Source organism: Mesorhizobium sp. M0698 (genome assembly GCF_040320455.1).
Taxonomy (GTDB): Bacteria; Pseudomonadota; Alphaproteobacteria; order Rhizobiales; family Rhizobiaceae; genus Mesorhizobium.
Genome location: NZ_JAMYPQ010000024.1, coordinates 1 through 57,671, shown reverse-complemented (window position 1 = coordinate 57,671; position 57,671 = coordinate 1). Strand labels below are relative to the sequence as shown.

Below are 57,671 nucleotides of genomic sequence, written 5' to 3'. Positions count from 1 at the left end.
GGAAAGATCGCCCGATGCAAGCTGCGCTTGGCCTCGTAGAGGCTCTGCCCGCCCGTGAAGACGACATCGGCACGTTGCAACAGCGCCTTTTCCAACTGCGTCAACTCTGCGGGAGCGTCTTTGAACGCGGAGAGTTCATCCATGCAGTCGTAGACGCAGACGTCACAGGCGAGATGATCGCTGAAGCGTAGCGCCATGGGCGTGTAATACCAGGTCGTCAATCGGTCATGCGGCGTGGAGGCGAGGATCTGATCGACGAACCTGCGCTGGATTGCGTCCGCCCTGGTCGCGGAAGTACCAACTGGGATCAGCGGCGTCACTATTCTGATCTTGGGGGTAATATTGTGCACCCGCATCGAAGGGTGGCGCCTCTCATCGAAGATCGGCTCTTCGAAGTAAATTAGCTGTTGCTGTTTTGACGCCAGGGTCAGAACGTGTTGTGGTCTCTGATATACGAAGTTCCATCGGAGGTGTGAAAAGCAAATTAAAATAGACGGTTGTACAGGGTTTTTTGGTGTTTTGGCCCGGCCCGCCGCCATTTCCATGTAGATTATCCTTCGATATAGTTACAAAATGCCTCGACTAACAAAAGTCAATCGAGGCAGCTTTGACATGAAGTTCGCAGCCTTCTATATAACTTCCATCCCGATAAGTTGTTCCATAGCTCCAAACTGTCTCGGGCGAGACCAGCCGTCCGCTCCACTTGCGACGGCTCGACAGAGAAGGGGCGAGCCGGCCGCCCCCATTCGATCCACATGATGAAGCCCCTCGCGTCAGGTCGGGCTCCCCAAATGTGGCCCTTTGCCACAGAGCGGTTCAAATCCTTCAATCGTTCAACAACCGTTCATCAGCGGAGCTATAAATACGCTTGGAATCGATTCATCTGAGTCGCGCCGGTGGTTCATTTGAATGGAGACCGAGACGAATCGAGGGATGGCTGGCGAATGAAGATCGACTTTGAAACCAACGTCTTTCCATTGTTTCACCCGCAGGTTGTGGATGATCTGAAGGACCCTTGTCCGGTGTTCGACGGCACGCTCTGGCACGTCTTCGGCTCCAGCGGCACCGTCACAACAGAGAGCTGGAAAATCCTCCACGCCACAGCGCCGGATCTTTATGGACCCTGGACAGAGCACGAGGCGATCGTTTTGCCGGTAACCGGATCTGGCATTGCGGCGCCCGGCGTCATTCATGAGTGCGGCGTCTTCCACATGTTTATCCAGACCGAATTCATGAAGTCCGGCGGACGTTGCGAGCACGCGGTGTCCAATGACGGCTTTCATTGGGTGGTGCTCAATCCGGCGATATTGTCGCTGCCCGACACCGATGAGGACGGCATCTACGATCCCCACCCCGCAATCGTCGGAGGCAAGCGCTATATCGTCTATTCAGGCATGCCCAAATTCACCAGGGTGCCCCAGCCTGATGTCTATCTGGCGCGCAGCCAATCCGATTCCTGGTTCGGGCCATGGAAACGTCTCGGCAAGATACTCGATCATCTCGACGTGCCACATCACAATGCGCGCGAGCACCCCGATTACGAATGGGGGATCGAAGGCGCGCAGCTCGTCGAGCTGCCGGACGGTCGTGTGCTTCTCAACGCCACCTGCTTCCTCCCCGAAGGTCCGCGCGGCAGCCGGCAGCGCGTCTTCTTCGCCATCGCCGATGACGTCAAGGGTCCCTACGTTTCCGTTGGCCCCGTTCTCGACCCTGGTGAGCCCGGCGAGAATGGCCATTCGACGGTGATGATCGACGGCCGGCAACTGACCTTGTTCTACCAGAGCAGGCGTGAGGCTACGAACCATCGCTGGCGGTTCGGGTTGGCTAAGTGTGACCTGGATCGGCATATACTTTCGAGAGTTGCCTAGATGGTAAGTTCCGGCATTTGCCGGAACGGAGGATGCTCTGGCTGTTGGTTGGTGGGACGGATCCCTTTGTACTGGTGATTGAGGGTAGCAGGGGATTCGCGGCCAGTGGGCAAAGCTTGCGACGAGGGATCTATACACGTCAGGCAAGCCGGTCGCCTCATATACGACGTTGCCAGCTGCAAGCCTGGCAATGACCTGTGATTGAGCGCAGCAACACGGCCAGTCGATTCAAGCGGTTTTGATCCTGAGCAGGATGTCCTGATCGTAATTTCCAAAGCCCTTGCCAAAAATGTTGATCCCGCCGGGGCGCTCGGCGTCGTCTTTGACGCCGATACGGACGCGGATTGAATGATGGCTCTTCAGATCGAGTGCGGCGAGGCCGGTTTCGGAAATCCTGAGGCCGTCGACATAGGTGCCGTCATTGGCAATTCGCCAGTTCTTCAGCTTACCGTATTGCGAGCCCTTAAGCTTCCACCAGGTGGGCGTGAAGACGCCGCGCTTGTCGCCGAAATCCCCCGGCGACGTCCAGGTGCCGACATCGACACCATTGATCGTCAGCGTGATGTCCGAGGGCCAATCGGCGCTGGTGCCCGGCACTTCCGAAGACAGCTCTATCGCCACTTCGAGTCCGGTGATCTCGGCATTCGCGAGCTTGGCATTGTTGGGGAACTGGTATTCGACAAAACCGCGCGTGAACCACAGCAAACCGGCTTTCATGCGGTCCGGATCAAGGAAAGTGTTCGGCACATCGAGCAAGCCGATGATGCCGTCCTGCGAACAAAGGCCGCAGGGCGCGGTAACCTCGAAGCCGGTGTAAAGCCCGATCGGCATCGACACTTCGATCGCATCGTTCTTGACCTTACGATACTCACCCTTGAACACGACGAGCACTTTTTCGGCGGTCGGATAGCAGATTTTCTGGTTGCCTTTCTTCGCTCTCTCGGTGCGGATCAGCCCCGCATCCTCCAGCACCTGGATGTTGGTCGAGACGGTCGACTGCGGAAGCGACAGCACGGCAGCGATTTCGTTGACATTCATCGGCCCCTTTTCATGCAGCAGTTTCAGCATCGAGATCCGCGCCGAGGAGGCAAGCCCCTTGAGCACGGCAATGCCTTCCTCAGGTTCGATCACCAGAAAATTGCGATTCATGAAATCGCCAGTCTATGCTCGTGACAGAGGTTATGGCTTCGCTCACTGCAACGGCGCTGACCGAAACGCCGAGCCGTTGATTTGGTTACATTAAGCCCTCGACCGTCAGTATGCATCGCAAGCCGTACCCGCAAGGATGGTGCGACATGTCTACATTTGTTCTCCGACCGCCAGCTCCTTGTAGTGCGGGGGTGCTTGTCAGTCCGTGGCCTCGATTTGCAGACGACTAGATGCTGGCAGCCACAAAGAGAGGCAGAAGCCGAACACGGAATTGGGGCCGTTCCCCTGGCCAAATCCCCAAGATACGGGACCTCGACGTCGACGTTAGCCGAACCGGCGCGGATGGATGCACAGGATGCGGTTCGCTGAAGTGCGTGCCGCCGTGAAGTAAATCATCGGATTCGCCACCCGATAGAGTCGGGACGGGGTTCTACCTATTGCTTTTGAGCATGATCTTTTCCGAAAATCGCGATTCCACTTCTTCGGGATCGCGCCAGTGCCGGCCTACTTCACTGCTGGCCGCGGCAGCGACCCTGTCCACCATGGCGAGAACAGCTAGCGGTGCGGTGTGGTGGACCATGTGGCCGGCCTGCGGGATGATATCGACAAAGGAACCAGGAATCTCCGATTGTAGTCTAAGAGCCTCGGCTTTCGCATCGAACAACCGGTCGCCGGCCCCGGCAATAATGCCGGCAGGCATCAACAGGGTGAAGCGGCCGCCGGCCAGCGCGTCGGCCAGCATCAATCCCGATTCGGCCGCGATCGACCGCAGCTGTGAGGCCAGCTGGCGATGTCCTTTGCCGACGAAGCAAACCCCGCAGAGACGATGCCGGGGCGAAATACTTGCCCATGGCGAGCGGCCAGGTGAGCAGCACAAGCAGCGGCAGCAAAAGTGGGGAAAAACACCACCGGCGACAGGCAAGGCCGGCAGCCCGCCAGTGCAAGGCCCAGGCGCGGCGGCAAGAACGGACCGATGAAGACTCCCGATCGAATCGTCGTCCGATCGAGCTCATCGACTCGCCCGCCTGCCATCGAACCCAAATCTCAGGCGCTGAGCGGCCGAGTAGTAGATGCGACTTCGCTGCTTCATGGCTCACACTCCATCTTTCAGAAAAGAGCGTGTGTTGCTGCGATCAGTTGAATCCGCCACCCAAACCGAACGCGGCTGCTAGGCAGGCCGAAGCTTGTGCAAGTACAGCTGTGCGTCACAAGGCAAGTGAACTAAGAAGCTGCACGAACCGCGGGTGATCGCGAATGGCGTCGAAATGACTTCGTGACGGATTCGTTCCAATACGTTCTGACTCACGCTTCCTCCGACGGCTCTTTCCAGGTACCGCACCGCTTCCTCCACTTCCCCGAGCACGGAATACATGCAAGCGGCGTTGTACTGCGTCACGAAGTCGTCCGGATCGATCGCCAGCGCTCTGGCCAGCCAGGAACGCGCCTTCTTCCGCTCACCGATATACGCGAGCGAGGGCGCCGCGATGCAGCGGTGCCGCATTTTCAGGATGGCGGCCAGTTGAGCGTTCGGCGCGCTCGAAACAGACCCTTGGTTCGCGAGCGGATGAAGGCGATCGCGCAGGAGCGTCCCCCCGTGTAGAGTTGCCACCCTGGATCTCGCCTTGGGCCGGCTGCATTCCTGGCTGTGTTCCCTAGGATACATTGTCGAGCAGGGTCGACTTATCCAAGCCATGTGTCGGCTCAGGCGGCCATTCACCATTCGGCGTCATCTCGTTGACTGTCTCGGGTAGATCCCGCGCAATCCTTCTGATTAGCTCCTCGCGCGAAAGACCCGTCTGCATCGAAATGGACGTGAGTGTACCTTCGTCCATTGCCGCTTGGACGTCCCTTGGCTCAATCGGTTGGTTTGGCCCGCTGCCAACCCACGAGTCGACCTTCGATCCTGCCCCCACCTCCCTGAACCGGTCGAGGATCTCACCAAGGTCAGCCCTCGACACGCCATTCGTTATCTGAGCCAGAATTCTGCGTTGCGGGTCGTTTGGGTTAAGATACCCCGCTCCCGGAATCAATTCACAGAGCTTGTCGCGGCTTTGGTATGCCAGAACGCCAAGCATCGCGATCGCCAATCTTCCCAGATTTGCCATTTGGTCTCCTCCACGGTTTTGGCCGATGAGCGAATCAAAGCCAAGTCTTGGCGGATGCCGACGCGTGTGGACTCGAACAACTTCTTGCCGGTCGGCTCGCGGGCGGACAGGACGCGTCCTTCGGGTACTCGTTTTCCATCTGACGTCTCTCCTGACGCAGAACTTCGGGGCGCTTCGCCGCAGTCGCCCTGCGCCGATCGAACGCCCTAACCCGGCGCCTCCCGGGTTTGTTCCGCTTGTCAGAGTTTGTCGGCGACGATGGGGCGCGCGACCCGACGGGTAACTCTACCGGCTCGAGAGACAGAGTCTGCCCAACTTGACCATACTTCAGAACGACGACGGCTCGGTTAGCCTCAGCTACCTTGGACTGCCGCCGGCTCGCGCACGAATTTCAATTTCGGCGGGACGGCGAACACCCTGAACCGCTCAGCCAGGCTGTCAAGAGCTTGACGCATGCCCACTCCCGCAGCAGCCGCACCGTGTCCACTGATGACCATCCGCGGGTTCAGGGCAGCCAGGTGCTTCACGGATCTTTCCGCCGCATCCCAGTCCGGCGTGAAGTAGCGCGGCGGACCGTGCATCTCAAGATCCTGAACGGCGACCTCATAGACTGACTCCTGACCGGTGGTGATGAAAGCGTCCCCTACGATCAGCGAGCGGTCCTCCTCGCGCCAGAGCGAGATATGCCCAGGAGCGTGCCCGGGTGTGTGTAGCCATCGCCATCCGGGCATTCCGGGGATCGATCCGTCGGCAGGTAGGAGTTCCAAACGGTTGCCAAGATCAATTGGCCCCCGTGGAAAAAGCGGCGAAAGCAGCGCCATCAGTCCACCCCCGACCCACGGATCCGGTGGCAGATAGGACGCGGTTCCGTCCAGATAGGGGCGCTCGAGTGGATGCGCGAAGACAGGCACGTCCCACCTATTCGCGAGGTCTAGAACCGTTCCCACATGGTCGAAATGGCCGTGGGTCAGGATGATCGCGGCCGGCCGTGCGTTCGTGCCAAACCGCTTTTCCGCGACCGCAAGAATGCTGCCGCGGGACGTCGGCAACCCGGTATCGATCAGCATCCAGTTCCGATCTCCGCTGCCCGGTGCGCCGAAGAACACGACATTGACGATTGCTAGGCGCAAATAGCCCAAGTCCGGTGCGATGCTCCAAGCGCCGTCGCCACGATCCTCGCGCCTGGCGTGGTCGATCTCGGAAAGTCGAATCTGAACGGTCATGTGATCCCGTGCCTCTCTTGTTGCTGAGCAGCCGCTCGAGTCGATCGGCGGCGGTGGTATATCGCCCCGAACTTGGCACGGCCCTCCTTGTTCCTCCTTCGCCACCCAGCTCCGGACAGTCCACCACAGGAACAAAGGCTCGACCAAATCGGTTCGGCATTACCCGGTCGCGCCAGGACGAGCTGGACTGAGCAACGAAGATGGCGCGCGCCCCATTGGATGCGGTATTTCGCCAACGCGGTTCCCGGTCCTAACAAGGCGGCCGAGTTCGAAGCCGACTGCTGAAAGAAGACTTCGAATGAGCGAAGTGGGGCGTATGGACGAACACCAGGTGGAGGCTCCGGTTCCGCAAGCTTCGCCTATGACTGGTCAAGTTGGGCGCCAATGGTCGAGGCGGCCCGATCGGCAGGTGTCCAGGTTATCTGGGACATCTTCCATTACGGATCTCCAGACCATGTCGATCAGCGATCGCTGCATTTCATCGATGCCTATGCCTCGTTCGCGGCAGAAGCCGTGAGCGTACAGCGTTCGATCGCCGGAACACCGCCTCTGTTGTGTCCCATCAACTAGATCTCCTTTTTCGCATGGGCTGTTGAGGTCGGCTATTTCCCGCGTGGGGCCGAACAAACGTGGATGGTTCAAGCGGCATCTCGTGAAGGCTGCCATCGCGGGTGTTCGTGCAATGCGGGAGATCGACCCCGCCTGCAGATTTGTCTGGGCCGAGCCCCTTATCCAAATCGCTCCTCGTGACCGGACCCGCAGCGAACGGGGTCGGGCCGAAAACGCCCGTCAGGGGCAGTTCGAAGCTTACGACATGTTGCTGGGCCGCGTCGAACCTGAGTTGGGCGGGAGCGAAGATGTTGTCGATGTCGTGGGCCTGAATTTCTAGGCGCACAATCAATGGTAAATAAACGGGCCGACGATATCGATGGGACACCATGAGTACCGCGCTTTGTCGGAAATGTTGCTCGAGGTTGCTCATCGGTACGGTAAGCCGATGTTCATTGCCGAGACCGGCTCAGAGGGATCCGGCGGGCCGGCTTGGCTCCACTATGTATGCCGCGACGAGGTGCGTGCCGCTATGGGTGTCGGAGCATCGATTCGAGGGTATTTGCCTGTACCCGATAACGGCCTACCCGGGCTGGGACAATTCGCGTCATGCAGAGGTGGGGTTATTTTCGGCCATCCACCCGAATGGCACACGCCGCCTCCGTCAGCCCGTCGCGGACGAACTGGTGCATCAGCAAGATCTGTTCACGGCAAACCGGACGCGCTGATTGTGTTGCGACACACCGCAAGGGCGAGCACCGAAGACCAGGGCAAATTACGGTGTATTCCTCAGCCAAAATCGGCGCCACGCGATCCCAAGTGGCATGGGTGCGAGGATGACCGTGCAGCATCAGGAAGCGGTGGCCCCTTCCACCAACCCGCACTCTGAGCGTCGCTTCCGGAAGTTTGATCTGCTCCAGCGAGAAACCTTCAAACATGCAACTCCCTCCATTCGCAACATTTGCCAAACGTGTAAACGGAGAGGCAGTTCAATGTCGGCTTCCGCGGGATCTGAACTTGCCTTGTATTCCGCGAAGAGGTCGTGAGCCGAACGGCGGCTTTAACTGGTCCCTCGGCAATAACCGGACGGACAGCAAACGGCCCCCAAAAAGCCGCCAGGCGGCGACGCGCCTGATATCGCACTTCGAGATCAACTCTGCCGTTTCCTGTTAGCCGAAGTTGCAAACGGCCCCGCTCACAATCGTGGTTGCGCCTTTGGGCATCGTGGTTCAGACCGCTGGCGGATTAGAACTCATGTTGGCTTTGCGATCGGCTCATCGCTGCCGACTATCGGGGACCTATATAAAGGGGCATGTCCACGCGCCGAAAAATCAATGCAACAGCGAAGCTGATTGGAGAGTGGCCTTTAACCCCGGCTGCAACGTTTGGATCGTCGGTCAGAGCGAGGGGTATTTTTCTCGAAATACGCGCCCGCCTTCCAACGGAGTTCAGGAAATTGCTCAATATCGAGTCCCGCGTGCTTACCCTGCGCCTGTCTGAGGGCGCCGAGAATGATGGGCAGGTGGTATTCGGGATCATATCCAAAGCACTGCAGAATATCGAAGACCTGCCCGTAATCCCCCGTGAAATCGAGGACATTCTGACGATCTCGACGGCCGAACGGCACCGCTGGTTGAAAGATGGTCGCTTGCAGAGCGCCGGGACGAAAACGGTGAAACTCCGCGGGCGGGCAAGGAACATCACCTTTCACGTGTTCGACCCGCAGCACGTGGAGGATGTGCTTGACTGCGACCTGGTTAGGGTCTGGCGCGAACAGGACGCAGCGACAGCTGCAGAGAATAGGCGGCGAGCCGCGGGGAAGGCCGCTATGAAACGTGCTCAAAGAAGCGGTCGCGGAACTGCAGCTTCAGCTGACCATGGCCCCGATGAGAACTCGCACTTCAGTTTGCGCGGCTGGGAAGATTTTGAGAATGACGGACTCCTGCGCTGATAGGCCGGGCGCACAAGCAGGTTAGGACGTTTGCCTGCGCCGTGCGAGATGCGCAAGGAGGGCCGTCAAACACATCGCGTTCAGGACCCGCTTCGCAGGGACACCGCCCTTGCGCGCCATCTCGACACCCCAATGCATGTGGTCGAGCTCGCGGATCGAATGAGCGTCCGGATTGATGCTGAAGATGCAGCCCTGATCGAGTGCCTTTTGATGCCAGCGCCAGTCGAGGTCGAGTCGCCAAGGATGTGCGTTGATTTCGACAGCGACGCCGTGTTTCGCACACGCTTTGAGGACTTTGTCGACGTCGAGATCATAACCGGGCCGGCGCAACAGCTGGCGACCGGTCATGTGCCCGATGATTGTCGTCCGAGGATTTCCGATCGCCTCAATGATACGCTCCGTCTGTTCCTTCTTGGGCAACTTGAAGCGGCTGTGCACGCTCGCGACGACGAAATCGAACGTCTCCAAGATATCATTCGGGTAATCGAGCGAGCCATCCGCCAGGATGTCCGCCTCGATGCCCTTCAGTATGCGAAATTTTCCATTGTATGCCTTGTTCAGCCGGTCAGCTTCGCGGTGCTGTTCAGCAATCTCCTGCAACGAAAGGCCGCCTGCGTAGTGAGCGGACTGCGAATGATCGGCGACACCATAGTATTCGAAACCGCGCCTACGCGTGGCTTCAGCCATTGCCTCAAGCGTTTCGGTGCCATCGGATGCGGTCGTGTGAGAATGCAGGATGCCATGCAGATCTTCATCCCGAATGAGGGCGGGTAGCTTCTGCTTTGCCGCTCGCTCAATCTCATCCCTGCCTTCGCGCAATTCAGGCTCGATAAACTGCAAGTCTAGAGCTTGGTAGATTTCTTCTTCTGTCGCTGACGCGATCAGCTTTCTCCCGCGATGAAGCCCGTCGGCGTTTAGGGTGAATCCCTTGTCGGCCGCGAACGTCTTCAGTTGCTCAAGGTGGTCTGCCGAACCGGTTGCTTCGAGCAGGCTTGCGCCAAAGTGCTTCCTGTCCGTGACAACAAGCCTGAGGGTCATATCCTCGATTCCAGTCGACTTTCTGGCCTGCGCTACCAGGGCGAAGTCGGAAACGAGCTCGCAACCGCGTCGGAAGTCACCTGCAATTTCCACGCGCGAAAACTCTGGATGCTCTTCCTTTACCGATATGACCGCATGGTGGAGAAGAGCGGCGGCCTTGTGCAGGTGAAGTTGCGTTTCGCCGCTTCGCACGATGGCTAGATTCTGCAGCAGCTTTGTCTGAAGCGCGGCGCCGAGGCCTTTGACTGGGCGGATGCGGTCTTCTCTCGCTGCGGCCTCGAGCTCCGCCAGCGAGTTCACGCCGAGCGCCTGATGAAGCTTCAGTATCTTATCGGGACGAAGCCCGGGTATGGCAAACAGCTCCATCACGCCCGCTGGAACATCCTCGCGCAGCTTCTCAAGGCTTGGGTGCGTGCCGGTTTGGTAAAGCTTGGTCACGATGTCTGCGATCGCGTCACCGATCCCCGGGATCTTGGTGAGGGCGCCGGCGGCGATGATCCGATCAAGCGGCTGCGACAGCGCCATCAGACTGTCTGCCGCGCGCAAGTATGCCTTTGTGCGATAGGGATTGTCGCCGCGCATAGACGCCCGTTGCGCGTATTCCCTCAAAAGACTGGCGACGGTCCTAGGATCGATTTTTGCCATGGCTTCAGCCAAACGAGACCGATCTCCGCAGGTTCCAATGAGGCAAGGCCGTGAGCGCCGCGTTGCCCTTTGAATCCCGGCTTTACTGCCTCTTCCCGCGTCGGACGCTACAGATTGGGCAAGGATTGGTCAGCGCGACCCCATCCAGCCAGAGTTTTGGAGGCTGCGCGTTTCTTTAATTCAGGAGCATCGCCCACGTGGAAATGAGAGGGCGCGTCTATTGTCTTCATCTCCGCCCACGTGATCGGTGCCGCGACAGGAGCGCCCGGACGTGATCTCGCGCTGTAAGGCATGATCGCGGTCGCCCCGCGCTGATTGCGTAGATAGTCCACAAAGATGCGACCCTTGCGGCGCGCCTTTGACAACACGGCCGTGAAATGGGCCGGATCGCTCCGGGCGACCGCCTGCGCCAGGCGAGACGCGAAGTCCTTAACCTGTGGCCACTCGGCGCCAGGGGTGAGCGGCGCGATGACGTGCACTCCTTTGCCTCCCGTCAGCATCGGGAAAGTCGTAAGTCCCAGCGATTTAAGGATAGCGCGGAACTGAAAGGCAGCGGCGCGGACGGCCTCAAAATCGAGGCCTTCATCGGGGTCGAGGTCGAACACGAGGCGGTCGGCCTTTTCGACATCCTCGATCCGAGCCCCCCATCCGTGCAGCTCGATCGTTCCCATCTGGACGCAAGTCATCAGTCCGTCGGCATCGTCGACATAGAGATATGGTTCCTCGTGCCCGTCTTTCTCTGTGATGCCGACGTGGTGGACTTTGTCGCCAAAGCTGCCGGCGTCGTGTTTTTGGAAGAAGCACTTCTTCGCGCGGCCCTGTGGGCATCGAACCAGACTGATCGGCCGGCTGCCAACCCAAGGAAGCATGATCGCCGCGACCGCTGCGTAATGGTCGGCGAGCTGTCCCTTGGTGATGTTAGACTCCGGATAGATGACGCGGTCACGGTTACTTATCGCCATGGTGGTTGTCGCAGACGCGGCGAGATCGGCTGCATGACGTTCCGTCTCGAGCACGACCGCCTCCGGCTTCTTGTCTTCGCGGAGACCAAGATAGCTCGGATGTCGTAATGTCCCTTCATTTGTCATTTCGGTGAAGGCAATCTCAGCGACCAGTTTCGGACGGAGCCAGTGTGCGCCGCGCACTTCGGCGCGTGGTGCGTCGACGGTGGCGGCCTTCTGCTCGAGCGGCGCCATGATCTTCAAGAGACGAAGAAGTTCAGCGGTATCGAAGCCGGTGCCGACTTTCCCGGCGTAACGCAGCTTGCCGCCGTCATGAACGCCAAGGATCAAGGACCGAAACGCGCGGACCTTGTCGGACGGCGTCCAGCCGACAATCACAAATTCTTGCCGCCTGATGCATTTGATCTTCAGCCAGCTTGCGCCGCGGGCCGCCACATAACTCGAATCCGCGAGCTTTGAGATGACGCCCTCAAGGCCGGCTGCGCAGAAGCGATCGAGCAGCTCTTCTCCGCGGCCGAGGATATGGTCGGAGTAACGAAGGACCGGATTTTTCGCAGGCAAGATCGCCTCCAGCTTCGCCTTGCGCTCAACAAGAGGAAGCCTTGTCAGATCTTCGCCGTCGAGCTGCAGCAGATCGAACGCATAAAAGTCGATAGTCACCGGGGCACCCTTCAATGCATTCTGAAGCGCCTGGAAGTTAGATCTTCCTTCCACATCGACAACCACGGCCTCGCCGTCAATCAGGGCTGAGCGCACCTTGAGCTTGCGAGCCTCGGAGAGGATCGAGGGAAAACGCCTAGACCAGTCCAGACCAGATCGTGTGTAGGCTCGCGCCTCGCCACCGCCGACGGCAACGAGAATACGATAGCCGTCGTATTTCATCTCATGGATCCAACGATCGCCAGCAGGGACCGTGTCCACGAGCGTTGCGAGTTGGACCGGCCGGAAAGCGGGCGGCGCCAAAGTGACCTCGTCACGAGCGGGCGACTTCGCTTGACAAGCGTTCGACCCATTGATTGCCTTCCGCGACGTTGGCTTGACCACTCTGACCTAAACCATACTGAGAGGCGAAATAAGCGTTGTTCGCGTCCAACGCGCGACTCCTTCTTTAGTTTCGCTGCAGGCCGTATTGAGCTTTTCGCGATTATTGCCGACCCGCTTGATTAGCGCCTCGGCCTGAGACCGTGCTTCCTGCCTCCGGCCCTTCCATTCCCGATTTTCGCGCACAGCTCACAGGCAATAATCAAGAGCAGGAACGGGCCCTCAAATGCCGCCACAGCGTATCCGGTTTCTGCCATCGGCTTTAGAAGCCTGACATTCCGGTTCCGGTCCCCTGTGCGTAGGGTTTTGATCTTCTCGTCGAAACCCATGTTTCGATGGATGATTACTCGACGTGCCCCATTGACGCCAAGTACCTCGCCCAGAGCAGCTCCGATGCCAGTTTCAAGAAGTGCAAAATGGCCCATAAATGCGCCGACCAGAGTGAATGCTCTCGTATCCGGGTCTATTTCGAGCAGCGCGGACTTGGTCAGCATTCAGACAGCGGGTCCTTCCCAACGCAGCCATGGGCACCGGCCTGCTACTCACGGAGCACCCCCTCCTCCTTGGCAGCAGCCTCGAAAGCCTGACGGACCTCTTCCGGAGTCACACGGTCCTGAAAGGCGTCGGCGCACAGTTGCACAGCCTTCCTCCACTTAGGTCCCATCTTGGTCCACTTCATGAGTTCCTCGGCGGCACCCTCGACGTTGTTGCACCCGTAGGTGACCCCAGGTCGGTCGGTCTTGACGTACACCGGAGGGGAGAACCAATGGGTTGCCACGACAACTCCTACTCAGGGGAGAGATACACGTTGGCCTCCTTAGCGGCAGCCTCAAAGGCCTTTCGTATTATGTGGGGGTCAATCGAATCGCCCTCCAAGGCTGACAGGCAGAGGGTCACCGCCTTATGCCAGCGAGGCCCTCGCCGGGTCCACGTCTTGAGCTGCTCAAGGGCTTCCTTCGCATTGTTGCAGCCATGCCTGACACCGGTTTCAGTCTTCACGAACACCGGAGGGACGAACCAGATGGGCGCCATGATACCTCCTACTCAGGGGAGAGATACACGTTGGCCTCCTTGGCAGCCGCCTCAAAGGCTTCACGGACCTCTTGGGGGGAGGCGCTGCCCTGGAACGCGTCGACGCAGGATTGGACCGCCTTCGTCCACCTCGGGCCCTTTGTGTCCCATGCCAGGAGTTCCTCGGCGGCTCCCTCGACGTGGCTGACCCCATTGCGAATGCCCGGACGTTTCGTCTTCACGTAGACCGGGGGAGCGAACCAGAGGGGACCCATAAGAGGGAACTTAGAGCGGGAAGAGCCCGCCGACCAACCCCGCTTTAGCTGCAGCTAAGGGAACGATGTAGGCCCTCGCGGGTTTAGAGGCGGCAGCGGGATTACTTCGTGGATGTGCAGCCGCTGTGGGGGGGTCCGTCGCCTCTCATCTCCATGCTTGGCGGCGGGCTCCTTTCGCGAAGGCGGTGTTGGTAAGAGACACCTAGAACCTTATACCGCATCCAATTTAGCTAGTCGTCATTGGGGGGAGTAATGTCCCCTCCTCTTTTGCAGCAGCCAGGAATGCCTTGCGGGCCTCCTCAGGTTCCATCTCGTCGAAAATCACGGCCATGCAAACGCGCACCGCGAGGTCCCAGCAAGGGCCACGCTTGGTCCACTTCATCAGCTCCTCGCCGGCTTTCTCGGCGTTGTTGACGTTGCGGATGATCCCGGGACGCTCGGTCTTGACCGGGACCGGAGGGTTGAACCAGTGGAGAGCCATGCGGTCACTCTTTGTCGGCCCGATCAAGTTCCTCCAGCAAATACTTTTGCTCAGCCCAGTTCCCGTTCTACAGGCAGAGTGAGCAGGTTGCGAAGGTAATTACGGATTACCTCTGACTATTGAAATGGCGCAGGACGGCGCGCTTCCGTTGCGATGCCACAGCGGCTGAAGTTGGCTGACAGCTACTCGCCACAGTCGCAGAGGCCCATGGCAGTTGCTGCCTCGACGATCGCCTCGGTTAGTTCTTCGTTGGAGGCCACCAAATAAGGCGCAGTCTCCCGAGCTTCGCGTAGTGCCGCTTTGATCGAGACCGTGTCGCCACGGTCCGCCCTGTTGAGGAGGCGGTTATTCGCGAAGATCGAACCCGACGAACAGCCCAAAGGCTGGGGCAACATTGACAATAAGCTCCACCAGCTCGCAGTCAGTTTCCGCCAGATGTGGCCCGTCTCGGCGCACCGCTGCGATAGTCTCTTTGACGGAGATGATTTGGCCGCGACGGACTTGTAGGATCAGCTCGTGAACAAGGTGTTCGGCAGTCACTTTGTCGGGTCGGCAGTTCGTCCAAACGTTCATACAAGGCCTCCCACCTCAGCGAGAACCCAAGGGAACATTCATGACCCTCTGTCGAGAAAAATCAAGAAGAATGTTTGATAACTTCTGAGTGGGAATCAGGGGGACAAGCCACGAAGCGAGCCTCTATACTCTTTGACCTGACGCTCAGCCAGCCCGCTAAGGGACTTCTTCCGTCGGCCCCTGTTTGGCCCGATCAATAGCCGCAAGTAATGACTGTAGGGTTAGCGGCAGTTCTGGTTCGACCTCCAGATTTAAGAACGTTTGTACGTGATGACGATAGCCTTCGGAACGGATCAGTTTCCGAAACGCTCCGGAGACAGACTGATGGTCTGCTTTGTTGCTGGTTGCCATGTTCGGGGAGTCCCTTCCCAATGAGCCGCAACTCGCCCGAACGAAAGGGTTCCATCAGGACGTCGGAATATTTAGTATAATTTCTGAGCGGGAGATCGCATAACCGGCTCGCGCGAAGACCCCCCGTGCCCCCTTCGATCCGCCGAGCATTAATCCCCGCTGTTTGAACAGAAGATCGTGTCGATCTAGCGTCGGTGTTGCACATAGCGACCGTTGAAATGCTTCTGTCCAATGTTTGCTCACGCTGTGATGCCAACAGGGCAGGCGCTTGCGGCAGGGTGCCGCAAGGCCGCGACGAACGAAACGCCGGCCCAGTTCAACCCACGCGACGTCGTTCAAAGCTGGGGGGATCGATCTCCATCAAGCGGTCTGCGGCCTCGACCGCAGTTCGTATCCTGCTGCACAGCGCGAGATTTTCGGCCAGCATTTCTTCAGTGCGTTGACGCGCGAGCTCGGTCCGGTGGATGCGCTGCCTGGCATTGGCAACTTCCGATGTCAAAATATCGACCGCCATCCCGTGGCCGTGGGGTTCCATAGTGTCCATGGGTTTCTAATACATGGGGGGCGATATCGTTCCGTGATGTCGGGCGAAACGGCGGGCCGCAGAATAGCGCTATGGGCCGAATGACCAATGCACTCCCTGTCAAAACAGCGCCAGAAACAGGCGAACGGCTTCGGCCGCTCTACCTGCCACGGGCAGAGGCGATCACGGTCCAGAGGGTCATTGATCTGTTCAGGCACGACTACAGCGCAAGCGACGACACACTCAGGCGGCTGGTGATCCGTCTTCACAACCAGACAATGCCCGGTGCTCCGTGGAGAATAAGCGCTCCCGGTTTGGCTATGGCGCTCGCCGGCGATGATGACGCGCTTGCGCGGTTGAGGCGGGACGATCGCGAGCATCCGGACGTAACTCGGTATTTCAAGCGGCTCGGCATCCCGCGACCCTGACCTGTTATCAAAAGTTATGGTCGCGGCGACTGTCTAAAATAGACATTAAGTAGATGTCGCGGCCCGACAGGGCTCCACTCAAGAGCGAACCGTTGCTGCCTTGCGCATCGCCCTCTAGGCCGCCGGCGTCGAGTTCATCCCGGAGAACGGCAGCCGCGCCGGCGTGAGGCTCCGCAAACCTTAGGCCGTAGACTCGTTACTGCGCAGCCACACACCTGCTTTTCGCCATCGGACGAAGCGGTTGCAACAGGTGGTGCGCGGGCCATAGCGCTGAGGCAGGTCGCGCCATGGAGCACCGGAGCGCAGCACCCAGAAGATGCCGTTCAGCACGCGCCGATCATCAACACGTGGCACACCTCTTGGCTTGTTGGGTAGACGCTTTATTCCATTGCTGACCATTGTCCAAAAGCGCTGTTAACCAAATTTTCTCACCCGCCAATGCTTATTCGCGCGACTGAAGGGGTGAGGTGATTGATGTGTGATTCAAACATAAGCGCGTTTCCGCTGCATCGGCGGCGGAAGTTGGTCGAAGGGATCGCCCGGGTCCTGGAATCCAAGAACGGGAAGGACGCGAACGCCTTCTGGCGCAACACCGCCAAGGCAATTCTCGTTCAACTGTCCGAATCAGGAATTGCACCCGGGGTCGCCGAACAGGAAGTTGGAACGCTTCTTCATGCTGTCTTGGGCGATATCGCCACCCGCAGTGCTGCGAAACTTGCACAATAGCATCGGCTCACGATGAAGGATTGCCGCATAGAGACGCCCCGGGGCTCCACAAGCGTAGCACCACTGCATCCGTCAAAGGCAGGTTTCTCACTGCGGATGAAAAGATAGGCGCGTTCGTCGAAATCATGCGCGCGAATGTGCTCTCGGGCGAGATACGGCTCCGCCTCGCCTGTCCGGCGGTCATCGACCAAATCGAGGTAGGCGATGCGGAAACCCGCATTCACGGAAGGCCGACGGAGCTTTTCCACGAGCTGAACCCGCAAAAACCAATGAGCCGCCGTTGAGTTCCACACTGCCATTTATGCGACTTTCGAAGCACAAATGGCGAACAAGCGAGAGCAAGATGTCAGCCTTCCTTCGCGTTCAACAGGGTTTCCGGCCGTTGGACGATTCGAATCACCAAATCGAAATTCGGGAAGGATCCGAAAATCATGGCGATCATGGAATCATAGTCTCGTCGCAAAGCGTCAATCAATTCATTGTGTGGCAGCGTTGCGGTCGGATTTCATTGCGCAGGAATCCCGTGTCAGGAGCCCTCAATCGAGATTAAGGACCTCGAGACGCACACTCTTGATTTTTTCACACTTGGGCATCCACCTGATCGTGCATGAGTAGATCCATTCACTGTTTCAACCGAGCGACTCCGACCAGGAGATAGGGCGTGCGACACCCAGTCTCTAAACGCGGCAAAGACTTCCGCTGCTGGCAGTTGGACGAGCTGAGCCGGGCAAACCCTCCAGCACATTGGACCGCCTCTGCGGTCTTGAGGCAGTTGACGTGGGCTAAGCCAGAGGCGTACCGGCATTCTGGAGGCCGAATAGGTCTTAGCGGAAACTCTGCCACGGTTCACTAATATGGAGCGTTTGGCAGAGCATCGGGAAGGAAGACGCCAGTGATATCGTTCAAAGGCGCGATCAATGTTCTTCTCAGGATGCTCGGACTGTCGAAGTCCGAACCAATGGAACCTTGGCGCGGGTGGCGGCCGGTCATAGGATTAGAGTGTTGGAAGAATGCTGGGCAGGCGCCCCCTCTTATGTGGAAGGCATGTAACGCGCGGACGCGCGCCACCTTCAAAGCAGAGCTCACCTGTTCGAACGGTCATGGAGTGTCACTGCGCAGACACTCGATTGATGCGGATGGAAGGGTGTTGCCGAGTGTCGTGTGCCTGGCTCCTGGTTGCAGCTTCCACGATTTCGTACGGCTCAAAGGCTGGTCGGCAGGCGCTCTGTGACGATTGCTTAGGCCGCGGCGAGAACGTCGTCTTCGCCTGCCAGCGCCGACGCCTCAATACGAACTCCCTCCTTATCGAAGGCATAAAGAATCGAGATGCGCTTTCCGTCCCACACGTAGCGAAAGTGCACCGTCTGCTGAGATCGCTCCAAGACGTCTCCCGTCACTATGGCGAGGCAAATGCCGGCCGGCCGTTCGACGGGACGGAAGAGAATACCCTGGGCGCCTTCCGGCATCTTGGCCCCGATCTCGCGGCGCCGCTTCTCGTCCAGCCCCGCAGGCAACCCTTCAATATCGCGAAGATCCCAGAAGGTGCCGTTAACCGGGGTGCACAGCATCCGCATGTCGAGCCCGATTGAGGTCTCCTCAGTCGCCTTCAGGAAAGACTCCCGCTTTGCAACGGATACCGCCAAGGCCGTTTGCCGCTCAAATGCGACCTCAAGGCACGGCCGGCCCTCCCCAAAGAACGTAGTGCCATCGGGGTTACCGTATGCGAACGGCGCGAGGTTCCAATTCTGGAGCCTCGGGTCCGCACTGGCGTCCCCCTGTGTCGTCTGCTGCAGGCGGCCGAGGGAGCGGAGTCTGGGGTTGGTAAGGTTTTCAAGAGCAATAATCTCATCCTGCCGACCACTGTTGATCAACCCCTCATAGACGTTGACTGGAGGAAAGCGGGACGGGATGAGCCGGAAGGCGTCTCTGGACCACTTCACCAAGGGAGCGTTCTCAAGCGCCGCGCTGGGCATCGAGGTATCTCCTTACGCGAATGATGCCCGACATGCCCTCCAGCATGACGTCGAGCGCGCTAGCGCCGTCAAAGTACCGGTTCTTTGCACGCACCCAAGCTTCACCACGCTCGTCCTGCGTGAAAAGTATGCGCAAAGATTTCCAAATCCCGAGCATGTGGGAGACCCGCTCCCGGGTGTCGGTGGGCGGCGTTCCGCCCTCCTTCTTCCACTTGAAGAACGTCGATCTCCCCGGCGACCCGAGTAAAACGATCTGTTCATCGGTCGAAAGGTGCCACTTCTCTGCGACGGCGAAGAACGCCTCTAACTCGACCGGAATCGTTGGTTGCCCGGCGCCCTGCCTGGCGTCGGGTGCTTCAACATGCATCAAACTCCTCCTATCTAAAAATGGACTTGACTGGCATACCGGTCCCGATATAGACCGGTCCACATCGGGACTCGAATCAAAGAATAGTCCAAACAGGTCTTACGTCAAGAGTCTGGCTGCAAGAGCCGGGCAATATGGAGAACAGCGATGAATGAAGTAGTGGAAATGGAGGGCCGCACTCGCGGCGTTAGCTACCCGGTCAATGGGATCGACGTGGAGTTCTCGGACAACGTCATTACCGGTCGCGAAGCACTGACGCGTTCGGGCAACGTGCCCGCGAGCGAGCACCAACTCATCTTGGTCCGCGATCGCCGAACCCATCTGATCGGCACCGACGACGACATCGACCTTAAGAAGGAAAAGGGCGGCATCCTGCGCGCCTTCCTATCGGACCGCAACTTTGGCTTCACGGTCGACGAAGTTGGTCAGGTATGGGGCACCGACGATATGGAGGTTGACGAATTCCTGTCGATCTGGCCCCCTCGCAACGGGCACCATTGGGTTCTCGAGCGCGAGGAAGAGCCGGACACGGTGCTTCGCCCCGGCGGGTTGCTGTCGTTCGGTGAAAATGGGGTCGAGGATATCGTCTCGCGCGAAGACGTGCATCCCGACAAAGTGCTCGTGACGGTAGTCACCACCGCGGGCACCTTCCCCGCCGAGGGAGCCAAGCGCTACCCGGCCTCAACCCCGATCACCCAGGTGCTCGCCGACGCGGCGCGCAAACTTCATCTCACGGGCACTGAGGGTTGGATCGTCACAGTCGCCGGTCGCGACGTAAGCCCGACGCAGACCCTCGCGGAGGCTGGTTTGGTCGGACAGGTCGCGCTTGAATGGGGTGCGCGCGAGGGAGGCGGCGGTGCTTGAAGCGCTTTCCCGTGCGGCGTTCGACCGCGACATAGGGCGCATCGATCCACGATCCGCCCAAATGTACCGCTGGTCGATTCTTGAGTCGAGCTTCCCAATCCTGGACGTTCTTTTTGACCACACCACGGCCGCGCCGCTGAGGCTCCGCCTGAACTGCACCGAATGGGACGAGCTTCCCCCCGCAATCGAGCTTCTCGACAGCACGGGAAGGCACTTGGATACGGCACCGCCGAATGGTGGTGGCGTGTTCAACGGAGGCCCACATCCCAATACCGGGCGGCCGTTTGTCTGCATGCGGGGTGCGCGCGAGTATCACGTGCACTCCAGTCACACGACCGACCTCTGGGACAACTACCGCGGTGTGTCCGGAATGGACCTCGGCGGCATCGTGCTCCAGCTCTGGCGGGCATGGAAGAGGAGCGTCGGATGAGCGCCGTAATATGCACGCGCGAAATGTTGCGTACGACCATCGCCATTCTCAGGCGCGGCGGAGAACGCCGCCATGAGCGAGTTGTACTGTGGCTATCGACCGCTGCCGTGCGCACGCCGGCTTCGATCGTTGAGGTATATGAACCCGAGCAGATTACCGAGATCGACTACTTCAAACTGCCGCCGGCCTCTATGCAGGCCCTCATGGATCATCTCAGGTCTACTCGGCGACGGATCGTAGCGCAGATTCACACCCATCCAGGTCGCGCCTACCATTCCGAAGTCGACGCCGAGTGGGCGATCATCCGGCACGTGGGTGCGCTTTCGCTCGTGCTCCCCCACTTTGCCGCGACGACCACCCCGGAGAACTTCCTGACAGAGGTCATGACGTACGAGTACTCGCCGGCCGGAAATTGGGACCACTGCTCGAACTCGGGCCTCGATGCTCGTCTGACTGTAACGACATGAGCACCGCCGCTCAGCAGAACGCACTGATGCTGGCCGCCCAGATAGGAGTCAACGAGGCCGAAGCCAGCGAGCGCCTGAAGCGTACTGTACTCGTAACCGCCGAACCTGGGTGGAAGTCGGCTTGGGCTTTCGAGGTAGGTCAGCTTCTTGGGCGCACGGTCGAGGCCAAGTTCGATCTCGATGACACGGCGCCGGATTTGGAGTTTGTCATAGGCTCTAGCGCCCCTCGCACGAAGGCCAGGCGCATGTACGCGGACCTTGGCGCAATCGATGCATCCATCTCCCTTGCGCACACGGGGCGGCATTTCGATAAGCCACATGGTCTCCATGCCGCGGCGGCTGCCTGCGCCGCTGCTGCGGCTGCGGTGTATGTCGTTATCGATGATACCGCGCTACCCGCAGTTCGGCTGCCCATGCGCCTCGACTACGCGCAACTCGGGATCCCCCAGGGGGCGTTGTTTCGGGCGATCGAACTGAGCGACGCTGTGATGGCCGGTGCTGGTGCCGTAGCGCACGGTTTCCTTCGCGCCGCGCGGCACCTGAATGTCCGTGGCGAGTTGGCGATAGTCGATCCCAAAGTCGTTCAGGGCGGCATTTTGAACCGCTGCATGTACCTTCGGGACGAGGACGTAGGGAGGGACAAGGCCGTGGCGCTGGCTGAGCGTGCCCAGTCCGACTTCCCCAACTTGGCACTTCGCCCGCACGTGACCGACTTCAAGGCCCTTGTCCGCGATCGTGGTCGTTCCCCGCAAACCGCCTTCGTAACTGTCGACAGTCGGCTCGTGCGTCGGTCAATCCAACTCGAGGTGCCTCACCGCATCATCGACGCCTCTACCACCGATGTGCGTGGTGTGGTGGTCCACTCGAACGTCCTGCCGACAGATTATGCATGCCTGGCCTGCATCTACCGGCATGTCCCAGAGGAGCTTGCGCGCGAACGGTCAATCGCGGAGGGTCTTGGGGTCGACATCGCGGATGTACGTGTCGGTCTGATTACCGAGGAGATCGCGCATCGGATAGTGAGAACGCATCCCTCATTCACCGCGACGGAGCTAATCGGCATCGCGTTCGACAGCTTGTTTCGCCAGATCTGTGCCGAGCAGGCGCTGGCGACACCCGAAGGCCGGCAGGTGCTGGCACCGTTTGCTTTCGTCTCCGCCTGGGCCGGCGTACTGATGGCAGTTGAGATGCTCAGGTCGTTTGCAGGCTTAGCCACTACAAACTATTGGTCGATCGATCCATGGAACTTGCCAATCGCACGGGGACGAACGCTGCGCCCGCGGCACCCCGACTGCCAATTCTGTTCGAGGCCGGAGTACGAGCCGGTTATTCGGAAGCTTTGGGGTGAACGGGCTGAAGCGCGCTAGGTCGTTTTGCCATTGTGGCTACCTGCGCGTTGCACAGCCCAGGTACCAATGAGCGAGATTGGTGGCAAAAGAGAATTTCCCCTGGAGCCCTGCCTGACCGGCTCCGATCACGACGATGTCGACCTTGAGCGCCCCCCTCGCGCGTCTGGCGCCGGCTTCGACCTGCCGGCCGGTCGAGGATGGTCTTGGGTCATGCCGATTCGATGTCTTAGAACCCAGCCACCCTGACGGGGCTTCGAAGCTCCGCCAGGGTAGGTCCTCGACCGTCGCGCCCCTCGGTGGTTATGGTGGAACGCCTGGGAGTTGCTTCGTTGGAGGCTTACTCCATACGACATTCATAGCGCGAGCAATTGCTCCTGAAAATAGCGTAGCCTGATGACGACATTGATCGCCTGGACTTCTCATGATCAGGAGCGTTTTGCTGCCCTCCACGTGGCAAGCGACAGCAGGATTTCCTGGGGTTCGTCTATCCATCGATGGGACGCAGGACGGAAGATCTTTGCTACCAGGTCGACGCCAGACATCTGGGCCTATAGTGGCGATGTCCTTTTCCCGGCGCTCGTTCTCAGTCAGCTCATGAGCGCCTCGGATGCCGGCTTGTTGTTTGATGAGCACAGCACCGCACAGGACCGGCACGATATCACTATGGATGCGTTGAGATCCTCGTTTCAACGTCGGCACAACGCTCCTGATCGAACCTTCACGATCATGCATGCTTCTCGAGATGGAGAAAAAGCCGGAGCCCGGCCGAGACTTTGGCAAACGTCGTTCGACCATCGAACGTCACGCTGGAAGGACGAGGAAACCGAAATCGGCGACCAACCACACTTGGTCGCGGTCCACGGGTCGGGCTCGACATCATTGAAGAAGGAAGCGCGACGATGGGAACAATCGAATATCGGCGGCACCAGCAGATCGATCTATAGTGCCTTCTGTGCGGCCATTTCGAGCGGCGCCGATCCCCTGTCCGGCGGCGCACCACAACTGGCGTCAATCTATCCGCAGGGTTCTGCCGTAACCGCCGGCGCGGTTTACGATGACAGGCTTTATCTGCACGGTCTTCCAATAAATGCGATGGCCGACTCTGGGCGCATAGAATGGTTCGACGCCCTCTTTCAACGCATCGACCCACAGACGCTGAAGGTCCGGGCCGGCGCGGCGCGTCACGCCAAGCCGAAACTGAGCTGATGTCGCAAACCGCAGACTATTCCAGCTCCTCGAACGCCTCATGGAATGAGCGACAGCGTCTTGGCAGCGACGAAGCAAGCTCATCGGTGTCGACCGTGTATTTCTTCAGGCGGAATGTTCCGTGCAATTCACGCATTTCGTAAAACCTGACCGGCCTGCCCCTATCCTCTAGCGCCTTGACGATGGCGTATTTCACCAAGGATTCGCATCGCATTCCAAAGATGACATCCTCGAGCTCGAGCGGGGAATCCTGTAGTCCGCGTTGACCGATGAGGCGCCATTCACGCTCGTAGCGCCAGTCGAGCGCCTTTCTGAGCATGACAGCGCCATCGACACGCCGCCGAGCCATTTCGTCGCCATCGAGCATCGCCGCGACGTCGCTGGCGTTGACCAGTCTGCTGCCGCCATATTCGATCTTGAAGAGACCGGCCGCGGCGTCAACCGGAACGGAATAACTAGCGCAGACGCCTTTATGCTGGTTGGCATAATGGCTCCACATCAATGGACAGGTCACGCGCTCGGCGAGCGAAACGATACCCTTGTCATACTGCCGAAGGAGCTCCTCCTCGACGTATTGGCCCAGGAGAAATTGCAGTGGATCATCGACCTCATAAGCCGGATTTGTCGCGTTATAGGCGATGTCGGCGAGGAGCTGCTCAGCCTGTCGCCGACTGTGGCGTGCGATGTGATCGATGGTCTTGGGGCCACGATACCTTATGGCGTTGGCGGCCGCAGTCATCTCGGCCCTGACGCGCCGTTCGACGAATGTGCTGAGCATGCTCTCCAGAGTCGCCGCTTCGACGTCGGTCTTCAGAGACGGTCGGGTATCGAGTGGGTCGTTGAAAGTGCTCGGATCGGCGTAAAAGAGATTGTCGGCAACGAGCATATCGAGGGTCAGATTGCTGAATGCCCGGTATTTGTAGAGCCTGGCCGGTATCTTTCTATTCTCTTCCAAGAACCTTCCCCCCATCGGCTCGTGTTGGCCCGCCGGATGATGACCGCTTTGGATCGTCGGCCGCGCTTCCCGCCGCTAATCCGATCGTCCGACTGTCAAACGCAGTTGTTCCGTCTTCGGTTTTTCGCGCTCGTGTTCAAACGTCCAGGTCTGAATCTCGGACGCACGCTGGAGGACCGGTACCGACAGTTCATCGGCAACCTTGACCTCCTCCTGCTGTTTGAAGTGGCCCTGCTGTGGATTCCAATTCAATACGGTGACCGGCGCGTCAGCCTTGTCTTTGCCGAGCACGGCAAAGCCGTCCGGATACAAAGCTCCCCCGGCTTCTCTGGCTCGAGCAATCAGCGCATCATCCATCCTGCCCAATTCGGCCAACGGGTCGAATTCGTCGTCCGCGGATGCGAGGGAGCTGAATAAGGCTCGGGCGACACCGAGCTCGAGCGCGAAGTCGTTCGAGAGACGCACGTGATCCCAGTCGATTCCAGCGCTGGTCTCGTTCTGTGATGCTGCGACCCAAAGGGCTGGCCGCGGCAATTCCGACAACCCGATGAGCCAGTCCCTGTCGAGCCAATGGACGGCAAGGAATTCTGTTTCAGAGGGAACCCATGTACCGGCCCGGGCAGCGGCAGCGATTGCAGGCCCGAACATCAGAGACAGGACCGTCAGATAGTTGCCGCGCCTGACCAGTTTGGGGTTGCCTGGCGGGCCGTCTGAACCGGCTGGCGCCGGAACTGTGGTGTGGTCGATGAGCAGTTCGGCGCGCGTGGGTGACGTCATCCAGGATCCAATGGAGAACCCATGCGAAGCGATGGCTCCGCCAATTTCGAAACCGAGATAGGGCTCCACCTGTTTTAGATAGCCAGACTCCACGGTGCGCTTGAACTGTTTGCGGGAGCTGCCGTGAGTGGCTTTGGACTCCGTTACAGCGACGTCAATCTCGCCCGGCCTGCTGAACACAAAGTCCGGGGTTCGCTTCGTACGCGGCTTGCGCCTCATATGAAGGTTTTCGAAATGATCGCACCAGACATAGCCATCGCGGATCATCTGGAGATAAGCGATTCCTGCACCGGCCACCCCGACCATGTGGGTCCGAGAAAAATCTTTCAGCCGCTTGGCTGATGGCAGGATCGAGAAATCGTTCGGCCGTTCATCCACATGCTTCGCAATCAGATGGCGACAACCCTCGCTTTCGAAAGTGACCGCAGCGGCGTCGATCGGGTGCAAATGCGAGCACCTTGCCATCGCCCCGAACAGCTCCTGTGGCGTGAATTGAATTTCGGACACGCCAGGTGCACGCCCCCTGATTCCAGGATCCGGGTCGTGGTCGTGCGGCGTTACGGATTCGACCTCAATTCGCTTATTCTTCGACGTCCAGGCCACATCCCACCCAAAGTATTTTCTCGAGCCCAGAGCAATTTATATTTTGCCGAGCAATGTCGCTATCGGTTTTACGCTGTCGTGGACGCAGTTCACCGGAAATTCCGCGCCTTCACCTTGATCTGATTGATATGGCCATAGGGGTCGTGGATGTTGCGCGGCTTGAGGCCCCGCGGCGGCAGCTCGCGCGGGTCGGGTCCCGAAGAGCTGCCGTCGCGAATCTGGTCGCCGCGACCATGCGGCAACGGGAAGGCGCTCTCGCGATCACCGACGCTGGCGAGATCGGCGGAAAGATCGGACAGCTGACGGGCAACCAGGTGCACCACCTCGCCCTCGCGCTGGATTTTGCCTTTCACGCCCAGCTGCCCAGGCAGCTTTACCCACCGATTGGCATGTCATCACCGGATACTGACCAAAGTTTGAATATAAATTTTGGTCAGTAATAGCTTGTGAATTGCTACTGACCAATTTTTATATATAATCTTCGGACACAATGGTGGTTCGATGCCAGATCCTACGTCCGACACCCTCGACCGCATCCACGAGCGGATTGCCAAGGCCGCGCCCGCCGGCGTGTGGTCGCGCGCCGACTTTCTCGACATCGGAACACCATACGCTGTCGAGAAAGCGCTGCAGAGACTGACCCGCCGACAGGACATTCGCCGACCTTGTCGCGGACTCTACGACAAGCCGGGCATCAGCAAGCTGACCGGGAAAATGGCGTTCCCCCCGCGCGCATCGTTCATCGACGCGATTGCCCGGCGCGACAAGCTGCGGGTGCTGGTCGACGGCATGACGGCGGCAAACGACCTCGGCTTGACCACGGCCGTCCCGGCCCGGTCGACGATCCATGCCGACACCTATCCCCGGACGATCGAGATCGAGGCGAACGCCGGGGATCCGAACGCTACGCGGCCGGTCATCTACAAGCTCGACTTCAAGCGCATATCAGCCAAGACGGCGTTTTGGGCGGGGCGTCCGGCCATGCGCGTGATCCAGGCGCTGACGTGGTTTCGTGATGAGCGATCGAGCCTCGACGCGGCAGTGAACGGCATCGTCCGGCAGATGTCGCGGGATCCGAACCGGGAAAAGATCGTGCAAGACCTGCGCGACAACATTCACGCCGTCGCCGCATGGATGTACCCGCTGGTCGAGACGATCGCCCGCAATCTCGCGGAAAGCGAGCCAAACCTCGAACCTGCGAGGGAGGACCATGCAACAGACGTTCATTGAGATCCTTCGCTCGAGCGTCGATGACCGCCGGGCGCTCTTTTCGACGGTCGCCGCCCATCTGGAGACACGGGCGGAGAACATCGAGAAGGACCTCTATGTCTGCTGGGTGCTCGACTTCCTGTTCAACCGGCGCCCGAACGATCCTGTCGGCCTTTATTTCAAGGGCGGCACCAGCCTCAGCAAGGCATATGGCCTCATCCGTCGGTTCTCCGAGGACATCGACATCGGAATCTACAAGGCCGATCTGCACGTACCCCTGGAGGCCGACATCGCCGCCCTCCCCTCGGTGAACCAGCAGCAGCGCGCGTTGGCGGAGCAGGTGGACGAGGCCGCACGGCAATACATCTCCAGCCCGCTCAGGGACCTGCTGGCCAATGAGATCGCAGCCATCGAAGAAGCGGCCGGGCAAGCTGGACATTTTTCGCTCGCATTCGGCTTCGACGCTTATCGAAACAGGGATGCGCTCGATATTCTCGTGGTCGGCTACAAGAGCGTGTTCGATTCCGGCGACGGATACGTTCAGGCGGCGGTCCGCATCGAAGGCGGCGCGCGTCCCGACCCCGAGCCGGCCGAAGCCCGCGAGATTGTGCCCTACATCGCTGCGGAAATGCCTGCGGGATTGGACCTAACGGTCCGCGGCGTGATGACGGTGAGGCCGGAACGGACATTTTGGGAGAAGGTGCTGATCCTGCACGCAATGACCGAAATGACCGAGAAGCGAAGCGCGGAAGCGAAGCCTGATCGCCCGGTGCCGGATCTCAACCGATATTCGCGCCACTATTACGACGTCCATCAGATCTGGACGCACCCCGACTACGGAGCGGCCACGGCGTCAATGCTTGATCTCGCCGAAGCCTGCCGGCGGCACAAGCAGCTGATGTTTCGCGCGCCGGATCACCGATACGATCGGGCAGTTCCCGGCAGCTATCGCCTGGTCTCGACTGCCGACATGCGCGCCAGGCTCGCGGCCGACTACCAACGCATGTCGGCGATGATCTTCGGCACGCCACCGGCCTTTGCCGACGTCATGGCGAGCATCGACGCACTCGAGCGCCATCTCAATTCGGCGCCGGCCAACGCGCAAAGTGTCGGCGGCGACGCGCCGGAGAGCGAAGAACGATCGACACCGCGATGAAGCAACGCGATCCGCCGCTCGTCGGATGCAACCCACCGTCGGGCGTAGGCCCTATCTAGATCTCCGGCTTCTTCGACTTCCCGCGGTGGCTATGCAGGTGAGGCCGAAAAATGGCGGCACGTCTCCTCATCTCATAGAAAAGCTTTTGATGCGCATCAGCGGGCCTTAAGGTTCTTGGATGAGATCGATTCTCGGAAGAAGCAATGAGTCTTTCCCCAACGTCGCAAAAAAGAGAGCATCACTTCTACGTATCGATAGCCAAGTTCCTTTTTTATCATCCTGAGCATGGCATTGTGTCCGTGAGTGACCCGATAGGGCGCATGCATGCAGAACGGCATGGGCTTAGTCCCCTGATACTCTACGGACTCACCGTCGCTGGACTGCCTATTCGATGGATGACTTTCGCCCCGGTTGTCCAGCCCAAGGCGTTGCGTGAGGTGTTGCTCGACGCCTGGACAAAGGCCGAGGGTTTGCGCGGCCTGCCGGACGTGCTCCGGGTCAGCCGACATCTTGCAAAGGCCAGCGCGACGCTATCAGCGGACATGGCAGGAATCGGCGTTCGACTCGAGATCGCTTCGGCCAAAGAGAAATCTCTTCCGGCCTCATTGCGCTCAGCGCAGGAAGCCGGCAAGTGGCTGCCGAGAAAGCACGAGCTCGATGATGCATCACTTGTCCAAGCCGTGCGGACCCTCTGCCACGATGCGCAAGACGACCACAACTACAATGCCAGAGGTGGTGCTCACGGGCTAAGCAACCGACGGCTTGAAGGTCAAATTCAGCAGTGGTCGGCGTTGCCGACGCAACAGCCGGGAACAATCCCGACTGAGGGACTGGATTGGGAGCCCGGTCCATGGTTGTCGTCCTGGGAAGCCGCACTGCCACCGGACCAGCCTCGTTACTTCAACCAAAGCAGTTTTGACGGCCGGACCTGGCTTCTCGCAGGAAAAGAGGAGTCCGAAATCCTCATCGAGGATGATTTCTCAACTGGGTTTGACGACGACAGCTCAGCAGAAATAGCCAAGGATCTCTTGGCGTGCTGGCCCAATCCACCGGCGGAAATAGCCAAGTCCGCGGGGATCTCCTTGCGCAATCTCCAATGGTTTGTCTCCGGGAAAGTTGCCCTGGATCGCACCGCGCGCATCAGATTGGAAAACGTGTTGGGCATTGAGGATGACGAAAGTGTAGGCTGCTGCACCGCGGCCGGACCCTACGTGCTGATCGCGCGGAAACCCCAGGCAATCGAGAATATCTACGAGGAAATTTCAGGAGGAGGAGACGCATGTCCATGTGAAATCGTCCCATCGCAGGGGCATGCCGACCCGAGCTGGAGATACGTGCTGATCAACGCGTGCGGAAAGCCGCCGACTTTTATCATGACGCCTCGGGGAGAAAAGATCGCGGAGCGCCTTCCGGACTTGGTGATCAACTACGAGGGGACCAGAGCCGTCTCTCAGGCTCTTTTTCGGGATGTGGTGTCCACATGCGCCCGCGCCTGCCGGGAGCCTGCCGCAAATGTCCGGGAGATGAGAGATTTTGCAAAACGCCATGAAGAGCAGTGGATTGATAGCATGTGGCAGCCGGAATGAAACTCATTCAGTCGCAGGCGGACAGCACTGACTCGCAACGAATAATACGACGCCCCGCCGCACCGGTCGGGAGTTACCTTCTGGCCGCTTAATTTCGGTGATGGAAGCATGACGAAACCTCGGCTCGGACAGCTTTTCGACTGCACAGAACAGGGGGCGGCCTTTGTCGCGGAAGCGGCCGACGGAACACTCGTCCATGTTGATGACGTACCCTCTGGCCTCGCGTGTGCATGCAACTGTCCCGGCTGCGAAAGGCGGATGGTCGCCAGGAAAGGCGCCGTCAAGGTCCATCATTTCGCGCACCACTCGGAGCGGGACGGCAGCACATGCACATCACCGGGAGAAACCGCCCTTCATAAATTCGCGAAGAATATCCTCGACGAGCGGCTCGAAATCGCGCTCCCGGAGATGGTGGTTGAAAACAGCGACGACCGCGAAGTGGTGGTTCAGCCGACCAAAATAGCATTCGAAGCGGCTGTTCTTGAAGCGAGGGTTGAAACCGTCGTTCCGGATGTCGTCCTGGAATTACGGGACCGTAAGTTCATCGTCGAGTTCAAGGTCACCCACGCATGTGACGAGGTGAAGATCGCGCGCATTCGATCGATGAATGTCGGCGCGATCGAGATCGATCTTTCCGCGTACCGGGAGCGGCCACTGGATGAGCTCGCGGAGGAAATCCTCTACAACGCTCCAAGGATCTGGCTCCACAATCCACGGGAGACGGATGCCCGGGCGCGGCTGGCCGAAAGGGCGCGCAAGCGCGCTGAAGCCCGGCAAGAAGAAATCGGGAAATACTCAGCGAAGTATCGTCATCGTCGGCCGGTGAGCGGTGAAGGAGGTGGCGTTTGCGAGAGCGCGGTGCGTCGCGATGGTCTTGGTGCGCTTATCAATCTCGACATCGACGGCGCCGGCTGCTTCACCGTTCCAGTAGCCGAGTGGCAGGCCGCGACAATCCTGGAGCTGCTTGCTCACGGTCATACGCCTTTCAGAACGCGAAACGGTCTCTCCGGTTTGAAGAGGCGCGGATGGATCCATCGGGAATTCAGAGCTGTTCCCGATGACATCGCCATTGGACTCAAGGAGGCGGGAATACCATTCGCCTCACCCCTCGGTGCGGTGGAAGCCTATCTCAGACAGCTTGTGCATCTAGGCTTCCTGCATCCAGCGCGGTCGGAGATATGGCGGCCGACATACTCGATGCTGCAGAAGGTCGAGCAGGCAAAGGATTTGCGCGCACGACCGACGAGACGCCTTGCAGAGATTCGGGAGATCGTCACCAAACAACTGGATGGTCTGCCGGATGAGGAGACTTCCTCATTCGTTTTCGAAACATGGGTAGATACCGTGTTGACTGGCCGGACCCTGTCGATCGCCGAATTGCTTCAAAACGACGAAGCCGAGTGGATATCGCTGTGTGATGACATCGCAAACGTTCGGACAAACATCAGATTCTCACCGCGAGCAGATATCGACCTACTCGGCCTGCCCTGTGCAGGCGAACTTGCGCGAGCGATCGAAAGCAAGCGCCTGGAGGCCAAGAAGCGAGTCCGTCGAGAGCGCGAAGCCGAGCAAGAGGCCGCCGCGTCTCGGATCAAGCAATTGCGCGATCGTGTGTCGCGTGACATCGGCGATCACGCCCCGACGTGGCTATCCACTCCGATCGCCGCATCGGGCGGGTTGTTGCCATTGGATGCCGCCGCGACCGCCGAGGGTTTCACCGCTGCGATCCGCGCCCTCGATCAGCGAGTTCGGGAATTGGAGTTGGAGGAACGAGGACGACGCCACAAAGAGAAAGCGGTGGGCGATCTGGAGGCTCTGGCGCGATCACGATACTACAATCCCGATCATGCAACCTTGTGGATGCGGAGTTCTCGCCGTGAGCTTGGTGGAAAGTCTCCTGCCGAGTTCACGATCAATGACGCAACACGGGACCAGTGCGAAGCCCTCCTTCCGCCGAAGCGCTCGCTTCGATAGAACTCCGTTTAGAGAGGCCGTTTGGCGCTCGCGCCACCGACAATGTGAAGGATTTTCGTGGAAATGGACTTTATCAATCCGATGCGCAGGAAATGACAACGCGCATGCTGTTCAGCCAACGCTATGTGCGGGCCATCGAGGGCAATGCGCTCACCGTCGATATTCCCGAGCCGGCGCGCCGCAAATTATGGGCCCAGTTGTCTGCATTCAACATGCCGATGCGGATCCAGCGTGATCCCTACGACAATTGGGTTTCCAGCACATCCGTCTTGGAGGAAACCGAGAGCGACCTTCTCACCGAGCATGGTTGGCAACGGCTACCGGTGACACCCTATCCCGCCGACACGCAATACCACGAAGCGCTGCGGCTGCTCGTGCTTCGTGGTGACGGTCCGTATGTATTCGACACCATCGAAGTTGCGTCCAGCTACATGGACCCCACCGAGAAGGACACGTTACGCAGGAAGATTAACCAGATCTTCGAACTCCATGATTGCCCCTGGCGTATATCAGACGGGGAGTTCTTCAAACTCGATGCCGATTTCGTCGGTGCCAAGCTCGCGGCGGGCGCCCACGATTCTCTCGCAGCAAACCAGTTCGCCGGCGCAGCCAACGAATTTGCAAAGGCACGCCAATATCTCGGAATGGGAGACGTGCGCGAGGCGATCTTCTTTGCCGGCCACAGCTTCGAGAGTGTCATGAACGTTCTGACGAAACTGGAAAACGCCAATGGCGACCGGCTGATCAAGGAATTGGGCGCTCAAGGCTATTTCGACGACCTGCCGCAAACTATGCGCGCCGGTTTTATGGATCAGGTCCTCCGAACGCTGCCATTTTTGCGCAACAAGCTGGGTGGTCACGGACAGGGCAAGGACGTTGTCGCCATTCCGGGCGCGTATGGCGATCTCGCGATCCAGATTGCTGCCGCCTTCCATAACTTCCTCATCACCAAACATCTCGAACGTGCGCCACCGTCGGAGCCCGTGCCGGCAAAGCAGACGGAGCGTTCTGCCGATGACGACATTCCGTTCTGACGATTCTCCTTCCGCATTGCCGGACAAGCGCATGATGATCGTCCGGGAGACCGGCGAAGACGGGCGAGCCGGACGCGAGGTGCGGCTCACCGACCTCGAATTCGAGCCGTTGGGCTATGAGCATCTGGTGAATTGCAAGCTCGATCAGCCGATGATCATCCCGCTTGCTGGCCGCGGGACGATTGTCGGGGGCGATGTCTCTGACGCCGAAATTGGGCACACGGGTCGCTTTCGGACGGAGCTACAAAGTCGGTTTGCCTCGAAATCCATTGGCCTTGTCAAAGGAGGCTGGCTGCCTTCAGCCCTAGCGATCCAGGACAACTCTGTCGTGCTGCCGGATCGTTGCGTCGTTGCCGAACTCGATCGCCGGTTAAAGGATGGCATGACCAAGCACACCGGGCGCAGCGATTTCATCGACCTGTTCGCCGACCATGCAATCCGCATCAACCCCGGGCTATTCGCTCTCGAGGGCGGCGAGAGGCAACACCCGACCGCGAGTTCGGGGCGGCACAGCCTCGATGAGGCGGTGAGAAAGCTCCGTTCGGCGCTTCCAAAAGCGATCCTGGTTGCGGACGATGCCAATGGTCTCAAGGGCGTCCTCGGGTTGATCGAGGACACCCGAAGCGGCATGGATCGCAAGCAGGATTTCCTCATCCGCCTCAATCCCAGGCTTCAATCTCCGGTCGCCCTACACAGAGTACAATCCGTCGGCAATGAGGTCGTCTCGACCGCGAAGGCCTGCGGCCTTCAGGTGCGCTCGCTGGTCGTCCTTGCAGCCCTCAGTTCAGTCGTTGTCGCAAACGGGAAAAGTCCGGCCAAGGGCCTCCTTAAGTTCAAAGCGCGTTACGGAAGAGAGGAAGCCTACAATGCTCTGGCTGATCTGCGCTCGCTCGAACTGCTGATGCATATCTTTGCCATCTGGCCAGATCAACGCGTGATGCTGTGCACCGCCGACAAGGACCTGGCGTTGTTCTGGAGCGGGATTCGCGCGTCCAACTTCGTGCGACATGGAGGCCACATCAGCTTCGACATCGACCCTGGGGCCCTCTTTCCCGGCGTTACCCAAGAACAATGGATGACGTGGCTCATAGACTGATTCGAGCACCCTGGCGCGGGCTGCAACCTTATCACGCTCGGAAAGCCCAGGCCGGCAAAAAAAGCTGTCGTCCGCGCGGCCTCAGTCTCGTTGCCGTCTGAACGTCCAGCGCTGCGGCGCTGCTCGCCTGAAGCCATTGACGCATTTTCGTGGAAAGACGAGCGACTTCGATTGATAACCTCAAGGCCTGGATCCAGGCGGACGTGTACTCAGCGTTCCTTTTGGTGCACGGTCAATTCTGCTGACTTCGCTGATAGAGCTCGAAGATCCACGGCGAATGGTGGTGCTCCTGATAGACCAGGCTGAGGTGTTTTTTCGGGCGTGTCACGCCGACGTAGAACAAGCGCCTGGCCTCGCGAAGACTTGTGGGGGTCTGCCGATCGCGCGCGCTCGGCATATCGGAAGCGTTCACTCCGTACATGATGACGGCGTCGAACTCCCGCCCCTTGGCGCTGTGCAGGGTGCTGAGGTTGACACGTCCGGATCCCTCCGTCCGTCCGGCGAAATGCGCCAATGGCATGTCCAGATCGCGGGCCGGATCGGTGTTGGAAATCATCTCGTCGCAAACGTCCCACTCCTGTTCGGAATTGCGAGCGACCATGCGCCATGGCGTGATGAGTTCTCGTGCCACCCGTTGCAGCCAGACGTGGGTGGTTTCGCTGCTTCCGAGTGAGGTGCTGAGAAACCCCATGAGTTGGGCGGATAGTTCCTGTTCCTCACGCTCACTGGCGTGGCGCCCGTAGACGAGCGTCATTGCTTGCGACAGGAGCCGCGCATAGGGCGGCTCGGCATCGCGCCAACCGCCCGTGATCCAGCCGGCACATCCCTCAATGAAGCGTGCAAGGCGAGAACTTCTTTTGACCAGCGCGTTCGTGTCGGTTCGGAAAAAAGGGATTCCCGCTTCTTTCAAAGAGGCCGCCACTTTGTCGCCGAGCCAGGCGGCCCGGTAGAGAACCGCGATTTGCCCCAGTTGGAGCCCTTGTTCGAGAAGCTTCGGGATGATCGTATTGGCGACCGCCTCAGCTTGATTGTCGTGTCCGTACGGAACTGGCCAGAAGCTGAGATCGCCGTCGGGAGCGCCATCGATGCCGTGATAGTCACGCTCCTCGCCAAGCGCACCGAGCGAGGCTCGAATGATCTTCGCGCCGGAACGGTAGTTGAAGCGGAGCCTGATCGTGCGCACATCGGGGCGGCGGGTTAGGCTTTCCAGCAGCTCAGGATTGGCGCCGGCGAAGCCGTAGATCGACTGGTCGGTGTCGCCGACAGCGAACAGACGAATGCCGCCCTCGAAGCAAAGCAGGAGGACGAGTTCGTGCAGCGCATGACCGAGATCCTGGTATTCGTCGACGAACAACACGGGGTAACGAGCTCGCACCGCATCGCGAATCCAGCCGTTCTCCTTGATCATGCGATACGCGAGCAGCGGCATGTCGTCGAAATCGATGAGCGCTTGCCGGCGCAGCTCCGCCTCGTAGGCTTCAACGAAATCAGCCAGCTCCGGATTCCGGCCGCGCCATTCAGACCGTGTGCGATCGACATCGCGGACGCGCTTTTCCGACGCGAACTTCCATCTGTCGTGAGGGTTGCCCGAGCCGGAGATCGATTTGCTGTATGCCGCTTCCACAGCGGCCCGCATCTGCGATTTGCTTGCGACCTTGAAGTCCGCGGGAAGCCCAATGGGCACGCAGCGCGCGTATGGGCCGATGACCTGGCTGAGCGCGAAGCTATGCACGGTGCCGATGAAAGCGCGGTCTCCAGGTACGATCCCAAGGCGGGCGAGGCGTGTTTCCAGTTCGATCGCGCAGTCGTTGTTGTAGGTGATGCAGGCTACGCCGCGAGGATCGGGTACGTCCTGGATCAGGGCGCGTGCCATGGCGATCGTCAGCGTCTTGGTCTTGCCGCTGCCCGGGCCGGCGAGCACCACGCAGTGACCCTTTTCCACGACGGCGGCGGCCTGCTCCGGATTGGCCTTGGGGTCTGCCAACGCTTGAACAAGGGGCCGGTCGCTAAGCATTGGAGACCCGCGCGACCAGAGTGGTGATGGCGTTTTCGAGGTAGGTGGGCGGTGGAAGACCAACCGCCTTCTTCGCCAGACGCGCGCCTAGCCGGCCTTTGCCAACGCTCGCGACCATTGCCAGCAGCTGTTCGGCATCGACCGGCGTGCCTGCACGCCAGGCGGCAATGCGCTTGGTTCGCACCGACCCGAAGTCTTGTCCGCTCAGAATATCGAGCAGCGGGCTCAGCAGAACAGGCGTGTTGGCAACCGAAACTTCAAAAGTCTGTTCATTGAGGAAGATGCCGGATTTTGCCGCGTCAGCACTGAATGCGGCATAGTCTGACGCTTCCCATCTTGCCAGATCTGCCGCCGTCAGAAGAGGCTTGCCACGAACCGTAAGCATGTCCTGCCAGAGGTCAAAGGTTCGCTTTTTGCCGAGTGGAGGTCTGGAACCGTCGAGAGGATCCCAGTCGGTGATGACGCAATAAGGCAGTGTCAGCGCCTCTGCGAGCTTGACATAGGGACGGAAGTTCGTGCCTGCCACATTGCAGACCGTGATCCCGAGATCGTCGAGCGAATGGCCGAGCGACGAGGCGAAGACGGGCAAGAGCGCGTCCTCCGCGTCGCCTTCGACGAAGATGGCGCCACGCGCAAACAGCAGCTCGGCGCGGGTGGCGTCGAGATAGTTCTCGAGATCGTCAAGCTCGTCGGGTGTCACCGGCAGATCGGCCAGGGAGAATGCCTGCGTCGCACCTCCGCTCCTCTTCAGCTGGACGATCGATCGCAGTGGCGCCACCGCGGCCAGGGTAGGCGAATGGCTGGTGACGATCATGGCCTGGGAAGCGTCCACATTGCCGAGCAGCTTCGTGAACACCGAACGCTGGAGATGGGGATGGAGATGCGCTTCGGGCTCCTCGATGCAAAGCAGCGAGAAGTTGCGCTCGTTCTTTTTCCGGCGCCAGGCGAATTCCGCGAGCTTCAGCGCCAGCAAGGCAACGTTCGCCGATCCGAGGCCGGCCTCGGCGATGCCGCGCTTACCGTCATCGATGAACATCGCGATCGCCCGGAACAGGCGAAGCGGGTCGGCAGGCGCAAATCTCAGGCGCGCATCGATGTCATGCGCCTTTCCCGACAAATAGGCGATGCCAGTGCGCAGTTCATCTTCCAGCGTCTTGATGGTCGGAAAAGCCTCAAGCGTCTTGCTCGCCTTGTCGAGCTCAGTCGCGACAGTGTCGAGATCCGGGCGGCTTATCCCTGAGACGGCTTCCTCGAGCAGATGGCGCAGCGGCGAGGCCCGCCAGCTGCCGAGCTGACCTTCCGCGTCGCGCAAGGCATCGAGCAGATCGATCGCAATGCGGCGACGAACCTTGCTCGGCAGCGAGCGCGTTTCATCACCACCGCCAAAGACCAGAAACTCGCAATCCGCGCCCGACTGCGGGGCGCCAGTGACGTCCGACTTCTTGCGGAAGACATAGCTGAGCCGGGCGATCGTCGGATCATGGGGTGCTCGAAAATCGGTCAGAAGCGCGGTGAGCGCCATGTCCGTGGCGAAATCTGAAATCTCCAGATGCACCTCAATAGGCGCGCTGTAGTCGGCGGGTCCGCCATCCCAGAAATCTGTGAGCTTCAGCTGCCTTGCCGAATCGGGCAATGTCTGGTCGAGGATGAGCTGGACCGCAAAGAGCAGGTTACTCTTTCCGACCCTGTTTTCCCCGAGCAGCACGACATTGCCGGCCAAGGCGACGTCGATCGATTGAAAATTCCTGAAATTCCTGATGCTCAACTTGCTGAGATACATTTTCCGCCCCAACGTCTAGGCTTTTTCTTTGCCTGATCTTCAATAGCCGGTGATTCTGGGCGATCACAGTGCCATTCTGGATCAACAAAACGAAAACCCGATGCTCATTCGCTCCACCCACGTTGTCGATGGCATGCTGGCGCTTCGCAGCGCCCGCGCTGCCGCTGCGCGCGAGGGAGCAATCGGACGCGATATCATGACCCTGCCCCTGCTCGCGGCGCGCCTGGTCGGCGGCTTCGCAACACCGGCCGGCACCGACGTGCTTTATCCGGCAATCCAGGCCGCGCTGGCTTCCGAGAGCTTTGGCGACATCGGAACCGTAGCCGGCTTGCCTGGGATGCCGCGCGCGGTCCTTGACGCGCTCGATTGCGCCTGGCGAGCCGACCTTGACCTGTCGACCCTGGGCGCGACGTCGAGGTTTCACGACCTGCATGTCATCGAGACCTACATACGTGACCACATACCCTCGGCGCACATGCTGCCGCGCGACCTTCGCGACGCCGCCCTCCGGCGGGTCGATCTTGCGCGCAGCCTGCTGGGCCCGGTGACGCTTTCGGGATTGGTGGAAGTCGATCCGCTTTGGCGGCCGCTTCTCAATGAGGTCGCTCGCGTCGCCGACCTCACCTGGGAGCTGCCGGAGCCGGTTGAGCAACCATGGTTCATAGGGTCGATCCGGAAAAAGGCAGCGACTACTTCGGTCCACACGTCGACGGAGGCGAGCGCGGACCCGAAGTCGGAGGTCGTCGAGGCGTTGCGTTGGACCCGGCAGTTGCTGGCCACCGGCAAGGTTCAGGCACAGCACATCGCCATCGTGGCGACTGCGACACAGGACTGGGACGATCATTTTTTGGCCTATGCGAGAAACGCCGGGTTACCGTTGCATTTCTCGCACGGCGTGCCCGCCTTGAGCACGCCGGAAGGCCAGGCCTGTGCAGCACTGGCGGATATTCTTGCAAACGGTCTCAATCAGGAACGTATCTGGCGCTTGATCCGCCGCCTGCCGGCGCGTCCATTTGCAGGCTTGCTTCCTGCGGACTGGTTCGCCGCGATTCCACGAAGCGCCGGATTGCGCAGCCTCGACCAATGGCGAGAAGTGATGGCGGCGGCACGGTCGCAGCGCGCCAACGGCGATTTGGCCGAGCAGATCCTGCTTCCCATTCTTGAACTTCTCGCGCGCGGAGCGGAAGCGGCGGGAGAGGCCGGTACACGGCTGCTGAGCGGCGCCAGTCTGGCGATGTGGGAGGAGGCACTGCGAAGCGCACCGCCGCAAGCCATCGGCCTGTCGTTGCAAGCGCTGCGTGTCGCCGATCAGCTTGACCCCGCCAACTGCGTCGTCTGGTGTCCGGCGTCGCAACTGGCGGCATGCCCGCGGCCCTACACCCGCCTGCTTGGCCTCACGAGCCGGTCCTGGCCGCGCTCGGAAAACGACGACCCGCTCCTGCCGCACCATTTGCTCGACCGCCGCAGGCTCCACCCTGTGGGTATTGCTGAACGCGACCGGCGCCATTTCGCGGTCATCAAGTCGCATACCAGGGAGCAACTCGTCCTGTCGCGCTCGCTGCGCAACGCCAAGGGCAGCATCCTTTCACCCAGTTCGCTGTGGCCTTCGGACGAGATCGTGCACAAGCGCGATCGCATTCCGGAGCATGCGTTCAGCGAAGCGGACAGGCTGCTGGCGCGGCCCCGCGATGCCGGCCAACGCGCGCATGTTCGCCAGAGCCAGCTTTGTTGGCGCAACTGGCAACGGCCTTCGATGTTGACCCCGCATGACGGCCTCTCAGGCGCCGATCATCCGGCGATAGAAAGAGCCTTATCGAGGGTCCAGTCGACGACGTCACTGCAGCGGCTGCTGCGCGACCCGCTCGGATTCGTCTGGCGCTATGCTTTGGGATGGCACTCGGTCCGATTCCAGTCCGATCCGCTGCAGCTCGATGCAGCTTCGTTCGGCGAGTTGGTGCATGAGCTGATCAGCGGCGCGATCGCGGCGCTCGAGCCAACGCCGGGCTTTGCGCGCGCCAGCGCCGTCGAGATCGAAGCGGCGATCAGTCATGCTTCGGCAGCGATCCTGAACGCCTGGCCGCTGCAGCGCTCAGTGCCGCCGCCGATTCTGTGGCGCCATACGGTGAATGAGGCTGCGCGCCGCACGGCCAGAGGCCTTGCCGCGGACGATCAGGTCAGATCTGATACGCGCAGCTGGACGGAGGTGACATTCGGCCAGAGCAAAGCGGCGGATGACGCGCCGTGGGACACGACGGTCCCGGTGCCGATCCAGGAAACTGGTCTGGTCTTCGGCGGCCGCATGGATCGGCTCGATATCCGCGCCACAGGCGATGGCGCGCGCATCACCGACTACAAGAGTGCCAAGCCGCCTCCGAAACATCAGCGCATCGCGTTGGGTCAGGGACGTGAGCTGCAACGCGTGCTTTACGCGATCGCGGTCCGCTCGCTGCTGCCCGAAGTCAGGACGGTCGTGACGCGCCTGATCTATCTCGTCGATGATCCCGCGACGTTCGAACTCAAGGGCGACGAACTCGATGGTGTGGTAAGCGAAGCGACAGGCTATCTGTTGGCAGCCATGGCGATCCTGCGCAGCGGCCGCATTGCGCCGCGTTGGGAACAGGACACGCTTTATGACGATATGCGCCTGGCGCTTCCGGCCGACCGGGAAACCTATCTGCGCCGCAAGGCCTCCGAGTTCCGAGCGGCCAACCAGCAGCTCAACAGGCTTTGGAGCGCCTCGACATGACGCTTGTCGACCAGGATGCCCGTTGCCGGGCCATGACCGATTTTGCCGCGGTCCTGCTGGTGGAAGCGGCCGCGGGAACCGGCAAGACCTCGCTAATGGCCGGTCGCGTGGCGATGATGCTCGCATCCGGCCATCATCCTGGTGACATCGCGGCCATCACATTTACGGAACTTGCCGCGAGCCAGCTCGCGCGCCGGATCAAGGAGACGATCGACACGCTCCTCGCCGGTGAGGTTCCTGCTTTTCTTCGAGCCGTTCTTCCGCTTGGTCTTTCCGAACAGCAGCGCAATGCGCTTGTCGCCTCTTCTCCCCGGCTCGATGAGCTGACGACGACGACCATCCACGGATTTTGCCAGGCGATCATCCGCAGCCATGGCGTTCAGGCTGGCCTCGACCCCGGCGCCCGCGTGGTCGATGCGACCGTCGCCGACAATCTGTTCACGGCCGAGCTCTCGGCCTGGTTCTCGCAGAGGCTTTCGGCCGGTGCGGCGGAAGGCGACCCGATCGTCGTGCTGGCGGAAGAGATGCCGCTTCAAGTGGTGGATCTTATCCGGGAGCTCGCGAGCCTTCGGCGCAAGCATCCCGATGCCCAGCCGATCCCTCCGGCTCCCGACGAACGGGCAGACATTGATTTCGTCCAGGCAGTCGACGATTTCGCACGGTGGCAGGCAAGCGCCGACCCCGACAAATGGCTTTCCGAGATCGCGTCGGAATTGAGCCGGCTTGCGGAGCGCTATCGCGATTGTCTAGCCCAAGGCGAGGATTTCGGAGTCTTGTGGCGGCTTTGCGATCCGGGCACCGGTCGGCTTTTCGAACGCAAGGGCCTGCAGCTCAAGACCTACGAAGCTGCGGCGCGGGGCTTCGGCGCTCATCGCAACGATGCCGGCCCGGGTGACGGCCGGACGCTCTACGATACTGTAGTCATCGGCTGGAATGAGCTCGTTGGTCATATCGCAAGCACGCTCGTCTGCTCTTTGTCGGCGTCGCTCGACGATCTGCTGGAAAGCTACCAGGCACGCAAGCGTGCAGCCGCGGTCCTGGATTTCGATGATCTGCTGATCCACGTTCGTTCGCTGATCCGCGACCATGAAGAGGTGCGTCAGGCCATCGGCCAGCGCTATCGCTATATCCTTGTCGATGAGTTTCAGGACACGGACGGCATCCAGAACGAGATTCTGTTCTCGATCGCCGCGACCGAAACGCGACCAGGACAATGGGAGAAGTCACAGCTGCGGCCCGGGTCGCTCTTCCTCGTCGGCGATCCGAAACAGGCGATTTACCGCTTTCGCGGCGCCGATATCGAAGCCTACGAACTCTGCCGCCAGCTGATCGACGGCCAGGATCATGGTGCGGTGCTCGAGATCACAGCCAATTTCCGATCCCTGAGCCCGATCATCGATCATGTGAATGCCTGCTTCGATCCAGTCTTTGCCAAGGCTTCGCAGCCCCGTTATGTCGCGCTCGCGCCCACGCTGTTCGAGGCGTCGCACCTGCTTCCCTGCGTGGCGCGCTTCACCATCGAAGTCGCGACCGAGGGGCGCATCTACGCGGAAATGTTTCGGGAAGCCGAGGCCGAGCGGGTTGCCGACATTTGCGCCGCCTTGATCGGCAACGTCTCGATTCAACGCGCCGACAAAACATGCACGCCGCTCCAGGCCGGCGACATCGCGCTGCTCTCACCGGGACACACCGAGCTGTGGCGCTATGAACGGGCACTCGAGCAGCGCGGCCTCTCGGTATCCTCGCAGGCCGGCCAGACGTTGATGCGACGACAGGAAACACAGGACATCCTGGCGTTGCTGCGGGCCCTGGCGGACTCCTCCGACACCCTAGCCTTTGGCGCGCTCATGCGAGGACCACTGGTCGGCCTCAGCGAACAGGAGCTGCTCGATATCACGGCGACCCTTGCCGCGAGGGAAGAGGGGCAAAACTCTTTTACGGTGCGAACGGACCCTGAACTCGTGCAGCATGCGGTAGCCAGGGACATTCTCGTTGAACTGCAGCGGCTTCGCCGACGAGCGTCGATCGTGGCCCCGAGCCTTATTTTGGCCGAAGCCATCGAACGTCTGAACATTCGCGTCATCATGGCGGCCCGGCATGGCAACCGGAATGCACGGGCGCTCGCCAATCTCGATGCCCTGATCGAGCGAGCGCGCGGCTACTCGGTCTCTGGCCTGCGCGCCTTCATTCGGGATCTCCAAGATGATTGGGAGCACAAAGCACGGGCGCAGGAAGGACGCATCGATGCCGCCAAGGATGCCGTCGAGATCGTCACCATTCACAGCGCCAAGGGGTTGGAGTGGCCGGTCGTTATTCCGGTCAATTCCACGACCGAACTCTATCGCCCGGATCAGTTCGTGCATCGGCAATCCGACAATAGCCTGCACTGGATGCTTGGCGGCGTCGCACCGCCCAAGCTGGCGGCTGCGCGTGCCGCGGAAAGCTTGGAGGATGCCAATCAACGCGAGCGTATCTGGTATGTCGCCTGCACCCGGGCGCGGGATATTCTGATTGTCCCACACATCCCTCAGGCGTCAAAAGATTCCTGGTTCAGCTCTATAGATCTGCGTCAGTACGACATTCCCGAACTGGATCTTTCGTCCTTTGTGCGTCTGGAAACGCAGCCGCCGGCCTCCCGGCCGAACGAACAGTCTTCCGACGTGTTTGCCGCCGAACAGCGGTCCATTGAGAAAAGTGCCCCACTGGTCGCTTGGCGCCGGCCCAGCGAGCACGACCCCGATCGGCTGGGCGACCTTCTCGATGGGGTCGTGACGTTGGAGAGCCACGTTGAGCATCTGGAGGTCATCGGAGCCGGAGCGCGCCGCGGAGTCATTCTTCACAAGCTGATGGAAGAGCTTCTCACCGGCGAGCTTGCGGAAGAACTCGGCCCAAGCGTGTCCCGCGCCCGCGAACTGCTCGACCAACTGATCTCCGATGTCGATGACGACGAACCTCGTCCCGATCCCAGCGAGATGGGAGCTGCCGCGCTGCGTGGGCTCGCCTTGCCACGGATTGCCGAACTACGAGTCCACCTCGTCCCCGAAATCGCAATATGGGGTCATGACGAGCTTGGCCTCATAGCCGGCCGCGCTGACGCCTTGGCTATCACGGAAGACCGCGTTGACGCTGCGATTGATTGGAAATCCGACGTTAGTCCCACACCTGCGGTGCGCGAGGCCCATGTGCAGCAGTTGCATGACTATCTGTCCGCGACAGGCGCCGCACGCGGCGCAATTGTCTATCTGACGAGCGGCGAGATCACTTGGATCCATCGGGCGGACGCAGCAAGCGCTGTATGAGCGGGATGGCGTGGAACGGCCTTCGGCAACTGACCGCCGGCGGATGGACTGCGAGCACGACAACGCTTTGAGGCGAACAGGATGCAAATTGCCGAGGGAGCGGCTAGTTCGTATCGCATCACGCACAAACCAGCGCGTCAGCAACCATCGACGCTGGTCGCAGTCGATTTCCCAGACTTCTATCGCGGCGACTCTGGCGCTTTTCGCCTTGTTCCGTTAGTGTTTTGTTCGCCTTTACCCCATTTTAGGCGGCGGCAGTCATGTTGAGTCCAGCCCAATCGAAGAAAGGAGGCGAGTATGTCGACCAAACACCTTCTCGCGCTCCTGAATTCCCATATCGAGGGGGACGAGGACCAGTTCCTCTCTATCGTACTTCAGGTCGCGGCCCAGGAAGCCCGGCAGGGGAATGCCGAACAGGCCGATAAGCTGAAACGCCTCGTGCAGAAGGCTCGCGATCAGCAGCGATCCGGCAGACCCGCCGGAGGCCAGACACCGATTCCGTTGGCGCGGCCGCGGGGCGAGCTTCAGGGACTCGTCGAGAGTACTTATCCGAAGATTACGCTGGCGAGCATGGTACTTGCCGACGATGTTCGTGCGCGCCTGGGACGCATCGTTCGGCAGCACCAGGAACGCGCGACGCTTCGCGAACATGGGCAAACGCCGACGACGCACGTGCTGCTCGTCGGTCCACCGGGAACGGGCAAGACGATGACGGCTTCAGCGCTCGCCGGCGAGCTGCGGCTTCCCCTGTTCACGGTGCGGCTGGAGGCGCTGTTCAGCCGCTTTTTCGGCGAGACGGCTGGCAAGATGCGGCTGCTGTTTGACCAGATCGCTCAGACGCGCGGCGTCTATCTGCTCGATGAGTTCGACGCTATCGGCGCCCGGCGTGGCGAGCCAAACGATGTCGGCGAGATCCGGCGAGTGCTCAATTCTGTGTTGGCTTTCATGGAGGAGCCGAACTCGACGGACAGCCTCGTCTTGGCGGCGACGAATCATGTCGAGATCCTCGACGAGGCGCTGGCGCGACGGTTTGATGAGGTGATCGAATACGCGTTGCCCGATATAAGGGCAGCACGTGCAATCGTCGAACGCCGCCTCGGAAGGTTCAAGATTGGCCCCAAGTCCTGGTCGGAGCTTGCGCCCGCGCTCAACGGGTTGAGTCAGGGCGAGCTTGTGCGCGCGGCTGACGCGGTCGTGAAGGACGCCATTCTCGAAGGCGCAACGAAAGTGTCGGCTGAGGCCCTGCGCGACGCCCTGCACAACCGCCAGACACTCAAGGGGAAGTTCCGCCAGCCGACCGGCCGATAGGAGCTCCTGCTGATCGGACGGAACGCAGCCTCTCACATTCAGGTAGGGTTATATGGCGGAGCCTGACGACTACGGTGGGCGGAACCGCACGCACATCTCTATTAATGCCTTCAAGGAGACGGCAGCCTACACCTTCCCGTCGCGCAAGCAGGAGCGCAAGCCGCTGCGGGACGACTACGCTACCCACGCCGCCACACTGCTGGACCAACTGGCCGTGGCGCTCGGTGCGTTGCCGGCGCCGGGTGCGGATACGCGCCTGCCCATCCAGGGGCTCAAACGCGGCGCGATCGTCGAGGTCACGACGGTTGCGCCAGCGCAAGTATCGCGCGTCAAGGCCGTCAAGGTGCCGGCGACGCTGGAGTTCCCGACCCAGGATGTTGTCGTGCTCCGCTCTGAGCGAAACGACGATCGCACCGAAAGCGCGCTGTTGTTCGTACCGGACGATGCGCGCGCCTTTCTGCGCGGCCGGATCGAGGGCTATGGGCGCGATCCCGGCAACCAGAGACGTTCGGACGTCGAAAAGTTCGAGCCGGTCGAGGCCGTGCGCACCACGGAGAGCCTTTCGCTCTTCATTGGCGACGTTGATCTTGCCGCCCCCGAGACTGTGTGGTGGGAACTTTGGGTCCGCCAGCCCTCGGCAATCGCTGACCGCCTCGCAGAATTGGCGCGCGGTGCCAATCTCGACGTGTATGCCGACCGGTTGGTCTTTCCCGACACGACAGTTCTGTTCGTCCATGCCGCAGCCGCAGCGCTCACCGCCTTCGCAGCGAGAGTGCCTGGCGCGCTCACCGAAATCAGGAAGGCGACCGGCACGATCGAGCCGTTCCTCGAACGCGGCGAGACCGGGTTGGGACAGCATGACTGGGTGGCCGAGCTTGCCGGCCGCGTGACGCCGCCTGCGGGCGACGCGCCTGCCGTATGCGTTCTCGATACTGGCGTTAGCGCTGCTCATCCGCTGATCGCGCCGGGTCTTGCCGGCGCTTGGGCCTATGACGACGCTTGGGGAACGGACGATCATCATCCAGACGGCGGGCATGGAACGCCGCTGGCGGGTCTCGTCCTCTATGGCGATCTGGAGTCGTTGATGAACGGCAACCAGCCTGTCGCGCTCACCCATATTGCCGAGTCAATGAAACTTCTCCCGCCGCACGGCTTTCCGCCAACGAAGCCGCCAAGCTACGGCGTTGTGACGCAAGGAGCCGTCGCCCTTGTCGAAGCCGGGCGTCCCAATGTCCCCCGCAGCTTCTGTCTCGCCGCCACCGCGACCGATTTCCCGCCGGGCCGCCCCTCGACATGGAGCGGAGCGCTTGATCAGGTTGCTGCCGGTTCAATGCCCGGTGACGCGGCCGACGACATGCCGGCATCGAAAAGCCCGAAGCGGCTCGTGCTTGTAGCAACGGGCAATGTGTCGGGCGGGATGATGGTCAATGTGGTGCCGCTGCGCCCGCTCGAAGACCCGGCCCAGAGCTGGAACGCGCTCACGATAGGCGGCTTCACTCGCAAGGAGCAGTCACCTGTGCCGCCGCCGGTGCTCGAGGCCGTCGTTCCGGCAAACCATCGCAGCCCGTTTAGCCGCGGATCACAATCACTTCCCGATGATCTGATGCCGATCAAGCCGGAGGTGCTGTTCGAGGCAGGCAATATGCTCTCCGACGTCTCCGGATTCTGCGCATGGGGGCCGTCTGTCTCGCTGCTCGCGCCCGGATCGGACGTGATCGGGAACCCGCTTGTTCCGTTCTGGGCGACGAGTGCGGCTGTCGGGATGGCCGGCAACTTCATGGGTACCCTGCACGCAGCTCTGCCTGACCGCTGGCCGGAGACGCACCGCGCGCTGGCGGTCGACTCGGCGCAATGGCCACTGCCGATCCGCAAGCGATTCATCGGGCGCGGGGCGCATTGGAAGGGCGGGGCGAAGGCCGAAAAGCAGCAGCTCTTGCGCGAGTTCGGCTACGGCGTGCCCGATGTCGGGCGTGCGATCCTCTCGGCAAGCAATGACGTCACTCTCGTCGCCGAATCCGAGATCCAGCCTTTCGCACTCAGTGCCGACAGGCGGAGCGGTGTCTTCAACGAGATGCACTTCTACGATCTTCCCTGGCCGAAAGCGGCACTGGAGCAGATCGAAAACGAGATCGTTGTCATGAAGGTGACGCTCTCCTATTTCATCGAGCCGAATCTCACCGGCAAGGCCGCGACCCGGCCGGACACCTACCGCTCCTTCGGGCTCCGCTTCGACATGAAGAAACGCACCGAGACGAATGCGCGGTTCAAAAGCCGCATCTCCGCCAGCCAAGAAAAAGACGGGTCCGAAACGGGCGCGGAAGCAAGCTGCTGGCTGCTCGGCCCAAAGGCCATCCAGGCGGGATCGCTACACTGCGATCTGTGGCGTGGCCGTGCGATCGAGCTTGCCAGTCATGACGCCATTGCCGTCTACCCCGTTGGAGGCTGGTGGAAGTCGCATACCGGTCAGAAACGGGTAAAGGACAAGGCGCGCTATTCGCTGGCCATTTCGATCTCTGCATCGGGCCAGGCGGTCGACCTCTATTCGGAGGTTGCAGCTCTCGTGGAGGTGAAGGAACTCGAAATCTCCATCGGGTGACCTTCAAAATCGCGCCGAGACGCCAACCGAGTTTTGCGCTACGTGGACACATGCAATGTTCCGGTGCCGGGACGCTCTCACCCTTGCCTCGATCGTATAGTTTCAGCCATGTCGCAGAATTTTTCAGACCGCTACGGCTTCAAGCCGGTCGAACCGGAGATCACCATCCGGGAAGACGCGCCCGATGACCTGCGCTTTGCCATCGCGCAGATCGCCGTTAACGCAGGAATGGGGCCGAGCCGCATTCGAGATGTGGTTTGCACGGTGCTATTTGTAGCGCCCGACCGCAACAACTGGTCCGAATACCCGAACATCTGGGATGAGGTTCGGGGGCTGCTCGAGGATTGCGAATGGTTCAAGGTTTATGACATCGCCGAACGCCTTCATCGCAGCCTCCACTATCAGCAAGCGGATCAGTTTCGCGACGAGCTGAACAGATTTTTCCGCGAGAAGGGGATCGGCTGGGAGTTGAAGGACGACGAGGGCATCGTGTTTCGCGGCAGCGCCCCCTTTACCGCCACGACCGTCAACGCCGTCGAGGCGCTAACAGCGACCGGACGCACTAATGCCGCCACCGAAATCCGCGAGGCTTTGCGCGACATCTCCCGCCGGCCAAAGCCCGACAGGACAGGCGCTATCCAGCATTCCATTGCGGCGCTGGAAAGCGTTGCACGCGACATCGCCAATGAACCGGGGTTGACGCTCGGCCGCTTGGTGCCACGCCTCGCCCTTCCTCGTCCGCTCGACGAGGCCGTCGAAAAGCTCTGGGGCTTTGCCTCGGACAGGGCAAGACATATTCGGGAGGGACAGCAACTCGGCGATGACGAGGCAGAGCTGGTCGTCAGCGTCGCGTGCGCTGTTTCGATCTTCCTGGTCCATCGAACGCAGCAGGTTCGCTGAACGCTCGCCAAATCCTATTCCCAGCAGCGGAAACAGCGACATAGCCTATCGATTTCGACGTCTGGTCGAGACACACCGCCGACCTAAACGATCCCCAAGGCACGATAACGCGCCCTGCCCGCCACTTCCTGTAAGGGGAACGCCGCAGTTCGGTCCCGCCATCGCGGACGAGCGAAGTCGCTACATGGTGTCGGCAGTGAATGGGACGCTGATATACGCTCTGCCATCCGGTTGAGCTATTGCATGCACGCCACAGACTCGGATGAGGGCGAACGCAGTCCGGCCGAGCACCAACATATCGTCATGGGTTTCCCACGCGTCGCGTCGGTTCCACAGCAGGCGCATTTGGGATACGAGTCCCCCGATCGCGGCTACGAAGATAGGATCGGCGGCCTGCAATTCGGCGGCAACGTCACATTCTTCGTCGGAAATGCCATCGAGATGGCCGAACAGGTATGACGCCATGCGTAGCGGCTCCAGAGCCGCTCCGCCCACTTCCTGCAAAACGCGCTCGACATCTCCATGGGTCCGGTATGAGTGGATGGCTTCACGGGCATGCGTACGCGCATCGTTCAGGCGGGAAGTCAGGTTCTCTCGGAAGCGCTTTTCTTCGTTCCGCGCGAGAAGCGCCGAGATGCGACAAACGGAGTATTCACACCAGAAGGCTTCGGCGAATTGGCGCTCGAGGAGGCGGACGTACCCCGCAGGCGTCTGGTCGAGCAGGATGCCAGGAAATTGTCGTTCTCGGGCGGCATTCTCTTCCACATGCGCGCATTCATGCGCGACGATGGCGAGGGCTACCCGGAAGTCCTCCATATTGCGCTCGTCCTCGGCGAGAGCCAGAACACAGACGGGATCGGCCAATAACACGATATGGGTTTTGATCTCTCCTCCACGCTTGACCACGACCGCTTTGCCAACGCCGATCAACCCCTCATCATTGGTGCGTTCCTCCGGGCGCAAACCTTCGATGCCGCGATCGAGCTCACGCAACGCGCTATCGTAGTCGACGGCGATCGTGATGCCGTCGAGCGTACTGATGTCAATAGAGCGCCCGATCTCGCGGACAAGCGCGATCATTCCCTGACCGAGGCACTCAGCGCCGTAGTGATTTTGGATCCCGTGGACACTCACAGAAATAGCTGGGAGCGTTGATGGAATTTCGCCCTCGTTGGCATCATCGCTCGTGTCTATGGTGTCCCCCTGTTCATGATCTGCCCCGTCATTTAGTCACCGAATGGCTGTAAGTTAAGAGGACGGCGACAGGACGCCAGTCCGGCCCGATCCACGTCCGAGGCCGGTTACTGTGAAGCCTACGAGTTCGGCTGGGGTCGATGGAACCAGCTCATCGCGTTTGCGCAATCCATTGCAAAACGCCGAGCGCAGTCCGAAAGGTACTTTCATTCCGGCAATAGATCAGCGGCGGGCGCCCATCGAGCTTGCCATCCACCGTTTGCCTCACGACACGTGCGGCGCCATCTCCAAAGAGTTTCCTGGCCTCGTCCTCCAGCTTCGATCGCCACTCTGCGGCGACGCGTTCCAAACGTCGCGTCTGCGCAAACCTCCTCAAGGCCTCTTCAGCCAGCCCGAGGCCGGTATAGTTTGTCTCGGCGAGGTCGAGCGGAAGAATCCCACTCTGATCGGCAAGCGGTGTACGAAAGAAATCGGCGCGATCCTGGTCATCCAAGGCCTGTTCACCGAGCCTGATCAGCGATTGCCAGCGACCATCCGCGTCGTCTGCCGCACGTTTTGCTTTGGCCTTCGCCTCGTTCGCGGCCCTTAAGGATGTCGCCTCCCTCACGGCGCGTTCAGCAGGTAGTCCGTGCAGATTGCGCGGCGATGCGCTGCTTCGCAGGTCCAAGACTTCGAGGAGCCTTTCCAGATCGCTATCAATCGTGGTGTCGGTTTCGATTGTCTCCCTGCGCGGCCTTCCGCTTTCCGTTTCGGTCATCTGCCACCAGGAATCGACCGTCATCAATGCGCGATCTTCGTCTGGAATTAGGTCCAGGATGCGGGACACAAGGTTCGAGATGCTATTCTGTCGCTCGTTTTTCCTCTGCTCGGTTACTTCCCAATCGCGCCACCGTTCAGCCAGGCCGGTCTTCAGCGCGAAAGAGAGCTGCTGTTGTTCAGCCAGGCCTGCCGTGGTCAAAGCCTGGAGATATCGATGCACGGCCTCCCAGGGTGTGAGGAACTCACGGTCAAGCTTGCGCATCGTATCGGCAAGGTCTTTTGTCAGCTGGACGAAGTCGCTGTGGACGTATCCCTCTTCGAGAAGGCGGGAGACAATATGGTCTGTAGCGAGGAAGCGATGCTGATAGAGCCTTGGCCGCAGAATTGTCGCGAGGACAATCGATCGCCAGGTCTCGGACCGGACCGTGAAGCAACCACTTCCTCCGATCCGGATTCCGAGATGTTCGCGCAATCCCAGAGCACGCAGCGCGGCGAGGTCCTTGATTCGCAGCTTTTGCTCGTTGGCGTCCTGGCGAACACGGCCATAAGCCTCGATCTTGCGCCTGGCACTTGATGCCAGCCGCTTGGCCGCGGCATCGACGTCTCGTCGTTCGCGCAGCCGCATGTCCTCGAGCGCACTCTCGATTTTCGCGTTGAATAGCCAGTCGCGTGGCGCGATCGAGACGACGGCCATCCGCACATCGTCGCGTGGCGCATTTCGGGGCACGGAGGACATATCGATCTCGACGGCGGCCGTTCCCAGTCGCTTCAGGCGAGCAATCTTCTCCTCTCCGCAAGGGTGGGTCACGGCGATCTCGACGAAGAGATCCAGATCGTCAACCTGGAGACTGAGGTCTGGTATCACCTCGACATGATCGCGGAATTCGAGCGTTACATGTTCGAAGACGATTTCGCGCGCTTCGCTGATCAGCCGTTCGTAGCTGCCGTGTGCAGCGAACTCCCGGGGAATGGTGAGTCGCAACTCATCCCGGATGATTTCCTTGCAAAGGATATGCAGCGCAGTTTCCGGACCGCCTCCGCATGCAGGCCCATGATGGGCGAAGTGCGCCGCCTTCAGGTCGTCCTTGGGTGGGCGACCAGGACCCCCTTGCAGTGCGGGCAGATCAAGCCGCAGGCAAGGCCCCGACGTGCCTCTGCGATGTGGAAAAGCTTTTCCTTTTCAGAATCCCAGCCGTAAACGAGGCGCGCACTGTCATCGCCATACTGGCGACGGATTTCCGGGTCGTCATGGCCCTGATGAATCGACATTGCCGGATAGTACCCGCCATCATGTAATGGCTGCTAGCTCGAAACAGGCAGGCACACGGTGGGCCGGCGCGGCCTGTAGCATAGCTTTCAGCACCGCTTTAGTCGCCTCCGTCGAACAAGCGGTCGCGAAAGCACGAGGTCGCTCTGGGCGGACAGCTTCGAACTGGCGGGCGCACCCGTGGTGAACCGCGCCGATATGGCCCACTACGCGGTTGATCACTCGGATTGCAATCCGGCGCTGAAATCTAACCTTAATCTGGCAGCCTATCTGAAGCAGGCCATTAGCCGAAAGCAGATAGCGGCGAAAATGGAGAATGGATGCGCAAAGTTCCGCAATGGGAGTTTGACTTTTACGCCTTGTCGCTCCCGCGCGGCCACGACTTCGGTGCCGAACCGCCGGTCGCGGCCTGGGACGGTTCGGACGGTCGCAGCTGCGGTATCGTCACACACGACGCTACCGCCGACGCGTTCAATACCATTCTCATGCGACGGCGGGTGGACTCGGTCTGGACCGTCACTCGACAGGAAAGCGGCTTCGCAAATATCGACGCCGCGCGTGACGCTTTGGAGCCCTTTCTCGTTGAAGGTCAGCCGCCTGAGCCAATGCCGGCTGGAGCCATCCGCCGTCCGCCGCTATTCGATCTGGCCGGACGGCAGCCAAGCGAGGTGTTTCGATTGCTTGCCACAACGGCGCGACGGCCTGCCGGGTGGGCGTTGAACCAGCTTTATCTCGCCATGCCGAAGCCTGACCGCAACTGGGCTAGTGACTGCCAGACTACCAATTTTCACACGCGCCTATGGGAAGCGCACCTTCTCGCGTCATTTCGCGAGCAAGGCCTGCTTGTCGAACAGCCGTTTGAATCCCCGGATTTCCATATTGCGAATCGCCTTGGCAACGAGGCCTGGGTCGAGGCCGTCACCGCTAATCCACAGGTGCCATACAATCACGTCAACGCGCCCTTCGCGGATGTGCCCACTGAACGCGAAGAGATATTCTTCGGCACGGCCGCACTACGATTCGCCAAAACGATCGGAAATAAGCTTGAACGACGATACGATCAGCTTCCTCATGTCATTGGAAAACCGTTCATGCTGGCAGTCGCAGATTTTCATGCATCCGGTTCAATGATGTGGAGCCGCGAAGGCTTGATTGGCTATCTGCAAGGATCGGGCGCAACTGTGGCCGAGGTAGACGGTCGACAACAAGCTGTGCCAATGCCGGCTGAGTACCTGCTCGGGCCGACACAATTCCCGGCGGGCCTGTTCGCCAACGATCGCCACACCGAACTGTCGGCTGTCATCTTCTCCAATGCCTGCTCGATCTCGAAGCTCAATCGGGTCGCGATCTCCAGTGGCGGCGCGCCTGAGGGTTATCGGTACACAAGGCTGGGACATTTCTTTGACCGTACGCCCGGCGCCCTGCGGGGCATACCGTTCTGCCTCGACATCACCGGCGATGAGTATCGAGGGCACTGGCCGCACGGCTATGAGCCGTGGACGGCCGAGATCGAAGTTTTTCATAACCCCTTCGCGCGCCATCCAGTCTCCTTCGATTTACTACCTGAAGCGCAACACTGGTTCGAGGAAAACGGTGAATGGTTATGCAGATCGGTCTATGAGACGTCGATCTTATGGTCGCAAACTCTAATCACGAACGCGAATAGGCCGGCACCAGCGCTGCAAGATCTAATAGCCGAGGATCGTGTCCATTTCGAAGTCGACTAGACACCGGGTGACGACATCGATCTTGCCATCAGTGTGATTTTTGCTCCCCGAGAAAACCTGAGGTTTCATGGGTAAGTTCCTTCTCCCGCCTAGCGAATACAACCGGATCTATCAGGTGACCCATGGCGTGCTTCAGGGCGTACCAGACGCGACCGCCGGGAGAGCATGTCTCTTCTTTGCAGCCGTCGGCGGCTATGTTCTCAACCAGTGCTATAAAATCAGAGCGCAGATTGTGGGCGGTGCGTTCTGCTTTTGCTTGGGTGACGCCGGCGGCGAGGTTGCCACCTTCGGGAAATTGGAGGATGGGCAGCTGGTGTCCGGGCACGATGCATTCCACGTGTGGCTTCAGACCGACACTCATATTATCGACTTCATGGCACCGATCTATCGAGAGGCGTTTGCTGACCACCCGAAATCAGCCGACCTGCCTCGCAAGATGATGCAACGGCGCCTGGATGAAGAAGCTCCCGACCTCAATGCCTTGGTGCACACCGGCGATTTCCGTTATTATCCGGATTTGGCTCTGACGGACAACTTGCTCGACGGTTTTCTCGCCAAGAGGTTCAACGAGGATCTGATCAAAGTTGCGATGGCCTGGTACGGAAAACGGCGCGCGAAACAGATGCCGACCTTTGCGATGCGAGACGAGAAAGGCCGTGTAACCCGGCTGTCACTTGCCCCGACGATCGCCACCAGCTCTTGGTAATCGGCGCGGTGTCGGATCGAAGGGATCCCCCCGCTTGTCCACTGTCCCGGGACTGCGGACAAGGCTCGGGGACCGCAGTTGCGAACATGTGCCGCTAACATGCGCAACGGCCAGCGGCTGCTGCGCGACTGCGGCAGCTAGTCCTCGAACTCGAGGTCGGTGGTTCGATGATTGGAGGAAAGCTCGGGCAGTATATCGCCAGCCAGCAACTTCTCCTTCGACAGCAATCCAGCATCCTCAAGCGCCTCGAAATCCGGCAGCTGGCGCAGCATGTCGAGCCCGAACTGCGACAAGAAAGTTTTCGTCGTCACATAAGTATAGGGCGCGCCAGGTTGCGGCGAGCGCGGACCCGAAGCGATAAGATCCTGCGCGCGCAGCATGCCGATCAGGTCGCGCGACACCTCCTTGCCGAAAAAGCTGGAGAGCTCGCCACGGGTGATCGGCTGGAAGTAGGCAATGCACATCAAGACAAGCGCCTCCGCCTGCGGCAGTTCTTTTGCCCGCTCGCCCGCTGCCGTGCCGAAGGCTGCGTGAATGGCATCGCCAAAAACCTTTCTGGTCCGGTGCTGCCAGCCGCCGGCGACCGAGACCAGCTCATAGGGGCGGCCGGCGAGCTCGGCGCGGATGTCGTCGATGATCAGCTCAAGATTGCAGTTCTTGCCGACGACCCGCGCCAGCACCTCGCGCGGCACTGGTTCACTGGCCGCAAAGACAACCGCTTCGACGCGGCCCATCCACTCGCGCCAGCGCAGTTCCGGCGGCAGATGTTCGAGCTCGGTGTCGACCAGCATTCGCTGGACATCCCTCTTGTCTCGCGGGCGTTCGGCTCTCGCGGTCTCAGCCATCACTACAGCCCAAAAATCCGGAACGAAGCGCGGCCGGTGAGCTCGCGCACGGCCTCGAGCTGTTGCAGCCGCTCGAACAGGCGCCGCGCCGCAAACCGCGACAGGCTTTTGGTCGTCAGCGATCCGGAGAGGGCGTCGTCGTCGAGCAGTCTTTGGATCACATCGCCCGCCCCCTTTGCCCTGAGCTTCGGTGCGACGGCGATGAGCCGCTCCGCGCGCCGCGACAGCTCGGCGGCCAACCGGCAGGCGTCCGCCGCGGCTTGCGCCAGCGCCAGGCACACTGCCCGCTCAAACCCTTTTGCGCCTGGCCGGATCCGCTTGCCGCCGCCAGGCTTGGACCGAAACGCCGGGCCAAAAGCGTGTGCCATCAGCAGCGGCAGCGGGCGCGGCCAGCGCAGGTTTTGCGCTAGCACCAGGTCGGCGAGCCACCAGGCAAAAAGCTCGGAGTCGGACTGCATGGCGACGACGCGAGCGGCGATTGCCGCCGCGGCGAACGGCGCCGGCCGCCCCGAGCGCGCCAGGTTGTCGATGTGTTCACAAACCGCGGCCAGCGCCTCGACGTCCCAATGGAGACCCAGCTGGTCGACGATCTTTTCGAGCTGATCGGCGCTGGCGGCGGGCGGCTGCCGGGCCAACTGCCGCCAGGCGCCAAAGGTGGCGCCGGCGGGGCCCGGATCGGCTCCGGCCTCGCGCAGATGCCAGGCGTCGCGCAAGGCGGCCTCGTCCTCCGAGCGCCCGGCGAGCCGCATGCTGGCGGCAGCGCATTTCAGCGCCAGCCGCTGGCGCCAGGCGCCGGCCCAGCCGGCTTGCGTGCGCGCGAGCGTCTCGAGCGCGCTCAAGGCGGCGCCGGCACAGAAGGCGGCGCCGGCGTCGGTGACGACAGCGCCGTTGGCCAGCGCCCAGGCCGGGACGACCGGCTCGAGAACGGGAATGGCGGCGGCGGGGTCGAGGCGAATCATGATTGTGGAGGGTAAAGCAGCCGTGCGCTTTTTGCGACAAACTTTGCACCAAAACGCACAGGCTGTCGTGCGCACATAACGAACGATAAGGCAACATTATCGTTCCTAATTGACAGAAATCAAAAGATTAGGTAGAAATTGCCAAAAAGGTAGAAATTCGGAGCCTCTCGTGTCCCTGAATATCAAAAACCCGGCCACCGTCGCTCTCGCCGACGAACTCGCGCACCGCCAGGGCATCAGCAAGACGGCAGCCATTCATCAGGCCCTGAGCGAGCGCTTGCATCGAATGGGTTACGGTGACGTGGCCCAGGAGCGCCTGCTCGGCGAGTTGCGGGCGATCCGGGAAAGAGTGGCGCGATTGCCGGAACTCGATCATCGCAGTGACGAAGAGATCGTCGGCTATGACGAGCACGGCATTCCGAACTGATGGTGATCGACACCTCCGCCATCGTCGCGATCCTGCGCAACGAACCAGAAGCCTTGAGGCTTGAGAAGGCGCTCGTCACCAACCAAATCCGCCTGGTCCCTGCAACCTGTGTGCTCGAGGCGCGCATGGTGCTGGTCAGCCGGCGCGGTGAGCATGCGTTGGCCGAGATCGATCTTTGGTTGCGCAAGATCGAGGCCGACATCATCGCCGTGGATGCCGATCTCGTCGATGTGGCAACGCAGGCTTGGCTCACCTACGGCAAAGGCCGCCACCCGGCCGCCCTGAATTTTGCCGATTGCCTTTCCTACGCGTTGGCCAAACGGGCGGATGAGCCCTTGCTCTTTATCGGCAATGACTTTTCCCAGACGGATATCGAGGCAGCATAACGATGGCTGGCGACGGTGCGGGATCAACTGCAGCGCCCCGAGGGGACGATCTTCCCGACATCATCGATGTCGTGATGGAAATGGGACAGCATCCACAGGAGGGCGAAAAATCCCCCTCCCCTCCCCTGCCGCCTATGCACTCACGGGGACATGGTAGCCTTCCCGGCCATCTGGAAGAGCTTGCCGGCCACGCCCGCGACTATGTCAAGGCGGCCAGCTCGGCCAATACACGGCGCGCCTACGCCGCCGACTGGAAGCATTTTTGCGCCTGGGCGCGCCGGCAGGGTCTGGAAGTGCTCCCACCTGATCCGCAGACCGTCGGGCTCTACATCACCGCCTGCGCGTCCGGAAAGGTAACAGGGGAGAAAAAACCAAACTCTGTGGCGACGATCGAGCGTCGCCTTTCGTCACTGTCCTGGAACTTTTCGCAGCGAGGCGAACCGCTGGACCGCAAGGACCGCCACATCGCAACGGTCATGGCCGGCATCCGCAACACCCACGCCTCCCCTCCCCGGCAGAAGGAAGCGATCCTGCCCGAGGATCTGATCGCCATGCTCGAGACCCTCGACCGCGGCACGCTGCGTGGTCTGCGCGACCGCGCCATGCTGCTTCTGGGTTTTGCCGGCGGCCTTCGCCGATCCGAAATCGTCGGGCTCGACATTGGTCGCGACCAGACCGAGGATTCTTCGGGCTGGATTGAGTTTTTTCCTGACAAGGGCGTGCTGGTGACTGCGTATTCCGATGAAGCCGGCCATCGATTCCGATTTGAAGCCGGCCAGTCATTCCGATTTCATTCCGGCCGGTGTTCCGATT

Annotated in this window: 53 protein-coding genes and 1 pseudogene (1 of these 54 running past the window's edge); 25 read left to right on the top strand and 29 right to left on the bottom strand. The window is 60.5% G+C overall.

All coding sequences use genetic code 11. The features are described 5' to 3' along the window. On the bottom strand, positions 1-545 hold the beginning of the coding sequence (locus NKI16_RS29795) for a glycosyltransferase family protein (protein WP_352778288.1). 628 nt of this gene lie to the left of the window's left edge; only the first 545 of its 1,173 coding nucleotides appear in the window; its start codon is at positions 543-545; the stop codon falls past the left edge of the window. A 399-nt stretch (positions 546-944) separates the two neighbouring features. Here NKI16_RS29795 and NKI16_RS29790 point away from each other — a divergent pair, with 399 nt between their 5' ends. Then, on the top strand, positions 945-1,868 hold the full coding sequence (locus NKI16_RS29790; protein ID WP_352473704.1) for a glycoside hydrolase family protein: 924 nt from the start codon (positions 945-947) through the stop codon (positions 1,866-1,868). Between the two features lie 228 nt (positions 1,869-2,096). Here the strand turns inward: NKI16_RS29790 and NKI16_RS29785 are convergent, their stop codons facing one another. From NKI16_RS29785 to NKI16_RS29760, 6 genes are all read right to left on the bottom strand, one after another. Beyond that, a complete protein-coding gene (locus NKI16_RS29785) occupies positions 2,097-3,017 on the bottom strand; it encodes an ArsR/SmtB family transcription factor (RefSeq protein WP_352924219.1) in 921 nt (306 codons plus the stop codon). 430 nt (positions 3,018-3,447) lie between these two features. Then, on the bottom strand, positions 3,448-3,762 hold the full coding sequence (locus NKI16_RS29780) for an alpha/beta fold hydrolase (protein ID WP_352706244.1): 315 nt from the start codon (positions 3,760-3,762) through the stop codon (positions 3,448-3,450). A 423-nt stretch (positions 3,763-4,185) separates the two neighbouring features. Further along, the gene (locus NKI16_RS29775) at positions 4,186-4,626 is read right to left on the bottom strand and encodes a TPR end-of-group domain-containing protein (protein ID WP_352924217.1); all 441 of its coding nucleotides are present in this window, start codon (positions 4,624-4,626) and stop codon (positions 4,186-4,188) included. Positions 4,627-4,669: 43 nt separating this feature from the next. Then, a complete protein-coding gene (locus NKI16_RS29770) occupies positions 4,670-5,122 on the bottom strand; it encodes a YidB family protein (RefSeq protein WP_352924215.1) in 453 nt (150 codons plus the stop codon). A gap of 353 nt (positions 5,123-5,475) precedes the next feature. Further along, on the bottom strand, positions 5,476-6,345 hold the full coding sequence (locus tag NKI16_RS29765; RefSeq protein WP_352924213.1) for an MBL fold metallo-hydrolase: 870 nt from the start codon (positions 6,343-6,345) through the stop codon (positions 5,476-5,478). A 1,172-nt stretch (positions 6,346-7,517) separates the two neighbouring features. Further along, positions 7,518-7,832, bottom strand: a complete 315-nt coding sequence (locus NKI16_RS29760; RefSeq protein ID WP_352803836.1) for an alpha/beta fold hydrolase — start codon at positions 7,830-7,832, stop codon at positions 7,518-7,520. A gap of 374 nt (positions 7,833-8,206) precedes the next feature. On the opposite strand from NKI16_RS29760, the gene NKI16_RS29755 reads away from it, so the two are divergent. Further along, on the top strand, positions 8,207-8,845 hold the full coding sequence (locus NKI16_RS29755; RefSeq protein ID WP_352924211.1) for a hypothetical protein: 639 nt from the start codon (positions 8,207-8,209) through the stop codon (positions 8,843-8,845). A gap of 21 nt (positions 8,846-8,866) precedes the next feature. Here the strand turns inward: NKI16_RS29755 and NKI16_RS29750 are convergent, their stop codons facing one another. The 11 genes and pseudogenes from NKI16_RS29750 to NKI16_RS29700 all read right to left on the bottom strand — a co-directional run. Beyond that, complete coding sequence (locus NKI16_RS29750) at positions 8,867-10,528, bottom strand: DNA polymerase/3'-5' exonuclease PolX (protein WP_352924224.1); 1,662 nt, start codon at positions 10,526-10,528, stop codon at positions 8,867-8,869. Positions 10,529-10,635: 107 nt separating this feature from the next. After that, positions 10,636-12,534 (bottom strand): DNA ligase D, encoded by a 1,899-nt coding sequence (ligD, locus tag NKI16_RS29745; RefSeq protein ID WP_352924209.1) that lies wholly within the window; start codon positions 12,532-12,534, stop codon positions 10,636-10,638. A 119-nt stretch (positions 12,535-12,653) separates the two neighbouring features. Beyond that, positions 12,654-13,025, bottom strand: coding sequence for a hypothetical protein (locus tag NKI16_RS29740; protein WP_352924207.1), 372 nt, complete (start codon positions 13,023-13,025; stop codon positions 12,654-12,656). A 44-nt stretch (positions 13,026-13,069) separates the two neighbouring features. Continuing rightward, a complete protein-coding gene (locus NKI16_RS29735) occupies positions 13,070-13,309 on the bottom strand; it encodes a DUF982 domain-containing protein (RefSeq protein ID WP_352625651.1) in 240 nt (79 codons plus the stop codon). 8 nt (positions 13,310-13,317) lie between these two features. Further along, positions 13,318-13,563: a DUF982 domain-containing protein gene (locus tag NKI16_RS29730; RefSeq protein ID WP_352924205.1), complete on the bottom strand. Its 246-nt coding sequence runs from the start codon at positions 13,561-13,563 to the stop codon at positions 13,318-13,320. An 8-nt stretch (positions 13,564-13,571) separates the two neighbouring features. After that, on the bottom strand, positions 13,572-13,817 hold the full coding sequence (locus NKI16_RS29725) for a DUF982 domain-containing protein (protein ID WP_352637617.1): 246 nt from the start codon (positions 13,815-13,817) through the stop codon (positions 13,572-13,574). 226 nt (positions 13,818-14,043) lie between these two features. Next, positions 14,044-14,298, bottom strand: a complete 255-nt coding sequence (locus tag NKI16_RS29720) for a DUF982 domain-containing protein (RefSeq protein WP_352924203.1) — start codon at positions 14,296-14,298, stop codon at positions 14,044-14,046. Between the two features lie 345 nt (positions 14,299-14,643). Further along, positions 14,644-14,871 (bottom strand): hypothetical protein, encoded by a 228-nt coding sequence (locus NKI16_RS29715; protein WP_352492322.1) that lies wholly within the window; start codon positions 14,869-14,871, stop codon positions 14,644-14,646. 156 nt (positions 14,872-15,027) lie between these two features. Next, entirely contained in the window at positions 15,028-15,222 is a 195-nt protein-coding gene (locus tag NKI16_RS29710) for a hypothetical protein (protein WP_352924201.1), read from the bottom strand. A gap of 316 nt (positions 15,223-15,538) precedes the next feature. Beyond that, on the bottom strand, positions 15,539-15,736 hold the full coding sequence (locus tag NKI16_RS29705) for a hypothetical protein (protein WP_352924199.1): 198 nt from the start codon (positions 15,734-15,736) through the stop codon (positions 15,539-15,541). A gap of 638 nt (positions 15,737-16,374) precedes the next feature. Then, positions 16,375-16,572 (bottom strand): annotated as a pseudogene (locus NKI16_RS29700) (transposase); the annotation flags it as partial. Between the two features lie 75 nt (positions 16,573-16,647). Between NKI16_RS29700 and NKI16_RS29695 the strand changes: the two are divergent. After that, entirely contained in the window at positions 16,648-16,899 is a 252-nt protein-coding gene (locus NKI16_RS29695; protein ID WP_352457909.1) for a DUF6074 family protein, read from the top strand. 20 nt (positions 16,900-16,919) lie between these two features. Continuing rightward, complete coding sequence (locus NKI16_RS29690) at positions 16,920-17,183, top strand: hypothetical protein (RefSeq protein ID WP_352924197.1); 264 nt, start codon at positions 16,920-16,922, stop codon at positions 17,181-17,183. 954 nt (positions 17,184-18,137) lie between these two features. Here the strand turns inward: NKI16_RS29690 and NKI16_RS29685 are convergent. Next, positions 18,138-18,872: an RES family NAD+ phosphorylase gene (locus tag NKI16_RS29685; RefSeq protein ID WP_107653113.1), complete on the bottom strand. Its 735-nt coding sequence runs from the start codon at positions 18,870-18,872 to the stop codon at positions 18,138-18,140. Further along, positions 18,853-19,239: an MbcA/ParS/Xre antitoxin family protein gene (locus NKI16_RS29680; RefSeq protein ID WP_107653112.1), complete on the bottom strand. Its 387-nt coding sequence runs from the start codon at positions 19,237-19,239 to the stop codon at positions 18,853-18,855. The genes NKI16_RS29685 and NKI16_RS29680 overlap by 20 nt, the downstream gene beginning before the upstream one ends. 147 nt (positions 19,240-19,386) lie before the next feature. Here NKI16_RS29680 and NKI16_RS29675 point away from each other — a divergent pair, with 147 nt between their 5' ends. The 5 genes from NKI16_RS29675 to NKI16_RS29655 all read left to right on the top strand — a co-directional run bounded on the left by NKI16_RS29675 (position 19,387) and on the right by NKI16_RS29655 (position 23,555). Then, a complete protein-coding gene (locus NKI16_RS29675; RefSeq protein WP_352924194.1) occupies positions 19,387-20,103 on the top strand; it encodes a hypothetical protein in 717 nt (238 codons plus the stop codon). Then, positions 20,096-20,533, top strand: a complete 438-nt coding sequence (locus NKI16_RS29670) for a putative metal-binding protein (protein ID WP_352924192.1) — start codon at positions 20,096-20,098, stop codon at positions 20,531-20,533. Before NKI16_RS29675 ends, NKI16_RS29670 begins: the two co-directional genes overlap by 8 nt. Next, the gene (locus NKI16_RS29665; RefSeq protein ID WP_107653116.1) at positions 20,530-21,000 is read left to right on the top strand and encodes a Mov34/MPN/PAD-1 family protein; all 471 of its coding nucleotides are present in this window, start codon (positions 20,530-20,532) and stop codon (positions 20,998-21,000) included. The genes NKI16_RS29670 and NKI16_RS29665 overlap by 4 nt, the downstream gene beginning before the upstream one ends. Continuing rightward, on the top strand, positions 20,997-22,367 hold the full coding sequence (locus tag NKI16_RS29660) for a ThiF family adenylyltransferase (RefSeq protein WP_352924189.1): 1,371 nt from the start codon (positions 20,997-20,999) through the stop codon (positions 22,365-22,367). Before NKI16_RS29665 ends, NKI16_RS29660 begins: the two co-directional genes overlap by 4 nt. A 375-nt stretch (positions 22,368-22,742) precedes the next feature. Beyond that, positions 22,743-23,555 (top strand): hypothetical protein, encoded by an 813-nt coding sequence (locus tag NKI16_RS29655; protein ID WP_352924187.1) that lies wholly within the window; start codon positions 22,743-22,745, stop codon positions 23,553-23,555. 16 nt (positions 23,556-23,571) lie between these two features. Here NKI16_RS29655 and NKI16_RS29650 read toward each other — a convergent pair whose 3' ends face one another. The 3 genes from NKI16_RS29650 to NKI16_RS29640 form a co-directional block, all read right to left on the bottom strand. Next, positions 23,572-24,510, bottom strand: a complete 939-nt coding sequence (locus NKI16_RS29650) for a DUF2971 domain-containing protein (RefSeq protein ID WP_352924185.1) — start codon at positions 24,508-24,510, stop codon at positions 23,572-23,574. A gap of 75 nt (positions 24,511-24,585) precedes the next feature. Beyond that, the gene (locus NKI16_RS29645) at positions 24,586-25,794 is read right to left on the bottom strand and encodes a hypothetical protein (protein WP_352924183.1); all 1,209 of its coding nucleotides are present in this window, start codon (positions 25,792-25,794) and stop codon (positions 24,586-24,588) included. Between the two features lie 185 nt (positions 25,795-25,979). Beyond that, entirely contained in the window at positions 25,980-26,243 is a 264-nt protein-coding gene (locus tag NKI16_RS29640) for a DNA-binding protein (protein WP_352924181.1), read from the bottom strand. Positions 26,244-26,391: 148 nt separating this feature from the next. Here NKI16_RS29640 and NKI16_RS29635 point away from each other — a divergent pair, with 148 nt between their 5' ends. The 6 genes from NKI16_RS29635 to NKI16_RS29610 all read left to right on the top strand — a co-directional run bounded on the left by NKI16_RS29635 (position 26,392) and on the right by NKI16_RS29610 (position 33,945). Further along, positions 26,392-27,120, top strand: coding sequence for a DUF6088 family protein (locus tag NKI16_RS29635; RefSeq protein ID WP_352924179.1), 729 nt, complete (start codon positions 26,392-26,394; stop codon positions 27,118-27,120). Then, complete coding sequence (locus tag NKI16_RS29630; RefSeq protein ID WP_352924177.1) at positions 27,101-28,255, top strand: nucleotidyl transferase AbiEii/AbiGii toxin family protein; 1,155 nt, start codon at positions 27,101-27,103, stop codon at positions 28,253-28,255. The genes NKI16_RS29635 and NKI16_RS29630 overlap by 20 nt, the downstream gene beginning before the upstream one ends. Positions 28,256-28,458: 203 nt before the next feature. Beyond that, the gene (locus NKI16_RS29625; protein WP_352924175.1) at positions 28,459-29,841 is read left to right on the top strand and encodes a hypothetical protein; all 1,383 of its coding nucleotides are present in this window, start codon (positions 28,459-28,461) and stop codon (positions 29,839-29,841) included. A 258-nt stretch (positions 29,842-30,099) separates the two neighbouring features. After that, complete coding sequence (locus tag NKI16_RS29620; protein WP_352924173.1) at positions 30,100-31,815, top strand: competence protein CoiA family protein; 1,716 nt, start codon at positions 30,100-30,102, stop codon at positions 31,813-31,815. 104 nt (positions 31,816-31,919) lie between these two features. Next, complete coding sequence (locus NKI16_RS29615; protein ID WP_352853392.1) at positions 31,920-32,849, top strand: abortive infection family protein; 930 nt, start codon at positions 31,920-31,922, stop codon at positions 32,847-32,849. Beyond that, entirely contained in the window at positions 32,830-33,945 is a 1,116-nt protein-coding gene (locus NKI16_RS29610) for a hypothetical protein (RefSeq protein WP_352924170.1), read from the top strand. Before NKI16_RS29615 ends, NKI16_RS29610 begins: the two co-directional genes overlap by 20 nt. 232 nt (positions 33,946-34,177) lie before the next feature. Here the strand turns inward: NKI16_RS29610 and NKI16_RS29605 are convergent, their stop codons facing one another. Continuing rightward, positions 34,178-35,959 (bottom strand): ATP-dependent helicase, encoded by a 1,782-nt coding sequence (locus NKI16_RS29605; protein ID WP_352924168.1) that lies wholly within the window; start codon positions 35,957-35,959, stop codon positions 34,178-34,180. After that, positions 35,952-37,739, bottom strand: a complete 1,788-nt coding sequence (locus NKI16_RS29600; protein ID WP_352924166.1) for an ATP-dependent nuclease — start codon at positions 37,737-37,739, stop codon at positions 35,952-35,954. Before NKI16_RS29600 ends, NKI16_RS29605 begins: the two co-directional genes overlap by 8 nt. 100 nt (positions 37,740-37,839) lie before the next feature. Between NKI16_RS29600 and NKI16_RS29595 the strand changes: the two genes are divergently transcribed. From NKI16_RS29595 to NKI16_RS29575, 5 genes are all read left to right on the top strand, one after another. After that, positions 37,840-40,485: a PD-(D/E)XK nuclease family protein gene (locus tag NKI16_RS29595; protein WP_352924164.1), complete on the top strand. Its 2,646-nt coding sequence runs from the start codon at positions 37,840-37,842 to the stop codon at positions 40,483-40,485. Beyond that, the gene (locus NKI16_RS29590) at positions 40,482-43,784 is read left to right on the top strand and encodes a UvrD-helicase domain-containing protein (protein ID WP_352924162.1); all 3,303 of its coding nucleotides are present in this window, start codon (positions 40,482-40,484) and stop codon (positions 43,782-43,784) included. The genes NKI16_RS29595 and NKI16_RS29590 overlap by 4 nt, the downstream gene beginning before the upstream one ends. Positions 43,785-44,081: 297 nt before the next feature. Beyond that, positions 44,082-45,092, top strand: a complete 1,011-nt coding sequence (locus NKI16_RS29585) for an AAA family ATPase (protein WP_352924160.1) — start codon at positions 44,082-44,084, stop codon at positions 45,090-45,092. Positions 45,093-45,144: 52 nt separating this feature from the next. Next, on the top strand, positions 45,145-47,688 hold the full coding sequence (locus NKI16_RS29580) for a S8 family peptidase (protein WP_352924158.1): 2,544 nt from the start codon (positions 45,145-45,147) through the stop codon (positions 47,686-47,688). Between the two features lie 108 nt (positions 47,689-47,796). After that, positions 47,797-48,588 (top strand): AbiJ-NTD4 domain-containing protein, encoded by a 792-nt coding sequence (locus tag NKI16_RS29575; RefSeq protein ID WP_352924156.1) that lies wholly within the window; start codon positions 47,797-47,799, stop codon positions 48,586-48,588. A gap of 180 nt (positions 48,589-48,768) precedes the next feature. Here NKI16_RS29575 and NKI16_RS29570 read toward each other — a convergent pair whose 3' ends face one another. Together NKI16_RS29570 and NKI16_RS29565 are read right to left on the bottom strand one after the other, a co-directional pair. Further along, positions 48,769-49,668 carry a hypothetical protein gene (locus tag NKI16_RS29570; protein ID WP_352924154.1) on the bottom strand — a complete coding sequence of 300 codons (900 nt, stop codon included), beginning with the start codon at positions 49,666-49,668 and terminating at the stop codon, positions 48,769-48,771. 265 nt (positions 49,669-49,933) lie between these two features. After that, positions 49,934-51,523 carry a hypothetical protein gene (locus NKI16_RS29565; protein WP_352924152.1) on the bottom strand — a complete coding sequence of 530 codons (1,590 nt, stop codon included), beginning with the start codon at positions 51,521-51,523 and terminating at the stop codon, positions 49,934-49,936. A gap of 605 nt (positions 51,524-52,128) precedes the next feature. On the opposite strand from NKI16_RS29565, the gene NKI16_RS29560 reads away from it, so the two are divergent. After that, a complete protein-coding gene (locus tag NKI16_RS29560) occupies positions 52,129-53,535 on the top strand; it encodes a hypothetical protein (RefSeq protein WP_352924150.1) in 1,407 nt (468 codons plus the stop codon). A gap of 67 nt (positions 53,536-53,602) precedes the next feature. Then, positions 53,603-54,241, top strand: a complete 639-nt coding sequence (locus NKI16_RS29555; RefSeq protein ID WP_352924148.1) for a DUF2026 family protein — start codon at positions 53,603-53,605, stop codon at positions 54,239-54,241. A gap of 137 nt (positions 54,242-54,378) precedes the next feature. On the opposite strand, the gene scpB is transcribed toward NKI16_RS29555, so the two are convergent. Together scpB and NKI16_RS29545 are read right to left on the bottom strand one after the other, a co-directional pair. Beyond that, positions 54,379-55,032, bottom strand: coding sequence for an SMC-Scp complex subunit ScpB (gene scpB, locus NKI16_RS29550; RefSeq protein WP_352924146.1), 654 nt, complete (start codon positions 55,030-55,032; stop codon positions 54,379-54,381). A gap of 56 nt (positions 55,033-55,088) precedes the next feature. Beyond that, entirely contained in the window at positions 55,089-56,045 is a 957-nt protein-coding gene (locus NKI16_RS29545) for a DUF1403 family protein (RefSeq protein ID WP_352924144.1), read from the bottom strand. A gap of 169 nt (positions 56,046-56,214) precedes the next feature. Here NKI16_RS29545 and NKI16_RS29540 point away from each other — a divergent pair, with 169 nt between their 5' ends. The 3 genes from NKI16_RS29540 to NKI16_RS29530 form a co-directional block, all read left to right on the top strand. Continuing rightward, complete coding sequence (locus NKI16_RS29540) at positions 56,215-56,472, top strand: type II toxin-antitoxin system VapB family antitoxin (protein ID WP_023804176.1); 258 nt, start codon at positions 56,215-56,217, stop codon at positions 56,470-56,472. Continuing rightward, positions 56,472-56,858 carry a type II toxin-antitoxin system VapC family toxin gene (locus NKI16_RS29535; protein WP_023804175.1) on the top strand — a complete coding sequence of 129 codons (387 nt, stop codon included), beginning with the start codon at positions 56,472-56,474 and terminating at the stop codon, positions 56,856-56,858. Before NKI16_RS29540 ends, NKI16_RS29535 begins: the two co-directional genes overlap by 1 nt. A 2-nt stretch (positions 56,859-56,860) precedes the next feature. Then, a partial coding sequence (locus tag NKI16_RS29530; protein WP_502897636.1) for a tyrosine-type recombinase/integrase occupies positions 56,861-57,671 on the top strand: 811 nt, incomplete at its 3' end.

What these genes read in the sequence shown, in the direction of transcription:
- NKI16_RS29545 (WP_352924144.1), bottom strand. Translation starts at nt 56,045, where the DNA reads ATGATTCGCCTCGACCCCGCCGCCGCCATTCCCGTTCTCGAGCCGGTC.
- NKI16_RS29740 (WP_352924207.1), bottom strand. Translation starts at nt 13,025, where the DNA reads ATGCTGACCAAGTCCGCGCTGCTCGAAATAGACCCGGATACGAGAGCA.
- NKI16_RS29665 (WP_107653116.1), top strand. Translation starts at nt 20,530, where the DNA reads ATGAGCGCCGTAATATGCACGCGCGAAATGTTGCGTACGACCATCGCC.
- NKI16_RS29710 (WP_352924201.1), bottom strand. Translation starts at nt 15,222, where the DNA reads ATGGCAACCAGCAACAAAGCAGACCATCAGTCTGTCTCCGGAGCGTTT.
- NKI16_RS29680 (WP_107653112.1), bottom strand. Translation starts at nt 19,239, where the DNA reads ATGCATGTTGAAGCACCCGACGCCAGGCAGGGCGCCGGGCAACCAACG.
- NKI16_RS29660 (WP_352924189.1), top strand. Translation starts at nt 20,997, where the DNA reads ATGAGCACCGCCGCTCAGCAGAACGCACTGATGCTGGCCGCCCAGATA.
- NKI16_RS29610 (WP_352924170.1), top strand. Translation starts at nt 32,830, where the DNA reads ATGACGACATTCCGTTCTGACGATTCTCCTTCCGCATTGCCGGACAAG.
- NKI16_RS29625 (WP_352924175.1), top strand. Translation starts at nt 28,459, where the DNA reads ATGAGTCTTTCCCCAACGTCGCAAAAAAGAGAGCATCACTTCTACGTA.
- NKI16_RS29695 (WP_352457909.1), top strand. Translation starts at nt 16,648, where the DNA reads ATGTGTGATTCAAACATAAGCGCGTTTCCGCTGCATCGGCGGCGGAAG.
- NKI16_RS29750 (WP_352924224.1), bottom strand. Translation starts at nt 10,528, where the DNA reads ATGGCAAAAATCGATCCTAGGACCGTCGCCAGTCTTTTGAGGGAATAC.
- NKI16_RS29615 (WP_352853392.1), top strand. Translation starts at nt 31,920, where the DNA reads ATGCTGTTCAGCCAACGCTATGTGCGGGCCATCGAGGGCAATGCGCTC.
- NKI16_RS29685 (WP_107653113.1), bottom strand. Translation starts at nt 18,872, where the DNA reads ATGCCCAGCGCGGCGCTTGAGAACGCTCCCTTGGTGAAGTGGTCCAGA.
- NKI16_RS29570 (WP_352924154.1), bottom strand. Translation starts at nt 49,668, where the DNA reads ATGATCGCGCTTGTCCGCGAGATCGGGCGCTCTATTGACATCAGTACG.
- NKI16_RS29655 (WP_352924187.1), top strand. Translation starts at nt 22,743, where the DNA reads ATGACGACATTGATCGCCTGGACTTCTCATGATCAGGAGCGTTTTGCT.
- NKI16_RS29705 (WP_352924199.1), bottom strand. Translation starts at nt 15,736, where the DNA reads ATGGCGGTCGATATTTTGACATCGGAAGTTGCCAATGCCAGGCAGCGC.
- NKI16_RS29765 (WP_352924213.1), bottom strand. Translation starts at nt 6,345, where the DNA reads ATGACCGTTCAGATTCGACTTTCCGAGATCGACCACGCCAGGCGCGAG.
- NKI16_RS29605 (WP_352924168.1), bottom strand. Translation starts at nt 35,959, where the DNA reads ATGCTTAGCGACCGGCCCCTTGTTCAAGCGTTGGCAGACCCCAAGGCC.
- scpB (WP_352924146.1), bottom strand. Translation starts at nt 55,032, where the DNA reads ATGCTGGTCGACACCGAGCTCGAACATCTGCCGCCGGAACTGCGCTGG.
- NKI16_RS29720 (WP_352924203.1), bottom strand. Translation starts at nt 14,298, where the DNA reads ATGGCTCTCCACTGGTTCAACCCTCCGGTCCCGGTCAAGACCGAGCGT.
- NKI16_RS29790 (WP_352473704.1), top strand. Translation starts at nt 945, where the DNA reads ATGAAGATCGACTTTGAAACCAACGTCTTTCCATTGTTTCACCCGCAG.
- NKI16_RS29725 (WP_352637617.1), bottom strand. Translation starts at nt 13,817, where the DNA reads ATGGGTCCCCTCTGGTTCGCTCCCCCGGTCTACGTGAAGACGAAACGT.
- NKI16_RS29675 (WP_352924194.1), top strand. Translation starts at nt 19,387, where the DNA reads ATGAATGAAGTAGTGGAAATGGAGGGCCGCACTCGCGGCGTTAGCTAC.
- NKI16_RS29630 (WP_352924177.1), top strand. Translation starts at nt 27,101, where the DNA reads ATGCAACAGACGTTCATTGAGATCCTTCGCTCGAGCGTCGATGACCGC.
- NKI16_RS29535 (WP_023804175.1), top strand. Translation starts at nt 56,472, where the DNA reads ATGGTGATCGACACCTCCGCCATCGTCGCGATCCTGCGCAACGAACCA.
- NKI16_RS29760 (WP_352803836.1), bottom strand. Translation starts at nt 7,832, where the DNA reads ATGTTTGAAGGTTTCTCGCTGGAGCAGATCAAACTTCCGGAAGCGACG.
- NKI16_RS29580 (WP_352924158.1), top strand. Translation starts at nt 45,145, where the DNA reads ATGGCGGAGCCTGACGACTACGGTGGGCGGAACCGCACGCACATCTCT.
- NKI16_RS29600 (WP_352924166.1), bottom strand. Translation starts at nt 37,739, where the DNA reads ATGTATCTCAGCAAGTTGAGCATCAGGAATTTCAGGAATTTTCAATCG.
- NKI16_RS29730 (WP_352924205.1), bottom strand. Translation starts at nt 13,563, where the DNA reads ATGGCGCCCATCTGGTTCGTCCCTCCGGTGTTCGTGAAGACTGAAACC.
- NKI16_RS29620 (WP_352924173.1), top strand. Translation starts at nt 30,100, where the DNA reads ATGGTCGCCAGGAAAGGCGCCGTCAAGGTCCATCATTTCGCGCACCAC.
- NKI16_RS29595 (WP_352924164.1), top strand. Translation starts at nt 37,840, where the DNA reads ATGCTCATTCGCTCCACCCACGTTGTCGATGGCATGCTGGCGCTTCGC.
- NKI16_RS29715 (WP_352492322.1), bottom strand. Translation starts at nt 14,871, where the DNA reads ATGAACGTTTGGACGAACTGCCGACCCGACAAAGTGACTGCCGAACAC.
- NKI16_RS29585 (WP_352924160.1), top strand. Translation starts at nt 44,082, where the DNA reads ATGTCGACCAAACACCTTCTCGCGCTCCTGAATTCCCATATCGAGGGG.
- NKI16_RS29785 (WP_352924219.1), bottom strand. Translation starts at nt 3,017, where the DNA reads ATGAATCGCAATTTTCTGGTGATCGAACCTGAGGAAGGCATTGCCGTG.
- NKI16_RS29770 (WP_352924215.1), bottom strand. Translation starts at nt 5,122, where the DNA reads ATGGCAAATCTGGGAAGATTGGCGATCGCGATGCTTGGCGTTCTGGCA.
- NKI16_RS29755 (WP_352924211.1), top strand. Translation starts at nt 8,207, where the DNA reads ATGTCCACGCGCCGAAAAATCAATGCAACAGCGAAGCTGATTGGAGAG.
- NKI16_RS29575 (WP_352924156.1), top strand. Translation starts at nt 47,797, where the DNA reads ATGTCGCAGAATTTTTCAGACCGCTACGGCTTCAAGCCGGTCGAACCG.
- NKI16_RS29590 (WP_352924162.1), top strand. Translation starts at nt 40,482, where the DNA reads ATGACGCTTGTCGACCAGGATGCCCGTTGCCGGGCCATGACCGATTTT.
- NKI16_RS29560 (WP_352924150.1), top strand. Translation starts at nt 52,129, where the DNA reads ATGCGCAAAGTTCCGCAATGGGAGTTTGACTTTTACGCCTTGTCGCTC.
- NKI16_RS29635 (WP_352924179.1), top strand. Translation starts at nt 26,392, where the DNA reads ATGCCAGATCCTACGTCCGACACCCTCGACCGCATCCACGAGCGGATT.
- NKI16_RS29555 (WP_352924148.1), top strand. Translation starts at nt 53,603, where the DNA reads ATGGGTAAGTTCCTTCTCCCGCCTAGCGAATACAACCGGATCTATCAG.